This is a genomic window from Roseateles sp. (genome assembly GCF_039929605.1).
Taxonomy (GTDB): domain Bacteria; phylum Pseudomonadota; class Gammaproteobacteria; order Burkholderiales; family Burkholderiaceae_C; genus Pelomonas.
Genome location: NZ_JBDSQX010000076.1, coordinates 1 through 55,096, shown reverse-complemented (window position 1 = coordinate 55,096; position 55,096 = coordinate 1). Strand labels below are relative to the sequence as shown.

The following is a 55,096-nucleotide window of genomic DNA, read 5'->3' as shown; positions in this document are numbered from 1 at the left end:
GACCGAGGGAAAGCGCGTGCATTCGTTCACGCGGGAAGATGTGACGAAAGGTGACAATTACCGACCTCCTTCCGGTCACTCATGCTCCTCGACTTCGCCAGCCTCAGCCACTACGACTGGCTCGACGTCCCTCTCTGGGTCTTCGATCCCGACCAGCAGCGCAACCTCTGGGCCAATGCGGCCGCCCTGCGCTTCTGGCATGCCGACAGCGCCGAGGAGTTCCTTTCGCGCGACTTCTCCGAACACGGCGACGCCGTGCAGGAGCGCCTGGCCGTCACGGCGGCCGACCACGCCCAGGGCAAGATCGTCCGTGAGCTGTGGACCCTCTACCCCAAGGGCGAGCCCACCTCAGTGATGCTGGTGTCGCGCGGCATGCGCACGCCGGACCGCCGCCAGGTCATGCTGTTCGCGGCCGATTCCCTCGGCGGCGGGGCCGACCTGTCCATGCTGCGCGGCGTCGAGGCGCTGCAGCACACCTCCGCGCGCGTTGCCGTCTTCACGCTGGAAGGCGGCGAGCTGCTGATGCGCAACCCCGCCGCCGCGCTGACCTTTGGCGACACCCCGCCGCCGGTCGGTGGCAGCGAGTTCACCCGCCTGTTTGCCCATTGGCACGATGCCGCCGGCATCCTCTCCCGCGTGCAGCGCGGCGAGACCTGCCGCCAGGACGTCGAGTTGCAGACGCTGACCGGCCCCTGCTGGCATGCACTGGACGCGCGGCCCATGCGCGACCCGATCACCGGCGATACCGTCATGCTGCTCAATGCACGCGACATCGCCGACCTCAAGGCCAGCCAGGCCGCGCTCGTCGCCGCCCGCGAAGCCGCTGAGGCGGCCAGCCAGGCCAAGAGCTCCTTCCTGGCCAACATGAGCCACGAGATCCGCACACCGATGAACGGCGTGCTGGGCCTGACCGAGCTGGTGCTGCAGACCGATCTGACCGAACGCCAGCGCCGCTTCATCGGCCTGGCCCACCAGTCCGCCAAGGGCTTGATGACCATCATCAACGACGTGCTGGACGTGGCCAAGATCGAAGCCGGCCGCATCGTCATGGACGAGCAACCCTTCAGCCTGCACAACTGCCTCGGAGAAGCCGTGCAGCCGCTGCTGCTGCAGGCCCACGACAAGGGCATACAGCTGCATGCCCTCGTTCAGCCCGGCGTGCCGGCCGAGCTGGTGGGCGACGCGCTGCGGCTGCGCCAGGTGCTCATCAACCTGATCGGCAACGCACTGAAGTTCACCGAGCAAGGCGAAGTACGCGTCGAGATCGCCTGCGCAGACGCCCTGGCCGACGATGGCCCCGAGCACCTGCGCCTGCGCATCGCCGTGACCGACACCGGCATCGGCATGACGCGCGACCAGATCGGCCAGATCTTCGACCCCTTCACGCAGGCCGACGGCAGCATCACGCGCCGCTACGGCGGCACCGGCCTGGGCCTGACCATCGTGCAACGGCTCGTGGACCTGATGGGGGGCAAGGTGCGCGTAGAGAGCGCGCCGGGCCTGGGCTCCAGCTTCAGCTTCGAGATTGCGGTGGGGCGGGTGGTGCAACGGCTGGCGGAACCGCTGCCCGAAGCTCGCGCGGCCTAGCGAAACCACGCGAACGAGGCCGGCTTAGCGCCGGCTCTTCCTTTTTTCAGGGCAGCAACACCGCGCTGCCCGTCAGTTGGCGCGCTTCCAGGTCACGGTGTGCCTGGGTCACGTCGCCCAGCGCGTAGCTCTTGTCGATGTGCAGCCGGACCTGCCCGCTTTCCACCACGGCGAAGAGCTCGTCCCCCATCGCCTGGGTGCTTTCCAGCGTGGCGGTGTGGGTGAACAGCGTTGGTCGCGTCACATAGAGCGAACCCTTGGCCGCCAGCGTGCCCACAGCGAACGGCGGCACCGGGCCGGAGGCGCCGCCGAAGCTGGCCAGCAGCCCAAACGGCGCGAGGCTGTTCAGCGAACCCTCCCAGGTGTCGGCACCCACGGAGTCGTAAACCACTTTCACGCCGCGGCCGCCGGTGATCTCACGTACCTTGGTCGCGAAGTCCGTGTCGCGGCGGTAGTTGATGGCGTGCGTTGCGCCGTTCTCCAGCGCCAGGGCGCACTTCTCGTCGCTGCCCGCGGTGCCGATGAGCTGCAGGCCCAGCGCTCTGGCCCATTGGCAGGCGATCAGGCCGACACCGCCCGCCGCCGCGTGGAAGAGCACGTGATCGCCTGGCTGCAGCCCGCCCTGCGGCAACGTCTTGCGCAGCAGGTACTGCACCGTCAGGCCCTTGAGCATCATGGCCGCCGCCGTCTCGAAGGCGATGCCGTCGGGCAGCTTCAGCACGCCCTTGGCAGGCAGGACACGCGCCGTCGCATAGGCGCCGGGCGGCCCGCTGGCGTAGGCGGCGCGATCGCCCGCCTGCAGGTGCGTGACGCCCTCGCCCACCGCCTCGACGACGCCCGCGCCCTCCATGCCCAGGTGGGCCGGCAGCGGCAGCGGATAGGTGCCGTTGCGGTGGTAGACGTCGATGTAGTTCAGCCCGCAGGCCTCGTGGCGGATGCGGATCTCGCCGGGGCCAGGCGCGCCCACGTCCACGTCCACCAGCTTCATGCTCTCCGGTCCGCCGGGGGTCTCGATGACGATGGCCTTTTCACTCATGAGGCAGCTCCGATTTGTAAGGTCAGCTATCGTGCCAGCCCTTTGCACGCCGCGCCGCCGCCGATGAAGCTGACCCCACGCCTCGCCCTGCTGTTGACCCTGCCGCCGCTGCTGTGGGCCGGCAACGCGGTGGTCGGGCGGCTGGTGCGCGACGCCATCCCGCCGATGACGCTGAACGCGCTGCGCTGGGGGCTGGCCTTCCTGCTGCTGGCGCCGCTGGCCTGGCGGCTGCTGGCCCGGCCGCGCGAGGCGCTCGTGCGCTGGCGCGGCCTGGCCTGGCTGGGGTTCCTCGGCATGGGTTGCTACAACGCGCTGCAATACCTGGCGTTGCACACCTCGTCGCCACTGAACGTGACGCTCATCACCGCCAGCATGCCGGTATGGATGCTGGGCGTGGGCGCCGTCTTCTACGGCGTGAAGCCGACACGGCGGCAACTCGCCGGTGCGGCGCTGTCGCTGCTAGGCGTCGCCCTGGTCATCGCGCGCGGCGACCCGGCGGCACTGCTGGCCGTGCACTTCGTGCCGGGCGATCTGCTCATGCTGGTGGCCATCTTCACGTGGGCCATCTACTCGTGGATGCTGGCGCGGCCGGCCAAGGGGTTGCGCGCCGGCGAGAAGCCGGACTGGAACTGGGCCGAGTCGCTGATGTCGCAGCTGATGTTCGGCGTGGTCTTCTCGGGCCTCGCCGCCGGCGTGGAGCAAACCGTGGCACCGGCCGCCATCCACTGGAGCCCGATGCTGGTCGTCGTGCTGGCCTATGTGGCCATCGGCCCGTCGCTGATCGCCTACCGCTGCTGGGGCCTGGGCGTGGCCGAGGCCGGCCCGGCGCTGGCGGGCTTCTTCGTCAACCTGACACCCGTGTTCGCGGCCATCATCTCGGCCGCGCTGCTGGGCCTGGCGCCGGCCTGGTACCACGGCGTGGCCTTCGCGCTGATCGCGGCGGGCATCGTCGTGTCGTCGCGCTGATGCGGGTGCTGCACGCGGACGACCGCCTCGTCGTCATCGACAAGCCGGCCGGCATGCTCAGCGTGCCGGGCCGCACCGAGGCCGACTGCGCCATCGCGCGCGTGCAACAGCTCTATCCCGACGCCCTCGTCGTGCATCGTCTTGACCAGGCGACGTCCGGCCTGCTGCTGTTCGCTCGCGGCCTGCGGGCCCAGCGCGAACTCAGCGCCGACTTCGCTGAACGCCGCGTCGGCAAGCTCTACGTCGCCATCATCGCCGGCAGGCTCGACGGCGAAGGCCTGATCGACCTGCCCATCGGCGCCGACTGGCCCAACCGCCCGCGGCAGCAGGTCGACGTCGCCCGCGGCAAGCCCTCGCAGACGCGCTGGCGCGTGCTGGCGCACGAAGGCCTGCACACGCGCGTCGCGCTGGAGCCGCTCACCGGCCGCACCCACCAGCTCCGCGTCCACCTCGCCCATGTCGGCCACGCCATGCTGGGCGACACCCTCTACGCTGCGCCGCACATCGCCGCTGCCAGGCCGCGCCTGCTGCTGCATGCCAGCGAGTTGCTCATCGGCGGCCTGCACTTCGTCTGCCCACCGGAGTTCTGAACCATGCATCTCTACATCGTCACCGGCAGCTCACGCGGCCTCGGCGCCGCCCTTGTGCAGCAACTCAGCGCGACCGGCAACGCCGTCATCGGCATCGCCCGCCGCGCCAACCCGGCGCTCAAGGCCGAGCAATGGACGCTCGACCTCGCCGACCCGCTGCCCGCCGCCGAACGCCTGCAGGCCTGGCTGCGCGCCAACCCCGGTTGGGCCAGCGCCACGCTCGTCAACAACGCCGCGCTGCTGAGCGCCCCGGGGCCGCTTGCCGCAGCCGATCTGGCCGAGTTGGCTGCCGCGCTGCGCGTCGGCCTAGAAGCGCCGACGCTGCTGAGCCGTGTCTTCCTCGCAGAAACGGGCACGGTACCCACGCGGCGCATCCTCAACATCTCCTCCGGCCTGGGCCGCCGCGCCATGGCCGGCAGTGCAGCCTACTGCGCCATCAAGGCGGGGTTGGACCACCTGAGCCGGGCGCTGGCGCTCGAAGTGCCCGACGTCGGCATCGTGTCCCTGGCGCCCGGCGTCATCGACACCGACATGCAGCTGCAACTGCGCGGGGCCGACCCGGCCCGCTTCCCGGAGCAGACACGCTTCCAAGGGCTGAAGGACGGCGGTCAGCTGCAGACCGCCGAGGCCACGGCAACCGCCATCATTCAGTTTCTAGCGCGGTCAGACTTCGGAAAAACCATCGTTGCCGATATCCGAGATGCATGAAGATGATGAGCTGAGCCATCAGCGACGCTGGGCTCATTCCCCATCTTCTGGAGACTTCACGTGAACCGCATTCTTGCTGTGAGCCTGGCCGCCCTGCTGGCCTTCGCCCTGCCCGTCCACGACGCCGAGGCCAAGCGCCTGGGTGGCGGTGGCATGAAGCGCACCACGCCAACGCAGACGACGCCGCACACGCCGCCCGCCCAGCAGCCTGGGTCGCCGCAGCAAGCCGGGGCAGCCAAGCAGGCTGCCACCACGCCGGCCGCCGCTGCTGCGCCCAAGCGCTCGTGGATGGGCCCGCTCGCCGGTCTGGCCGCTGGCTTGGGGCTTGCCGCACTGGCCAGCCATTTCGGCTTTGGTGAAGGCCTGGCCAACGTCATGACGATGATGCTGCTCGGCCTGGCGGCCGTGTTCGTCATCCGCTTCCTGATGCGCCGCTTCGCCGCACCGAAGGCGCCGCAACTGGCAGGCGCCAATGGCATGAACTTCAACGCGCAACCGCAGCAGCAGCCGGCGTGGAATCCGCAAGCTTCGGTGGCCCCCGCAGCGACTGCCGCTGCCGTGTCGACCGTGCCGGCTGGCTTCGATGCTGCAGGCTTCGAGAAGATCGCCAAGCAGGTGTTCCTCCGCATGCAAGCCGCCAACGACACCGGCGACCAAGCCGACCTGCGCCGCTTCACCACGCCGCAGATGTACGCCAGCATCCAGCACGACCTGCTGGAGCGCGGCGGCGGCAAGCAGCAGACCGAGGTGTCGCGGCTGGACGCCAGCGTCGTCGACGTCGCCACCGAGAACGGCGAGCAGATCGTCTCGGTGCGCTTCTGGGGCGAGGTGCGTGAAGACAACGCGGCGACCACTGAGAACTTCGACGAAGTCTGGCATCTGGTCCAGTCCGGCGAAGGCTGGCTGATCGCCGGCATCCAGCAGACGGCATGACCAACAGCATGGCGGGTTAGACCCGAGTTTGACTGCCACGAAAATGGGCGCTTCAAGCGCTCATTTGCCTTTTTGACGCCATGACCATGATCCGTCTTTCCCTGTACGCGCTCGGCAGCACCCTGCTGGCGGCCTGCGCCTCCACGTCCACTCCGCCCACGCCGCCGCAAGCCATCGTCACGCCCAACGCCAACCTCGTCGTGCAGGGCATTCCCGCCGTGCCGCAAAGCCTGGCCGACGCCGTCGGCCGCTACAACGACTTCCGCGGCCACACCTTCTCGGACTGGCATCCGACGCAGCGCGAGATGCTCGTCAGCCACCGCAAGGCCGGCGCCAACACGGCGCAGATCTTCCGCGTGACCACGCCGCTGACCGACGGCGAACAGCTGACCGACGGCATCGACCCGGTGGCCCGCGCCAGCTACGAGCCGCGCACCGGTCAGTACATCGTTTTCGAGCGCGCCACCGGCGGCAACGAGGTCGCGCAGATCTACCGCCTGGCGCTTAACGAGGCCGGCGCGCAGCCAGTGCTGCTGACCAGCCCCGACGAGCGCCACTCGATCAACACCTGGCTGCGCAAGAGCGGCCAGCTCGTTTACTCGTCAGTGCCCATCGACCGCACGGCCCAGGGCGGTACGCGCACCAAGATCACGACGACGCTGTGGCTGATGGACCCCGTCAAGCCCGAAGGCCGCCGCAAGTTGGCCGAACTGGAAGGCGGCGGCTGGGTGGCGAGCCGCCCGTCGCCCGACGAACGCCTCTTGACGCTGACGCGCTATCTGTCGGCGAATGAGTCGCAGATCTGGATGCTGGATCTGGACAGCGGTGTGCCCAAGCGCGTGGTGCCAGCCATGGACAGCCAGGAGGCCAAGGCGACGTATTCGCCGGCCGGCTGGGCGCCCGACGGCCGCACGCTGTGGATCGCCAGCGACCGCGCCGGCGAGTTCCGCGAGTTGATGAAGCTGGACTTGGCCAGCGGCGCCATCACCCGTATCAGCAGCCATATCCCATGGGACGTCAGCGGCGTCACCTTGACCGAAGACGGCAGCCGCTTGGCGGCCCAGTTCAATGTCGACGGGCGCGACGAACTGCACTTCTTCGATACGGCAACGGCCAAGGAAGTGCCGGCGCCGGCTGCCTTGCCTAACGGCACTGTCGGTACGGCGTCCTACGACCACGCCCGCGGCGAGTTGGCCTTCTCGATCAACAACGCCCAGGGCCCCGGCCAGATCTACTCGCTGGGCACGGACGGCAAGGTCCAACAATGGACGCGCGCCTACGCGCCCCCGGGCATAGCCACGGCTGCATTCACCGAGCAGAAGATCGTGCGCTGGAAGAGCTTTGACGGCACGACCATCTCGGGCCTGCTGACGCCGCCGCCCAAGAAGTTCAGCGGCAAGCGCCCGGTGCTGATCTCCATCCACGGCGGACCGGAAAGCCAAGCCAGCGTCGGCTTCCTCGGCCGCAACGCCTACTACGTGCAAGAGCTCGGCATGGTGTTGATCCAGCCCAACGTGCGCGGCTCAGCCGGCTACGGCAAGAGCTTCCTGGCGATGGACAACGGCTTCAAGCGCGAGGACTCGGTCAAGGACATCGGCGCCCTGCTGGACTGGATCGCCACCCAGCCCGACCTCGATGCTTCGCGCGTGCTCGTCACCGGCGGTAGCTACGGTGGCTATATGACGTTGGCCGTGTCGACGAACTACGCCGACCGCATCGCTGGCGCCGTCGACGTGGTCGGCATCTCGCACTTCGTGACCTTCCTGAACAACACCGAGAGCTACCGCCGCGACCTGCGCCGCGTCGAGTACGGCGATGAGCGCGACCCGGCCATGAAGGCGCACCTGGAAGCGATCTCGCCGCTGACCAATGTGGCGAAGATCAAGAAGCCGCTGTTCGTCATCCAGGGCAAGAACGACCCGCGCGTGCCCTACACCGAGGCCGAGCAGATCGTGGCCAAGGTTCGCGAGAGCGGCACGCCGGTCTGGTATCTGCGCGCCGAGAACGAAGGCCATGGGTTCCAGAAGAAGGAGAACCAGGACTACCAGTTCTACGCGACGGTCCTGTTCATGCAGCAGACTGTGCTGAAGTAGGCTGACCGTAGGCAGGCGGGGCGGGCCAGTTCGACGGTGTCGGCGGCCCGCCCGGCCAGTGCCGCGCGTTGATCCAGCCGCCATGCCCCACGGCGAGCGCGCAGGGCGGCTGCCAGGCCTTGGCGCGCACCAGCAGCGCATTCAGTGACTCGCCGCCCTCGAAGTCGAAGCCGCAGAAGTCGGCCATCCAGCGTTCGAAGTGGGCGGGCGGGATGTCGTTCCACGGCTGGCCGTCCCAGGCGCCGAAATCCATCTCCGCCAACGCGGCATCGACTCGCCAGAGAAAGCCCCAGCGCGCCAGCCAGTGCCCGACCGCCGCCGCGCGCACGAGCGGCGACGTGACGACCTCGCGCGGCAGGCCGTGGCGGCGGGCGTGGGCGCGGATGCGGTGAGCCAGGCGCTTGGCCTTGCGCGGGTCGACGGCGAGGTCGGTACGCCCGCCGATGCAGCGCCCCTCGGCCGCCAGCGGTCGCGGGTGGCGCCAGACCGTGAACATCACAGCGCCGCCGTGAAGGCCAGCAGCACGGCAATCTCGGCCAGTTGCTCGGTGGCACCCAGGCCGTCGCCGGTGTAGCCGCCCAAGCGGCGTTTCAGCCACTGGCGCATCAGCAGCGCGACAAGCGTCGCAGCGGCAACGGCGGCCCCCAGCTTCGGCACGTAGACGCCAACCGCTGCCAGCGCAATCACCAGCAGCCCGCACCAGCCCAGCGCGATGACGAAGTTGCGCGGCGCCACCGCCAGGGCCAGTGGCTTGGCCTTGGCGTGCTCGGCGTCGCCACCGTAAGGCAGGCTGACCATCACGCCCACGGCCGCGGCACGCGCCAGCGCGTGGCTGGCCAGCAGCGCCGCCACCGCGCCGAGCATGGGCCGCGCCGCCAGCACAGCCAGCAGCGCCGCGCGCAACAGCAGCGACAGGCCCAGCGCCAGCGCGCCGTAGCTGCCGATGCGCGAGTCCTTCATGATGGCCAGCGCCTTGTCGCGCGGGACCACACCGCCCAGCGCGTCGAAGGTATCGGCCAGGCCGTCTTCGTGGAAGCCGCCGGTCAACGCGACCGTGGCCGCGAGCGCGAGCACCGCAGCGGCCCAGGCGGGCCACAAATGCGAGGCGCCAACCAGCACCGCCGCACCCACCGCGCCCACTAACGCGCCCACCAAGGGAAAGTGCCGAACGCAGTCGTTCAGCCAGCCCGGCTCGAAGCGGCTCAGCCGCACCGGCAGCCGCGTCAGGAACTGCAGCGCGACGAGGAACAACCTCATCGCATCAGTCGCGGTTGCTGACGCCGGCGCTGTCGAAGCTGGCCATGTCGGCCAGCAGCGCGCAGGCCGCCGTCAACAGCGGCCAGGCCAACGCTGCGCCGCTGCCTTCGCCCAGGCGCAGGTCCAGGTCCAGCAGCGGGCGCACGCCGAGCTGCTGCAGCCAACGCGCATGCGGCCCCTCGGCCGAGCGATGGGCAAACACGCAGGCCGCCAGCACGCCCGGGCGCAGCGCTTCGGCCAGCACCACGGCAGCTGTCGTGATGAAGCCATCGACCAGCACAACCCGGCGCTGCGCCGCTGCAGCGATGACGCTGCCGGCCATCGTGACGATCTCGAAGCCGCCGAGCGCCGCAGCGACCTGCAGCGGCGTCTGCGCACCGGCATTCACGACCAGCGCCTCGCCGAGCACGGCGAGCTTGCGCGCTAGGCCGGCGTCGTCCAGCCCCGTACCACGGCCGACGCAATCGGCCAGCGGCAGGCCCGTCAGCCGCTGCATCAGCAGGCTGGCCGACGAGGTGTTGCCGATGCCCATCTCGCCCAGCAGCAGCGCGTTGCCCGGCAGGCGCTCGACAAGCGCCATGCCGTTGCGCAGCGCCCGCTCGGCCTGCTCGATGCTCATCGCCGGGCCGGCGCTCGCATCTGCGGTGCCGCTGGCGATGCGCAGGTCGACGGCGCCTTCGGCCAGCGGCGCGTCCACGCCGCAATCGGCGATCGTCAATGCCAGTCCCTGCTGCCGCGCCAGCACCGACACGGCCGCGCCGCTGGCCAGCATGTTGGCCACCATCTGCGGCGTGACCTCGCGCGGATAGGCCGACACGCCGCGCCGTGACAGGCCGTGGTCGGCCGCGTAGACGACGAGCTGGGGATCGCGCAACGCCGGTCGCTCGCTGCCCTGGATCAGCGCGAGTTGCAACGCCAGAGCCTCGATTCGGCCCAAAGCGCCGAGTGGTTTGGTCTTGTGGTCGAGCGCATGCCGCACGCGCACGCTGAGGCTGGGCTCGGCCAGCGCCGGCAGGTCTGGAAAATTCATGGGGTCAACCGACGAGATTGGCAAGAGAAAGCAGCGCCAGCAGCAGCATCCACAGCACGACCGAGCGCCAGACCAGGCCGACGACGCTCTGCAAATGGCCGAGCTGCGGCGGCGCACCGGCCGTGGAGCCCGCAGCACCGGTGGCTTCCGGCTCGGAGCCGGCATCGAAGGTGCGGCTGCGGTCGGGCGTGATGCCGGGTGCGGCGGCGCCGCCGAGTTGCAGCCCGACAGCACCTGCGGCTGACGCGAGGATGATGCCCTCGTTGGGATGCAGCCACAGGCTGGCGTCGCGCCGCCAGGCGTTCACCGCCTCCTCGAAGTTGCCGACGATGGCAAAGCCGGCCGCCGTTAGCCGCGCAGGCACATGGTCGATCACCACGAAGGCTTGGCGCGACAGCGCCAGCAGGCGCGGGTTGGTGGGTGCGTCCAGCGTGCGGCTCCTGAAGGCCCAGTAGCGACTCGCGAACTCGGCCATCCGGTAGAGCACCGCGCCGGCGGGGCCGAGGCCCAGCGTCGAGCAGACGATGAACCAGAAGAACACGCCGAAGACATGGCGATGCGCCGCCAGCAGCGAATGCTCAATGACGTGGCGGATCAGCTCCGTGCGGGGCAGCTCGCTGGCGTCGAGGTGGCGCCAGTCGGCCAGCAACTGCCGCGCGGTCAGGTCATCACCGCGCTCCATCGCGTCGCGGATATCGGTGAAGTAGTGGCTGAACTGCCGGAAGCCCAGCGTCAGGTAGAGCACGAGCACGTTCAGCGCCAGCGCCAGCAGCAGGCTGAAATGGCGCAGGCCCCAGTAGGCCAGCGCGAGGACGAGGCCAGGCACGATGACGGTGATGGCCCAGACGATGACGGCGTGATGTTCACCCCCCGCGTCGAAGTTGCGGCCCGTCCAGCGTACCCAGTCGATCACCGACTGATGCACGCGATTCCCATGCCTCAGGGGCTTGAGTTGTTCACACAACAGGGCCAGCAGCACTGCGAAGAAATTCATGGGCGGGGATGATAGTGGCGCGCTCAGGCGGCCATCAGCAAACGGTAGAGGTTGCGCAACATTGCGGCCGTCGCGCCCCAGACGAAGTACTCGCGCTCCGGCCCTTGCCAGGGCATGGACAGGAAGCGGCGTTGGGCGCCACCAAACTCGAAGGTGTGGTGGCGGTGGTTGGCCGGATCCATCAGGAAGGCCAACGGCACCTCGAAGGCCTCGGCGACCTCGAAGTCGTCGAGCTTGAGCGTGAAGCCCGGCTCGACGAGCGCGATCACCGGCGTCACCTGGAAGGCCGTCACGGTCGAGTAGATAGGCAACTGGCCGATGACGTGGATGTAGTCGCGCGCCAGGCCGATTTCCTCCTCGGTCTCGCGCAGCGCCGTGGCGACGGGGCCGTCGTCCTCGGGCTCGACACGGCCACCGGGGAAGCTGATCTGGCCGGCATGCTCGCGCAGGTGGTCGGTGCGACGGGTCAGCAACAGCGTCAAGCCTTCGGAGCGCTGCACGAGAGGAATGAGCACAGCGGCGCCGGCCGGCTCGCGATCCGAGAAGAGACCGCCGTCGCCGGCGAACTCGGGCGTCCAGGCCGACAGCGCGGCCACACGGGCGCGGATGGCCTCTGCCGTCAGCGCGGCAGCGGGCACGGCGGGCAGGTGGTCATCGACGCTCGTGACGGGCACGAGCTGAGGCTGGGTGATGGCTGGGCGGCGGGTCGTCATGCGTCAGAAAAACAAAAGCCGCCGAGAGCGTAGCTCCGGGCGGCCTTGGCGGTGAGAACCGACTGATTAAGACAGCTTCTCTTTGATACGTGCCGACTTGCCCGAACGCTGGCGCAGGTAGTACAGCTTGGCGCGACGGACATCGCCGCGGCGCTTGACTTCGATCGTCGCGATCAGCGGGCTGTACAGCTGGAACGTACGCTCCACGCCTTCGCCGCTGGAGATCTTGCGGACGATGAAGCTGCTGTTCAGGCCACGATTGCGCTTGGCAATCACGACGCCTTCGTAAGCCTGCACGCGCTTGCGTGTGCCTTCAACGACTTTGACGCTGACGATCACGGTGTCGCCGGGGGCGAAGACCGGAATGGTCTTGTTCAAGCGAGCAATTTCTTCTTGCTCAAGGGTTTGGATCAGGTTCATCTGTACTCCTGGGGATCTTGGCGGTGCCGCTATTTATCGGGATGTTTGCAGCCAGAAATTTCCTGACCACTCGACCCGCCAGAGGATCGGACAGCCCGCTAATGTAGCGGACCCTGCGGGTTTTGCCTAGAGCTTGGCCAGAAAGGCCTCGTCAGCCTTGCTCAGGCGGCCTGTGGCGCGCGCGGCTGCAATCAGCTCCGGCCGGCGCGCCGCCGTCAGCGCAAGAGACTGCTCACGGCGCCAGCGTTTGATGTCGGCATGGTGGCCCGACATCAGCACGGCCGGCACCGCACGGCCGTCGGCCAATACCTCGGGGCGGCTGTAATGCGGGCAGTCGAGCATGCCGTCGCTGGTCTGAGAAAAGCTGTCCTGCTGGTGCGACTGGGCATCGCCCAGCACGCCGTCCTGCAGGCGCGCGACGGCGTCCAGCAGGGCCAGCGCCGGCAACTCGCCGCCGGACAGCACGAAGTCGCCCAGGCTTAGTTCCAGCGTCACGTGGCGGTCCAGCACGCGCTGGTCAATGCCTTCGTAGCGGCCGCACAGCAGGATGGCGCCCGGGCCGACCGACAGTTGCTGCACGCACGCCTGGTCGATGCGGGCACCGGTCGGCGTGAAATAAATGACGGCGGGCTCGGCCTCAGCCCGGTCCGCCTTGACGGCCGCAAGCGCTTTCTCCAGCGGCTCGACCAGCATCACCATGCCAGGGCCGCCGCCATAGGGCCGGTCATCGACGCGGCGGTAGTTGTCGTCGGCGAACTCTCGCAGCGGCCACAGGCGCACGTCGACCTGACGACTCTCGAAGGCCCGCCGCGTGACGCCCTGCGTCATGTGCGGCGCGAACAGCTCCGGGAAGATCGTCAGGACATCGAAGCGCATGGCTTCAGAAATCAAGGCCCCAGTCGACCGTGATCCGCTTCGCTTCGAGGCTCACGTCGTCGATGAAGGCACCGACGAAGGGGATGAGCTTCTCCTGGTCGGGCTTGGCGGGCTCGGCGACGCCCGGCGGCAGGATGCGCAGCACGGCATGCGGCCCGGTGTCGATGAGACCGATGACGCGGCCAAGGAGCTGGCCCTCGCGGTTGAGGACGTCCAGGCCGATCAAGTCGATCCAGTAGTACTCGCCGTCACCCGCGCGGGGAAAGTCGGCGCGCGAGATCCACACCTCGAAACCGCGCAGCGCCTCGGCACCGCTGCGGTCGACGATGCCGTCAGCATTCGCCACCAGACCCTCGCCATGCTCACGCAGGGACAGGACCTTCAACTCGCGCTGACCCGTCTTAGGCGCAACGGCCTTGAGGAACCAGCGCTTGGCGTTGGACAGCGCATCGGCCTGGTTCGAGTAGGCCTGGACCTTGAACCAGCCCTTGACACCCCAGGCGTCCAGGATGTGGCCGACCTGGATCAGGTCACCGGACTCAGAAGCAAAAGACGGCGCCGAAGCGCCGTCTTGTTGAGGCTTGTTGCCAACCACGAGGGTCAGGCGGCCACAGCAGCCGTCTTGGCGTCACCCACCAGACGGATCACGGTGGGCGACAGCTGGGCGCCAACACCGACCCAGTAGGCCACGCGGTCCTGCTCGACGCGCAGCTTTTCAGCAGCGCCTGACGCGACCGGGTTGTAGAAGCCGACGCGCTCGATGAAGCGGCCGTCACGGCGCTGGCGGCTGTTGGCGACAACGATGTTGTAGAAGGGACGCTTCTTGGAGCCGCCGCGAGCCAGACGAATTACAACCATGATGTTTCCTAAAAATTGGGCGACCACTGCACGAGGAGACACTCAGGGCTAGCAAGTCGAATGGCAGGAACCCCTGCCGGGGGAGGCCTCGTAGATACGCCGCAGCCATCTGCGACCGACGCCAAAACCCAGCATTATAAACTCGGCCGCGACCGATTTCGAGCAGCTTTCCGAAAGACAGATGTCACAGCCCTTCCCCGCCGCCCTGCCTTTGACGATTCGCCCCAGTACCGACGCCGATCTGCCAGCGATCCAGGCCATCTACGCCCACGCCGTCGAGAACGGCACCGGCACGTTCGAGACCGAGACGCCCAGCGTCGACGAAATGGGCCGCCGCCGCGCCGAGGTGCTGGGCCGCAATCTCCCCTGGCTGGTGGCCGAGCGCAACGGCGAACCGCTGGGTTATGCCTACGCCAACTACTTCCGCCCTCGCCTGGCCTACCGCTTCTGCGTGGAGGACTCCATCTACCTGGCGCCCGCAGCCCAGGGCCAGGGCGTGGGCCGGCTGCTGCTGGCAGAGCTGCTGGCCCGCTGCGAGGCTGCCGGTGCACGCCAGATGCTGGCTGTCATCGGCGACGCGGCCAATGCCGGCTCCGTCGGCGTGCACACGGCGCTGGGTTTCGAGCACACCGGCGTGCTCAAGAGCGCCGGCTGGAAGTTCGGCCGCTGGCTGGACGTCGTGCTCATGCAGCGCCCACTGGGCCTGGGCGACAGCGTCGGCGCCGAATGAGCGCCGCGCCGGGCCGCCCCAAGCAAGCTTGCTCCCGCCTGGCGGGACAGGCCGCAGGCCGAAGGGTGCATCAATGAACACGGCCGTCAAACAAAAGGCCGTCGCGACCTGGCTGGCCCTGCTCGGCGGCGTCTTCGGCCTGCACCGTTTCTACCTGCACGGGTTCAAGGACCGTTGGGCCTGGCTGTTCCCGCTGCCGACGCTACTCGGCCTGGTCGGCTTGCAGCGCATGAACGCACTCGGCCAAGACGACCGGCTGGCCTGGGTGCTGCTGCCGCTGCTGGGCATCAGCCTGGTTGCCGCGCTGCTCGGCGGCATCGTCTACGGGCTGATGCCCGACGAGCGCTGGAATGCGCGTTTCAACGCCGGCCGAGCTGCCGAACTGGGCGGCTGGGGCGCCATCATCGGGGTCATCCTGTGCGTCTTCATCGGCGGCACGGCACTGATGGCGACCATCGCCTTCAGCGCACAGCGCTACTTCGAAGCGCAAATCGATCAGTAAAGCGCAAAGCTGACCCAGTAGCAGATGCCGGCCACCAGCGCCGAGGCCGGGATCGTGAAGATCCAAGCCCAGACGATCGTGCCGGCCACGCCCCAACGCACGGCCGAGGCGCGCTGCACCGAGCCCACACCGACGATGGCGCCGGTGATGGTGTGGGTGGTGGACACCGGCACTCCCAGCGCCGTCGCAACAAACAGCGTGATGGCACCGCCGGTCTCGGCGCAGAACCCGCCCACGGGCTTGAGCTTGGTGATGCGCTGACCCATGGTCTGCACGATGCGCCAGCCACCGAACATCGTGCCCATGCCGATGGCGATGTAGCAGGCGACGATGACCCAGACCGGCGGCGAGGTCTCATGGGTCGAGAGCATGCCGGCGGCGATGAGCAACATCCAGATCAGGCCGATGGTCTTCTGCGCGTCGTTGCCGCCATGGCCCAGGCTGTACAGCCCCGCTGAGACAAGCTGCAACCGTCGGAACCATCGGTCGACGCGCAACGGCGACTTGTTTCGGCAGATCCAGGCGACCAGGACCATCATCAGCGACCCTAGCAAGTAGCCCAGCAGCGGCGAGATGACGATGAAGGCGACGGTCTTCCAAATGCCGCCCGCGACCAGCGCAGACGGACCGGCCTTGGCGACAACGGCGCCCGCGATGCCACCGATCAACGCATGCGAAGAGCTCGACGGGATGCCCCACCACCAGGTGATGAAATTCCAGGTGATGGCGCCCATCAGCGCGCCGAACACGACGTGGTGGTCAACGATGCCGGGCTCGACGATGCCCTTGCCGATGGTCGCCGCCACGTTGAGCTGGAAGATGGCAATGGCGACGACATTGAAGAAGGCGGCGAACAGCACCGCCTGCTGCGGCTTCAGCACCCCGGTCGAGACAACGGTGGCGATGGAGTTGGCTGCGTCGTGGAAGCCATTCATGAAGTCGAACAGCAACGCCATGACGACGAGCAAGGCCACCACCCAGAAGGTGATCTCAGCGGATGCCATGCGCAGCGATCAGGAGTTCTCGAGGACGATGCCCTCGATCAGATTGGCCACGTCTTCGCAGCGGTCGGAAATGGATTCGAGCTGCTCGTAGATGGCCTTGAGCTTGATGAGCTCGCGCACATCGGGCTCTTCGCGGAACAGCCGCGACATCGCCGAGCGCATGACGCGGTCGGCGTCAGACTCCAGTTGATCGATTTCCTCGCAGGTCTTGATGGCCGCCTCGGTGGTGGCCGGCTGGCTCAAGTGAGGCAGCAGCGTGACGGCATGCTGCACACGCTCGCAACAGCGAACCGACAACATCGTCAACTGCAGCACCTGCTCGGGAATGGCGCGAACGTCGTAGAGCTGCAACGTTTCGGACGAGTCTTGCAGCAGGTCGACGATGTCGTCCATCGCATTGATCAGGCTGTGGATCTGCTCACGATCAATCGGCGTGATGAAGGTGCGGTGCAGCAGCCGGTTCACCTCGGCGGTGACGCGGTCGGCGGCATGCTCGGCCTTGTCGACCTCATCCGCGTACTGCTGGCGCAGCGCCGGGTTGGCGTAGTTCTCGATCATTTTCTGGAAGGCGCGCGCACCTTCCAGGATGAAGCCGCCATGCTCGTTGAACAGCTCAAAAAAATTGCCCTCACGGGGCAGCAGCTTGCCAAACAGCATGGACGTCCTTGTATCTCTGGAAGCCGAGCAGTTTAGCGGGCGCCGTCACCGAACCGTCGTCAAGCCGACCGGAAGATGAAGTAGACGGCCCCCATCAGGCACAGCCCGGCCCAGACGAAATCCAGCTTCAACGGCTCGCCCATGTAGTAGAGACTGAAGGGCACGAAGACGGCCAGCGTGATGACCTCCTGGGTGATCTTGAGCTGAGCGAGGCTGAAGCCCGCGCCGTGGCCGATGCGGTTGGCCGGCACCTGCAGCAGGTACTCGAACAGCGCGATGCCCCAGCTGATGCCAGCGGCGATCCACCAGGGCTTGGTGGCCAGCCCCTTGAGGTGGCCGTACCAGGCAAAGGTCATGAAGACGTTGGACAGCAGCAGCAAGCCCACGGTCTGCCAGCCGGCAAGGGTCGAGAACATCGCAGGTCCTTTCAGAGGTCAGTGGCGATAGCGCCGCGGCGCTCGATGCGCTGATCGCGCCAGGCATCGCCAGTCGCGAGATGGGCCAGTTCAGGCGCAATCTCCAGCAATGGGCGCAGCACAAAGGCGCGTTCGCCCAGGCGCGGGTGCGGCAGCGCCAGGCGCGGCGTGGCGAGCGTGAGGTCGCCGTAGAGCAGCAGGTCCAGGTCCAGCGTGCGCGGCGCGTTGCGGTAGGGGCGCTCGCGGCCATGGGCCAGCTCGATGGCTTGCAGCGCGTCCAGCAGTTCAATGGGCGCAAGCGCCGTGTCCAGCGCGGCGACCGCGTTCAGGAAGTCTGGCCCGCCGGCATCAACGGGCGCGCTGCGCCAGGCGCTGGACAGGGCCGAGAGCCGGCTGCCCGGCAGCGCCGCGAGGGCCTGAGCAGCCTGTGTCAGCGTCGCACGCAGATCGGCGCCGAGGTTGGCACCCAGGCCGACGTAGGCCCGCGAAGTCACTCCGCCGCAGGTGCGGGTGCAGCAGCGCCCTCGCCCGCAGGCTTGCGGCGACGACGGCGGCGCTTGCGGGCCGGCGCATCGGCAACCGCCTCGTCTGCCTCTTCGTCAAAGGGAGCTTCACCGACCGGCGTTTCACCAGCTGCAGCCTCGGGTCGCGGTGCTCGCGCCACGCGCGGCTGCTTCTGCTGGGCGGCACGGGCGTCGGCCAGCAGGGCCTGGCGGTCGTCGTCGCTGCCGAGAGCGAAGTCCTCCCACCAGTCGGCCAGCAAGGGGTCGATCTCGCCCGCGTCGGCGCGCAAACGCAGGAAATCGAAGCCGGCGCGGTAACGCGGCTGCTCGATGAGGCTGAAGACGCCCGAGCCGGTGCGGCGCTCGAAGCGGGTCTGCATCATCCAGATCTCGCGCATGTCGCCGGCCAGCTTGCCGCGGCCGGAGATGTCGCCGATGCGGGCGTCGAAGACGGCGTCGATGGCCTGGGCCAGCGCCGGCACGGGCGCCTCGCCGCCATCGCGGATCTTGGTCCAGCGGTCCAGCACCTCATGCCAGAGCATGCAGGCGAGCATGAAGCTGGGGCTGACACCCCGGCCTTCGGCGACCCGGCGGTCGGTGTCTTCGAACGCCTGGCGCACGAACTTGCCACGGATGCCGTCGTGCAGGTCGCCGGTGTCGGTCAGCATGGCGTCCAGCACGGCGAAGGTGCCCCGCCCCAGGCCGAGCTTCTTCAGCTGCGCGATGCTGGCCAGCGAGTGGCCGGTCTGCAGCAGCTTGATCATTTCGTCGAACAGGCGCGAAGCCGGCACATTGGCCAGCAGGGCCGCCGAGGTCTTGACCGGCGCCAGCGTCTTGGGCTCCAGCGTAAAACCCAGCTTGGCGGCGAAACGCACGGCGCGAATGATGCGGACGGGGTCTTCGCGGTAGCGGGTCTCGGGGTCGCCGATCATGCGCAGAAGCTTGGCGCGCGCGTCGGCCAGGCCGCCGTGGTAGTCGATGACGAGCTGGCGCTGCGGGTCGTAGTACATCGCGTTGACGGTGTAGTCGCGGCGAGCAGCATCCTCGATCTGCGGGCCCCAGACGTTGTCGCGCAGCACGCGGCCTTCGGCGTCCACGGCATGGGACTTGCCCTCGAGCGCGCTCTTGGAGGTCTTCTCGTTGCCGGCGACGGCTTCGGATTCGGTCGGCAGCGCGCGGAAGGTCGAGACCTCGATGACCTCATGCTCGCGACCACGGCCGTAGACAACGTGAACGATGCGAAAGCGCCGGCCGATGATGAAGGCGCGGCGGAACAGGCCCTTGACCTGCTCCGGCGTCGCGTTGGTGGCGACGTCGAAGTCCTTGGGCCGCACGTTCAACAGCAGGTCGCGCACGGCGCCGCCGACGATGTAGGCCTCGAAGCCGGCGTCGGTGAGTGTCTTGACGACCTTGACGGCCCGCTCGTCGAGCAGTCCGGGGTCGATGCGGTGCACGTCTGCCGCGAGTTCGACGCGCTTGCCGAGAGGGCTGACCTTCTTGGGCGCTGCAGCAGCAGCGGCAGGTTTGCCGAGTAGTTTGTCGATGAACTTCTTGATCATGCGAAGAGTTTGAGCTGGGGCCAGCCGCGTTCGCTGGCGATCCGCGCGAGCGTGGGGCTGGGATTGGTCGCCACCGGATGGCTGACGCGTTCAAGCAGGGGCAGGTCGTTGGTCGAGTCGCTATAGAACGTGACACGCTCGAACTCGGCGGATTGTGCCCCCAGGCTCTGGAGCCAGGTCTCGACCCGTTCGATCTTGCCCTCGCGGAAGCTCGGCACGCCCCGGATGGCACCGGTGTAGTGGCCGGTGGCATCGCGCTCCAGCTGGACGGCGATCAGGTGTTCAATGCCAAAGGCAGCGGCGATCGGCGCGGTAACGAACTCATTGGTGGCCGTGACCAACGCGATCAGGTCGCCCGCTGCTCGGTGCTTCTCCACCAGCGCCCTCGCCTCGGGCCGCAACGCGGGCTGCATGACCTCGGCCATGAAGCGCTCGCGCATCGCCAGCGCCTCGGCCAGCGGCCGGCTGCGAAAGGCGGAAGTTGCGAACTCGACATACGCCGGCAGGTCCAGCGTGCCGGCGTTGTACTGGGCGAAGAACTCGTCGTTGCGCCGGCCCCAGACCTCGGCATCCACCCAGCCGACCTCTACCATGAAGCTGCCGAAGGAGTGGTCGGAGTCCACCGGAATCAAGGTCCCGTCCAGGTCAAACAGCGTGAGATTCATAAAATGGGGTCAGAGTCTATTTTTCGTCGGCCAACATGGCCTTCAACAGCGGCACGGTCAGCGGCCGCTTGCTGGCCAGGGCGAACTCGTCGAGCCGCTCCAGCAGCGCCATCAAGCCCTTGAGATTGCGCTCGAAGCGAGTCAGCAGATAGGACAGCACGTCGTCGCCGAGCAGCAGGCCGCGGCGGTCGGCCTCGCGGCGCAGCACCGCGCGCATCTCGGCCTCGCGCAGCGGTTCCAGCGCAAAGCCGGGGCCCCAGCCGAGGCGGGTGCGCAGGTCCTCGCGAACGGTGAGGTCGATGGCGGGCGCATCGGCTGCGGCAACGAAGGTGTAGCCCTGCCCTGCCGATTCGACGAAGAGCGCAAAGGCCGCATGCTGCTGGCCGGCGTCGAAACGCTGGCAGTCGTCCAGCAGCAGCAGGCTCTCATGCGCCGGCAGCTCCCAGGGCAAGGCGGTGTCGGCGTCATACCAAGCGACACGCTGGCCGGCGGCTTGCCAGCGCTCTGCCAGCGCCTGCAGCAGATGGGTCTTGCCCGAACCCGTCGGGCCCCACAGCAGCACCGGTGGATCGGCGGGCATCAGGCCGAGCAGATAGGCCAGCGCCTCGGCATTGGCGCCGGGCAGGAAGTTGTCGAAGCTGTGTGCGGGCGGAGCCAGCAGCGCGAGCGGGATCTGCCTCATCGTTTCGGACGCTGCGCAAGCAGCTCGGCGAGGCGATCGCGCAGCGCGTCCGCGTCAGGCGCGTCGCCGCACTCGGCCAGGTAAAAAACTAGATCCTCGGCCGCAGCGGCGTTGGCACCCACGGCCTGCAGCGCGAGGGCGCGGTCGCGCCGCTCGATCGCGTCGCCAGGCAGCAGCACGACCAGGCGCTGCTGCACGGCCAGCAAACGCGGCCAGTCGCATGCGGCGCGGTGCACTTCCCTGAGGTTGCGCAGCATGCGGGCCAGGATCTGGCGCTTGGTGGCGGCGCGAAGGAAGAATTCCAGCGGCAGCTCCAGGTCATTCGGCAAGTCGCTGCCCTGGCGGTAGACGGCCAGCAATTCGTCCAGCCGACTGGCCGAAAGCGCCTCGCCTGTGAAGGGGTCAATGACGACCTCACCTAGCCCGATGCGGCACTTGACGAGGAAATGGCCGGGGAAGGCCACGCCCGCCATGCGCAGGCCCGCCTGCTCGCCCAGCTCCAGCAGCAGCACGGCCAGCGTGATGGGAATGCCGCGCCGTGTTTCCAGCACGCGGTGGACGAAGCTGTTGTCGGCCGCGTAGTAGTTGTTCAGGTTGCCGGCGAAACCCAGCTCGCCGTGAAAGAAGCGCGTCAGCAGGCGCAGCCGGTCGGGCGGCGCCGTCTCGGGCCCGATGCGCTCGCGCAGCCGGCGCGCGAAAGCGTCCACCTGGGCCAGCGAGGCCTGCACGTCCAGCCGGGGGTGGTCGTCTTGCGCCAGGCTGATGGCGGCTTCGAGGAGGTTCAGGCTCTCGTCCTCCGCCACCAGCGTGGCGAAGTAGTCGAGCGGCGTCGGCGCGGCGTATTTCATCAACTCGGACGACCCAGGGCCTTGGGCCGCATGCCGGCCAGCAGCAGCACGGCGAAATACACGACGGCGCTGGCGCCGAGGCTGGCCGCCATGACGAGGGCGCGCTGGAGCTCGTGAGCGCCCAGGGCGATCCAGTCCAGCCGCGTCGCCAACTGCCATTGCAGCAATCCCATGGCGGCGCAGCCCAGCGCCACGCGCAGGCTGAAGCTCGTCCAGCCCGGCTCCGGGCGATAACTGCCCAGCTTCCTCAGCCCCCACAGCAGCCAGCCGGCGTTGACCAGTGCGCCCGCGCCGATGGACAACGCCAGGCCCGCGACGCCGATCCAGGGCACGAACACGAGGTTGAAGCACTGCGTCAGCACCAGCACGGCGACGGCGATCTTGGCCGGCGTGCCGGTGTCCTGGCGGGCATAGAAGCCGGGGGCCAGCACCTTGATGGCGATCAGCCCGAGCAGTCCAACGCCCCAGCCCATGACGGCCTCCGAGGTGTGAAGCACATCGACGGCGGTGAACGCCTTGCGGTGATAGAGCACAGCCGTCAGCGGGGTGGCGAACACCAGCAGCGCCACGGCACAGGGCAAGGCTAGCAGCAGCACCAGGCGCAAGCCCCAGTCGAGCAGGCGGCTGTAGCGCTCGTTCTCACCCGAAGCCTGGGCGGCGGAGAGCTGCGGCGTCAACACGGCAGACAGCGCTACGCCGAGCAGGCCGATGGGGAACTCCATCAGCCGATCCGCGTAATTCAGCCAGGACGTTGCACCGGCGCCCAGATGGCTGGAGATCTGCGTGTTGATCATCAGCGACAGCTGCGCCACGCCGACACCGAGCAGGGCCGGGCCCATGCCTCGGATGACGCGACCGACGCCCGGATTGGCGCGCGATTCCTGCAAGCCGCGCCAGCTCAGGCGCATGCTTGGCATCGCCCCGATGGCCCGCAGGGCCGGCCACTGCACCAGCAACTGCAGCACGCCACCCAACATGACACCGAAGGCCATCGCATAGATGCCGGGGTAGCCGGCGCGCTCGAGCGGCCCGGCCAGCGCCCAACCCACGGCGATAACGCTGAGATTGAGCAGCACCGGTGTCGCCGCCGGTACGACGAAGCGCCGCCAGGTGTTCAGGATGCCGGCCGATAGCGCCACCATCGACATGCAGCCGATGTAGGGAAACATGACGCGCGTCATGACGACCGACGCGTCGAAGGCCTCGCCCGGCAGGCCCGATCCCAGCAGCCAGACCAGCACCGGCGCCGCGACGACGCCGAGCGCCGAAGTTGCCACCAAGGCCCACAGCAACACGGTGGCTACGGCATCGACGAGGCGCCGTGTCGCGTCTTCGCCCTCAGTCGCCTTGGTGGCCGCCAGCAGCGGCACGAAGGCCTGGGAGAAAGCGCCCTCCGCGAACAGCCGTCGCAGCAGGTTGGGAATGCGGAAGGCCACGAGGAACGCATCCGTCATCGCCGTGGCGCCAAACAGGCCGGCCACCATGGTTTCGCGAACGAGGCCGGTGATGCGCGAGGTCAGGGTCAGCAGGGAAATGGTCGACGCGGCACGCAGCAGATTCATGGCGCAGGATTATCTGTGTGGAGAATCGCGCCTCGTTTGAAACTCCTCGCGCTCACTTGGCTTTAAACCTGTTTTCGGGCTATACTCGCTGTCTTTGCACCAACTGGGTATAGACACAGCATGGCAACCAGCTCCAAAGCCAAAAAGAAGACAGTCCGCCTGGCATCGGGCCTTAAGCGCGTCCGCCAGGACGCCAAGCTCAATGCCGCCAACACGGCGCTGCGTTCCCAATTCCGCACGGTCGTCAAGAACGTGCAAAAGGCAGTGACTGCGGGCGACAAGTCCAAGGCCGCTGACCTTTTCAAGAATGCCCAGGCGGTGATCGATTCGGTCGCCGACAAGGGCATCTTCCACAAGAACAAGGCTGCTCGTCACAAGAGCCGCCTGTCCGCCAAAATCAAGGCGCTCGCCGCCTGATAGAACAAACCAGCTCTGGTGCAAAGCCGAAGGCCCGCGAAAGCGGGCTTTCTGGTTTCAGGGGCCCGCGCAAGCGGGCCTTCTGCATTGGTATCGGGATATTCGGGCCGAGCGCCGGGCCGCCCCAAGCCGGCCCGCCTGAGGCTCGTTGCGGCTCAATGCCGCAAACAGCCTCGTCCCCTCGGGGGACCGACCAGGTTCGCCGCGTTCAGCAGGCGAAACTGGGCGAGGGGCTCGCTCAATGCCACTCGCCCGCCCCGACGCCCTGGATGCTGCGGTCACGCAGCCACTCCGCGACGGCGCGGGCAACCCACTGCGGGTCATCCAGTGGCAGGTCGTGGCCGGCCTTGGTGTGCAGGCGCAGCGGCGCACCCCAGGCGCGGCTGATGGCCTGCGAGCAGCGCCAGTCGACGAGGCTGTCGGCCTTGCTGCAGAGCAGCAGCATGGGCGCTGCCGGGCGAGTGCGACTGGCGCGGTAGCGCAGGCTGGCCAGCAACTGCCGCGCGGTGTTGCGCACGCCCAGCGGGTGCTGACGCTGGAGTTCCAGCCAGCGGTCGATGACCGCCTGGGGCGGTGTCAGCCGCGTCGTCAGCCTAAGGACGCGCTCTTCGCGCAGACGAGCGCTGAAGCGGCTCAGTGACAGCAGCGCCAGACCGAGATAGTTCAACGGCCGCGGCTTGCGAAAGAGTTCGCTGAAAGGCCGCAGGCTGGGGTTGATCAGCACGCCGGCTTCGATTTCGCTCGGGTAACGGTTGGCCCAGTCGGCGAGCACGGCAGCACCGAGCGACATGCCGATGACGGACAAGGGCCCTCTGACGCCCCGACGCAGCAACTCCGCACGGCAGGCGTCGACGATGGCCGAGACCTGGGTCGGGCTGGGCTGGCGGCGCTGCGTGCCAGTGCCGGGCAGATCCAGCGACAGCACTTGCGAGTCCGGCCGCAGCGCGCGCAGTTCGCGCAGCAGATGTTCAGGGAAGACACCCCAATGCCCGCTCTCGCGAGATAACCCGCGCAGCAGCACCCAGACGCCGGTTGACGTCGGCCGCACGTCCACCGGAGTGGCGGCGGACGCGGCGGGCATCGGGGTGGCGGTAGCGCTGAAGGTCATCGGCAATGTCAAAACGTAGCCAACGAGGATAACGGCGCAACGGGCCGCTGCGCCCTGGGAGTGTCGCTAGTGTCGAGATCAGTCGATCGGCTTGCCGCCTGCCCCGTCGGGCCCGTCTGGCAAAAGGCAGGCTTCAGCAACCTGGAGGTTGTTGTCGCGCGCGAAGTTCATGACGAAGTCCCAGGCCATCGGTTCGAGGCGCCGGAGTTCTTCATTGACGATGACGCACTTCACGCCGTTGATGATGTTGGGCACGCACAGCGGCGAATAACCGATGTGGGCGCCGATGCCACCGCGCACGCCGCCGGGCCGGAAACTCGACATTGCGCCGGCCAGGCGCTCGGCCCAATCGCTGGGGCGGAAGGTGCGTCCATCCAGCGTGACACCCTGGATGAATACTTCGCGCGGCGGTTGGACAACGGTCATGGAAAGGTCGGCTTTACGGTACAGCGGAGCACCGCTGCCAAAGGCGGCCATTGTGCCTCGGCTCACCGCCATCTGTTGCGGCGCAGCAAACCGCAGCGCATCGACTCTAGAATCAAAAACTCGCTTTTCCCCACCCAATCGGAGACCCGATGAACGCTGATGCCCTCCCATCCGACGCCCACGTGATGCCGACCTATGGCCGCCTGCCCGTTGCGCTTTCGCACGGCCAGGGCTGCTGGGTCTGGGACACGACCGGCCGACGACTGCTGGACGGGCTGGGCGGCATTGCGGTCAACACGCTGGGCCACAACCACCCGCGCCTGGTACCGGCGCTGCAGGACCAGATCGCCAAGCTGATCCACAGCAGCAACTACTACCGCGTGCCGCTGCAGGAGCAACTGGCCGACAAGCTCTGCGAGCTTTCGGGTCTCGCCAATGTCTTCTTCTGCAATAGCGGACTGGAGGCCAACGAGGCGGCTTTGAAGATCGCCCGCAAGTTCGGCCATGACCGTGGCAACACGTCGCCGGAGATTCTTGTCTTCGAAGGCGCCTTCCATGGCCGCTCCATCGCCACGCTGTCGGCCACGGCCAACCCCAAGATCCAGGCCGGCTTCGGGCCGCTGGTGCAAGGCTTCGTGCGCGTGCCGCTGAATGATGCGGCCGCCGTCGAGGCGGCCATTGCCGCTCACCCCAACATCACGGCCATCTTCCTGGAAACCATCCAGGGCGAAGGCGGCATCAACCCGGCGCGTGTCGAGTTCCTGCAGGCGCTGCGCCGCATCTGCGACGCGCACGACCTGCTGCTGATGCTGGACGAGGTGCAGTGCGGCATCGGCCGCACCGGCAAGTGGTTCGCGCACCAGTGGGCCGGCATCCAGCCGGACGTGATGCCGCTGGCCAAGGGCCTGGGTTCGGGCGTGCCCATCGGCGCCGTCGTCTGCGGCCCGCGTGCGGCCGGTGTGTTGAAGGCGGGCAACCACGGCACGACCTTCGGCGGCAACCCGCTGGCCATGCGTGCCGGCGTCGAGACGCTGACGATCATGGAAGAGGACGGCCTGCTGGCCAACGCCGTCGCCGTGGGCGCGACGCTGCGCAATGGCCTGGCCGAGGGCCTGGCTGGTGAGGCCGGCGTCGTCGAGATCCGCGGCCAGGGCCTGATGCTCGGCATCGAGCTGGACCGCCCCGCCGGCGTGCTGCTCACGCAAAGCTTGGAAGCAGGCCTGTTGATCAGCATCACCGCAGACCGCGTCGTGCGCCTGCTGCCGCCGCTGATCCTCACGCATGACGAGGCACGCCAGATCACGGCCCTGCTGGTGCCGCTGATCAAGGCCTTCCTCGCCCAGCCCAAGCCATGAAGCCGGGGGACACACTGATGCGCCACTACCTCCAGTTCAAGGATCTGCGGGCCGAGGAATACGCCCACCTGTTCGACCGCGCCGGCATCATCAAGCGCCGCTTCAAGAACTACGAGCGATACCAGCCGCTGCAGGACCGCACGCTGGCCATGATCTTCGAGAAGGCCAGCACGCGAACGCGCGTCAGCTTCGAGGCGGGCATGTACCAGATGGGCGGCTCAGTCGTGCACCTGACGACGGGCGACAGCCAGCTGGGCCGAGCCGAGCCGGTGGAGGACTCGGCGCGCGTCATCAGCCGCATGGTCGATATCGTCATGATCCGCACCTACGAGCAGAGCAAGCTCGAAGCCTTCGCGGCGCACTCGCGCGTGCCGGTCATCAACGGGCTGACCAACGAATACCACCCCTGCCAGATCCTGGCCGACCTGTTCACCTTCATTGAGGCGCGCGGCATGGACCGACGCGGCTCCATCGACATGGACTGCCTGAAAGGCCGCGTCGTGGCGTGGGTGGGTGACGGCAACAACATGGCCAACACCTGGCTCCAGGCGGCGGAGATCCTGGGCTTCACGGTGCATGTCAGTACGCCGAGCGGCTACGGCATTGACCATGCCGTGGCAGGCGTGAAGGACGCGAATTGCTACCGCGTCTTCGACGACCCGCGCGAGGCTTGCGCCGGCGCCGACCTGGTCACCACCGACGTCTGGACCAGCATGGGCTACGAGGCCGAGAACGAGGCCCGCAAGGCGGCGTTCAAGGACTGGTGCGTGGACGCCGACATGATGGCCCGCGCCAAGCCGGACGCCCTCTTTATGCACTGCCTGCCCGCGCACCGTGGCGAGGAGGTGGCGGCGGACGTCATCGACGGACCGCAGTCGGTCGTGTGGGAAGAGGCCGAAAACCGCATGCACGTGCAAAAGGCGCTCATGGAGTACCTGCTGCTCGGCCGCATCGGCTGATTTGCATCACCCATGAAAAAGCCGGCTGCGAACAGCCGGCTTTTCTTTTGGGCGTTTACCGCCAATCAGGCGCGACGACGGCGGGCAAGCAGCAGGGCGCCACCGGCAAGCATCAGCGCGATGCTGGTGGGTTCCGGGACGGCGGCAATGTTGTCCAGCGCGGCGATGCCGGCCGTGCTGGTCAGGTCAAACGACTGGGCCGAACCGCTGAAGCTCAGTACGGTCTTGGTCCAGCTGTCGTAGCCGCCGGTCGATGCCAGCGTGATCGTGCCCAGCAACATGCCGGTGCCGTTCAAGCCGGAGTAGGCCTTGACGGTGGAGACGTCCGTGCCGGCGTAGTAAAAGCTCAGGCCGCCCGTGACGCCTGCAGCCACGTTCATGTAGGCCGTCGTGTTGATGCTGCCGTCGAGCTGCGCATAGGCAATGCCCAGGGGCGACGGGGCGTTGCTGAAGAACGTCTCGTCCGCGTTGTTGGACAGGCCCAGCACGTTGGTGAACGTCACGCCTTCAGCGGCGTAGGTGTCGCCGACTTCAGGGCTGAAGCCCCAGTCCTTTTCAAAGTCCACCGACAACGGGGCGGCCGCGAAGGCGGGAGAGGCCAGGCCGAGGGCCAGGGCGAGGGTGGCGAGCTTCATCGAGAACTCCAGAGCTTGGGAAGTGTTGGGGCGGCCGGGGCCGCAGCGTCTTACGGGTCCGCAGTGTGGTGAGCAATGAAGACAGGCGCGTGACGCTCCCAAGGCAGCGCGAGCGCTTCACGCTGCTGTCATCCGCCGCTGCGATGGTCCTCAGCCTTCCTCCATCGTCAGCGTCGCGCGCCACATGCATTCACCTGCCCTGCACCGCCGCCATATCCTCATCGCACTGGGCGCCGCCGTGGTGGCCCGCCCTGCACTGGCCTGCGAGTTCTTCAGCAGCCATCTGCGCATCTGGCACCCCTGGACGCGCGCCACGCGCGTGGATGCCGACACGGCCAAGCTGTGCATGCGCTTTGACGAGGTGCAGACGACCGACCGGCTCATCGGCATCGAGACCCCCGTGGCTGCGGGGGCCCGGCTGGCGGGGCCGGGGATCGCGGCAGGTGCGCAAGACCTGTCACTGCTGATCCGCGCGGGCGAGGAGCTGACGCTTGCCGAGGACGGCCTGCACATCGAGTTGCTTGATCTGCAACAGCCACTGCAGGTGGGCCGCAGCTTTGCGCTGCGCCTCATCTTCGAGTCGGCCCCGCCGGTCGACGCGACGCTCAACGTCGACTACGCCGGCTTGCGCTGAGGCTTTGCCGGCGACGGGCGAAACCGTCGCAATGCCGTCACGCCGGGGTCATGCCCCGTCCATAGCATGCGCCCGGTTTCAAGCCCCCTTTCAGCCCGCGTTCCTCTCTCTCCCCGGAGCTTCCATGACCCACTTCTTCACCAAGAGCCAGCTCGCGCTGGCTGCCGTCGCCGCGCTCGGCAGCGCCGCCATCATTGCGCCCAACCTCGCCACTGCTGCCGGCAAGACGCCCGGCAAGTACGTGTCGGGCGACTTCCACAACCACACCACCTGCTCGGACGGCGCCATCTCCATGCAGAAGCTGGTGAAGAAGGTCACCGACAAGACGGCGGACTCGCCCTGGGGTCTGGACTGGTTCGTGCAGGCTGGCCACGGCGGCAACGGCAACCGCAATTGCACCTTGGTTGAAGACGCCACGCTGTCCACGCCCGCCTATCCGTTCATCGAAGGCAAGGGTCCGACGACGACCTGGGCCGACAGCATCGGCGCGGCCAACCTCAAGGGCAACGGCGGCGGCGTGGGCGGCAACGGCAATATGTGGCGTTGGCAGTCCCTGCAGGAGTACCAGTACCAAGTCGTCGAGTACCTCGGCGCGCAAAAGAACGTGCCGCTGTTCCTCGGCCTGGAGTCCGTCGTGCCCGGCCATGAGCACAGCTCGATGTCCGTCATCACGGGGCAGATCCCGACCGCGATGGATACCGCCACGCTGCCGACCACGCCGGGCTACACGGCCATCGGCAACGCCAACGCGCTGGCCCAATGGTCCTACTGCTTCGACCGCAACGACACCGACACCAGCCGCGGCAACGTGACCGGCTCGGCCAGCGGCAACAACTGGAACTGCGCGAACCCCGCCAGCGCCGACTCCACGGCCAGCGCGCTGGGTTGGAGCGACACCGGCAAGAAGCTGGTGCAGCCCAGCGGCACGGGCACCGGCGAGAAGGGCCACCTGAAGACCGTGGAGGCCATGAAGTGGATGGCCAACTTCCACGGCCAGCAAAGCTACTACGTGCCCGCCCACTTGGAGCGCGCCGGCCCGTTCAACCCGAACGGAAACAACGGCTTCAACATCGAGCACCTGCGCGACTTCAACAACGCGGCGCCCAACGTCGCCTTCGGCTTCGAGTCGCAGCCCGGCCACGGTGCATCGGCCAACCGCGGTGAATACCAGGTCAATCGCAACAACTTCGGCGGCACTGCCGGCCTGGTCGACTCCGTCGGCGGCACAACCTACGGCGGCACCGGCGTCTATGCAGCGCAAGTGGGCGGCGTGTGGGACGCAATGCTCGGCGAAGGCCGCAACTGGTGGTTCTTCGCCAGCTCCGACTGGCACAACCGCGGCAGCTTCGGCCCGGATGACCGCCGCTCCACGCAGGACTTCTACCCCGGCGAATACCAGCGCACCCACGTCATGGTGCGCAACGGCGCCGACAAGCTGCGCCCGCAGACCATCGTCGACGGCCTGCGCACCGGCAACGTCTGGGCGGCCTCTGGCCAGCTGATCGACCGCCTCGCCTTCGTGGCTTGCGCGTCCTACCCCGGCGTCGGCGCCCGTAGCAACGCGGCCGTCGAGGCCCTGGCCATTGCCGCTGCCACCAACGACACCGACATCGACAAGACCGGCTGCGCCACGATGGGTGAAAAACTCGCCGTACGCCCCGGTGCCGAGATCGTCGTCGCCGTCGTGCTGCGTGACCCGGCCGGCGTGAACTTCTCGCCCTACAGCTTCCCCAACCCGTCGCTGGCCCAGATCGGCGTCAACCAGCCGATCAACAAGCCGGTGCTGGATCACGTCGACGTGATCCGCGGCCTGGTCAGCGGCTACAAGACGCCGGGCACGGCGGGCTACACCGGCGAATGGCCGCGCAACACCGACTGGCTCAAGACCGATGGCACGACCACCGGCCTGACGAGCGTGCCGGCCGCTGCGAAGAACATGTCTGCCGCCATCCTGAAGACCTTCAGCGGCAACGGCGGTTCGGCCTGGACGCAGGTGCAGTCGGGTGCGGACAACACCGTCTTCCTGAAGATGAGCCTGCGCATCCCGGCCGTTCAAACGTCGCAGTACGTGCGTCTGCGTGGCAGCAACATGCCGGCGTCGGTGCCTTACGAAACCGATGCCAATGGCAACCCACTGGCCGACCTGTACACCAACGCCGGCAACACCGCAGCGCTGCGCATCCCGTGCACGACGGTGGGCACCAACGTGCCGGCCAACGGCACGGCATGGAACTCGGCCGCCAACACCATCGACGGTTGCCCCGCCCACCTGGCCACGGCCTCGGGCAACAGCCCCATCGCTGGCCAGAAGGCCGTGTCCTATGACGTGGCGGCCTGGGCGGACCTCTGGTTCTACAGCAATCCGATCTACGTCGAAGTGGCCAATGCCATCGCCGTTGCCGGCGTGAAGTAAGACGTCAAAGGCAGCGCAGGCTGCCTTCGAGACCGACAGCGGCGTGGCTGAAAAGCCCGCCGCTGTCTTCGTCTTGTCTTGTTCGCTGCCTAGCATGGTGGGCTTATTACCCCGCCGTCATGTCCAGCACCCTGCCCCCCATTGCCCTGCGCACTCGCTCCGCCCGCCAACTGCCCAACTGGACCCGCGAACCGCTGCTGCACTTCCTGCTGCTCGGTGCCGTGCTCTTCGGCATCGACCGCCTCGTCAACCGCAGCAGCAGCGAGGCCAACGAGATCGTCATCAGCGCCGAGGTCGATGAGGACGCTCGCCAGCTCTTCAAGGCCCAGCGCGGCCACGAGCCCAATGCCGAGGAGACGACGGCGCTGCGCAAGATCTGGCTCGACAACGAAGTGCTCTACCGCGAAGGCCTGGCCCTGCAACTTGACAAGGGCGACACCGCCATCCGCGAGCGCGTCATCTTCAAGGCGCTGAGCGTGGTCGACGGCGGCACCAAGCTGCCGCCGGTGACGGACGAAGTGCTGCGCCACTGGTTCGAGCAGCACCGCGTCAAGTACGACGAGCCGGCCCGCTTTGATTTCCAGGAAGCCGTGCTCGGCGGCGAGCCGAGCGAAGCCGCCGTCCGCGCCTTCGTCGACATGCTGAACAACGGCACGCCCGGCGACACCAAGGCCGGCCTGCGCGTATTCAAGGGCCGGCCGCATAGCAATTTGCTGCAGAGCTATGGCGAGGGTTTTGCCAAGACGCTAGAGGGTGCCGCGCCTGGCCAGTGGCTGACGGCGCAGTCGCGCGACGGCTGGCGCGCCGTGCGCCTGGATGCCGCAACGCCCGCGCGCCCCGCCAACTTCGAGGTGCTGCGCGGCGTCGTGCAGCAGGACTGGACGGACGCGACGCTGTCCGAGCAGCGCAGCGCCGCAGTCGCCGCGCTGGCCAGGAAGTACCGCATCAAGGTCGAGGTGGCCGGTAAATGAAGCGCCTCGTGAACTGGCTGCGCGCTGCCTGCCTGCTGGCGCTGGCCGCCGCTGCCCTGCCCTCGTTTGCTCATGAGATGAGCATGGCCGAGCTGAACCTGCGCGAGACGCAGCGTGGCGAATTCATCTGGCAATGGGGCGCCGGTGAGAAACGCCCCATCGCCCAGGACCTCACACCCGTGTGGCCGCAGGGCTGCACGGCCGACGCGAACGTGCTGCGCTGCGGCGAGCAGGGCCTCGTCGGCACCATGTCGGTCAAGGGCGTCGGCGAGCGCTACTCGGCCACCCTCGTCAAGGTCTTCTGGCAGGACGGTGAAAGCCGCGTCTACACGCTGACCAAGGCACAGCCGACCGTGCAGCTCTACGGCGCCGCCAACGACCCGCGCGGCATGCGCGAGATCGCCAGCGCCTACACGCTGCTCGGCGTGGAGCACATCCTCGGCGGCGTCGACCACCTGCTCTTCGTCATCGGCCTGCTCTTCCTGGTCGGCTTCAACCGTCGCCTCATCTGGACGATCACCGCCTTCACCGCCGCCCACAGCCTGACGCTCGCCAGCAGCGCCCTCGGCTGGCTGACGCTGCGCTCCGCGCCCGTGGAGGCGACCATCGCGCTGTCCATCGTGCTGGTGGCGGTCGAGGCGCTGCACAAGCGCGACACCCTCGCCCGCCGCTGGCCCGCGCTGGTCGCCTTCCTGTTCGGCCTCGTGCACGGCCTGGGCTTTGCCGGCGCGTTGAAGGAAATCGGCCTGCCCGAGAACCACCTGCTCGTCGCGCTGCTGACCTTCAACGTCGGCGTCGAGATCGGGCAGCTGATGACCGTCGGCGTCTGCTGGTGCCTGTGGCGCCTCACGGCGCGCTGGCCGGCGGCGCAGCGGGCGCGCACGGTGCTGCTTTACGGCATCGGCGGCATGGCGGCGTACTGGTCGTGGCTGCGGGTCGCGGCGGTGCTGGCATGACGGACGAAGTCGTCGGTCTGTTTCCGATCCCGCTGCTGCGCGCCCCGGCCGTGCTGCCGCAACCGCTGGTGAACGCCCTCGTCGACCACTTCTCCCGCCGCGCACTGCAGGCCAACAACAGCTCCGAGGCGCTGTCGCACACGCAGATGCTGCAGCCCTCGGACAGCCCGCTGCTCGTGCAGGCTGCGGCGCTGCTCACGCCCAAGATCGCCGAGTTCGGCCGCCTGCTGTTCGGCGAGCAACTCGGCTGGGCCATCAAGGAGATGTGGGTCAACGTGCTGGACACCGGCGGGCGCCAGGCCATGCACAACCACGCCAACAGCTTTGCGTCGGGCGTCGTCTACCTGACCGAGACGCACGACTCGGCGCGCACGGTCTTCATGAAGTCGCCCGGCGGGCATGACTTCTCGATCAAGAACGACCATGCTGGCGTCGTCACCGGTGCCTACAACGCCGAGAAGTGGGTCAGCCCCGCGCCGTCTCCAGGCGATCTCATCCTCTTCCCGAGCTACCTCATGCACGCGGTGCCGCCCAATGCCGGTGGTCGCCGCATCAGCCTGGCCTTCAACGCCATCCCGACGCGGCTGGAGAGCTGGGGCTACACGCTGAGCTTCAACTCGTGAGGGGCCTGGCGCTGGCGCTGATGGCCGCGTCCGGCTTCGCCGGGCTGGGCTATCAAGTCATCTGGACGCAGCAGTTCGGCCTCGTGCTGGGCCACGAGTCGGCTGCGGTGCTCGCTGTCGTGGCCGCCTTCTTCGGGGGGCTGTCGCTCGGCGCACTGCTGCTCGGCCGTCGCATCGAGTCCAGCGAGCGACCGCTGCGTTGGTATGCCGGCTGCGAGGCGCTGATCGGCCTGTGGGGCGCGCTGCTGATGGCCGTCATGCCTGCGGCCAGCAACGCCGCACTGGCGCTAATCGGGCCCGATGCAACGCCCGCCTGGCAATGGAGCATCGCTTTCGGCGCGAGTTTCCTGCTGCTGCTGCCCGCCACGGCCGCGATGGGTGCAACGCTGCCGGCCATGGCTCGCCTGGGCACCGCCAGGCTCGCGCCGCTGTACGCCGCCAACACACTGGGCGCCGTCGCGGGCGTGTTGGCCACGGCCTTCTGGCTGATCTCGGACTGGGGCCTCACGCGCAGCGCCGGCCTGTGCGTGGCGCTCAACCTCGGCTGCGCGCTGCTGGCCGGCCTCGCGCTGCAAGCCGCGCCCGCCATCGCGCTCGGCCCGACGACGTCGAACCGCCCGCTGTGGCTGCTGGCCGCAACCGGCCTGCTTGGCATTGCATACGAGGTGCTGGCCGTGCGCGTGCTGAGTCAGGTCGCCGAGGACACGGTCTACACCTTCGCGCTGCTGCTGGCTGTGTACCTGGCCGGCAGTGCGCTCGGCGCCGCTGCGTTTGCGCGCTGGCCGGCGCTGCGCAACACGCGGCTGCTGCTGCAGGGCCTGGCCGTCAGCATCCTGCTCGGCATGGCCACGCTGTGGGGCGCTGAGGCGATCAAGCAGGCGCTGCAGCCCGAGACGCTGGCTGGTGCGCTCGCCACCGAGGCCTTGCTCGCCGTCGCCGTGTTCGCGCTGCCAACGCTGTTGATGGGCGCCCTCTTCTGCCAGCTCAGTGCGGACGCTGCCGCAGCCGGTATCCCGTTCAGCCAGGCGGTGGGCGCCAACACGCTGGGCGCGATGGCGGCGGCACCGCTGTTCGGCGTCGCGCTGGCCTCGGTCCTTGGCCCCAAGCTGGCGTTGCTGCTAGTCACGGCCGGCTATCTGCTGCTGGCACCGGCCTGGCGCAGCGCGGCTTGGTGGTTTCCCGCCACCGCGACCGCCGCGCTGGCGCTGTTCGCACCGCCACTGGCCTTCATCGATCTGCCCGAGGGTGGCCACCTGCTGAGTTACCGCGATGGCCCGATGGCCGCCGTCAGCGTCGTCGAGGACGCGGCCGGCGTTGCGCGGCTGCGCATCAACAACCGCCAGCAGGAGGGCAGCAGCGCCACCGTCCTCGTCGATGGCCGCCAGGCGCTGTTGCCGCTGCTGCTGCACGGCGACGCAAAACGAGCCCTCTTCCTTGGCGTCGGCTCCGGCGTCACGTCAGGCGTGGCGGCACAAGTGCTCGGCCTGGAGGTCGATGCCGTCGAGCTGCTGCCCGAGGTCGTGGAGGCATCGGCGCTGTTCCGCCCCGCGTTAGGTGAAGGTCCGGCACCACACATGCACACCGCCGACGCACGCCGTTATGTGCGCACCACCACCCAGCGCTACGACGTGGTCGTGTCCGACAACTTCCACCCGGCCCGCAGCGGCTCGGGCGCGCTCTACACCGTCGAGCATTTCCGGGCCGTGCGCGAGCGGCTGGCGCCCCAGGGGCTGTTCTGCCAATGGCTGCCGCTGCACCAGCTCGACCTGGACACGCTGCGCAGCATCACGGCCGCCTTCCTGCAGGCCTTCCCCGACGGCGCCGCGCTGCTGGCCAGCAACAGCCTGGACACGCCCACCGTGGGCCTCGTCGGCCGCGCCGGTAGCACCCGTTTCAGGCCCGGCACGGCCAAGCCCGACATGGCGGCGCACTTCGGCCTAGCCGACGACTTCGCCGTGCTCGGCAGCTTCATCGCCGACGCGCCCGCGCTGCACCGCCTGGCCGGCAACGCGCCGCTCAACACCGACGACCGCCCCTGGGTGGCCTACCGTGCGCCGCGCATCACCTACGCACCCGACTCCGCGCCACGCGACCGCCTGCTGGATCTCCTCGGCCAGGTCAGCGTCGACACCGCCACGCTGCTGTCCTCGCCCGAGCTGGCCCCGCGCCTGAACGCCTACGCCGAGGCCCGCCGCAGCTATTTGGACCTGGGCCGCCGAACCGCGCCCAGCGGCGACCCGGCCGTCATGCTGGCCCGCGTCGGCACGCCGCTGCTGGCCGTGCTGCGCCAGAGCCCCGACTTCCAGCCCGCCGCCGAGCCGCTGCGCCGGCTGGCCCAGGCGCTGGCTTCACGCGACCCGCAGGCCGCGCAACGGCTTCACGAATCGCTCGCTGCCATCCGCGCCGACCTGGCCGGTTTCTGAACTGTCGGCGCGGCGTCAGCGCTTCATGGCAAGCTGTCGAGCTATGCGCTGGGCTTTCATCACCGACATTCACGCCAACCGTCAGGCCTTCGAGGCCGTTCTTGCCGACGCTCGCGCTCAAGGCGCCACCCGTTTCGCGTTGCTGGGCGACTTCGTCGGCTACGGCGGCGACCCCGCCTGGGTGGCCGACCAGGTCATGGCCCTGGCCACCGACGGCGCCATCGCCGTGCAGGGCAATCACGACGAAGCCGTGGCCCACGGCAGCATGCCGGGCATGCACCCCGACGCGCGCGCCGTCGTCGAATGGACGCGCTCGCAACTGACCGAAGAGCACCTGCGCTTCCTTGCCCGGCTGCCGCTGCAGGCCCATGGCGAGCCGGGCCAGATCCTGTTCGTGCACGCCAACGCCTTCGAGCCCAACGGCTGGGAGTACGTGCAGGGCCGCTCCGAGGCGGTCAAGAGCCTGCATGCCAGCAACGCACGCATCCAGGTCTGCGGCCACATGCACGAACCCATGCTTTACCACCTGTCGGGCACCGGCAAGGCGGGCGACTTCAAGCCGCTGTCCGGCGTGCCCATGCCGCTGCCCGGCCATCGTCAATGGCTGGTCATTCCTGGTTCCTGCGGCCAGCCGCGCGATGGCAACCCGGCGGCCTGCTACGCGCTGCTGGACCCGGCCAAGTCCGACCTTGACGACGCGCGCATCACCTTCCAGCGCGTGGCCTACGACGTGGAAGCGGCCTGCGCGGCGCTGCGCGCGACGGCGCTGCCGCCGCAGATCGTCGAGCGCCTGGCCCGCCGCTTGACTCTGGGCGAGTAATGACGGCGCCACTGCCCTTCACGAGCCCGGGCTTCGTGCCGCTGGAACCCGGCCAGGAGTTGGACGGCTTCCGGCTGGAGGCGCGGCTGCATCAGGGCGGCATGGCCAACCTGTGGAGCGTTACCCGGGTGGATGGCCCGGGCGACGGCACGGACGGCGGCATGGAGCTGCTGATGAAGGTGCCGCGCATCATGGGCGGCGAGGACCCGGCCACCATCGTCGGCTTCGAGGTCGAGCAGATGCTGATGCCGCAACTGAGCGGGGCCCATGTGCCGCGCTTCGTCGCGCGCGGCGACTGGACGCGCAAGGCCTACATCGTCATGGAGCGCATTCCCGGCGACACGCTGCGCCCCCGGCTGGACGACGCGCCGCTGCCGCCCGAGGAGGTGGCCTTCATCGGCGCCCGCGTGGCCACCGCGCTGGCCGCGCTGCACCGCCAGCATGTCGTGCACCTGGACATCAAGCCCAGCAACATCATGTTCCGCCCCGACGGCACGGCCGTGCTGGTGGACTTCGGCCTGAGCCGCCACGAGCAGCTGCCCGACCTGCTGGAAGAAGAGTTCACGCTGCCCATGGGCACGGGGCCGTACATGAGCCCGGAGCAGGTGCAGTTCGTGCGCAGCGACCCGCGCAGCGACCTGTTCGCGCTGGGCGTGATGCTCTATCACCTGGCCACCGGCGAGCGGCCCTTCGGCCAACCGGACTCGGTGCGCGGCCTGCGCCGGCGCCTGTACGTCGAGCCGGTGCCACCGCGCGCCATCCGGCCGGAGCTGCCGCCCTGGCTGCAGGAAATCATCCTGCACTGCCTGGAGGTGAAGCCCGAGAAGCGCTACCAGAGCGCCGCCCAGCTGGCGCTGGACCTGCGCGAGCCGACCGGCGTGGTGCTGACGGCGCGGGCCGAGAAGCTGCGTGTCAGCGGCGCGATGCTGCGGCTCAAGCGCTGGTTCTTCGCGCTCGGCGCCGAACCCACGCCGCCCGCGCCGGTCGGCGAGCAGCTCGCCCGCAGCCCCATCGTCATGGCGGCAGTGGAGGTGGACCGCGGCACGCCCGAGTTGCGCGCGCAGTTGTGCGAGACCGTCCGCCGCATCGTGCAGACCGAAACCGGCGCACGCCTGGCCTGCGTGGCCGTCATGAAGATCAACCGCATCGGCATCGACGACCTGACCGACCAGCACGGCCAGAGCCTGCACGTGAAGCAGCTCATCGCGCTCAAGCACTGGGCCCACCCGATCAGCAAGGCCTTGAACCTGGCGGACGGACGGCTGACCTTCCATGTGCTGGAGGCCCCGGACGTGGCCGATGCGCTGGTGGATTTCGCGCGCCGCAACGGCGTGGACCACATCGTCATGGGCGCGCGCGGCGCGTCGGCGCTGCGGCGCTACCTGGGCAGCGTGTCGAGCCAGGTGGTGGCGGAGTCGGACTGCACGGTCACGGTGGTGCGGGAGCCTGCTGCGGGTTGATGACCCGGGCAGACGGCCTCTGGGCCATCAAGGCCTTGGTCCAAGTTCGCCTCCGAAAGGTCGAACTTACCGAGGATTCGGTGCTAACCGTCAAAAATGGCGGATCCGGCCGAACATTGGGCAAGCGCAGCTTGTAAAAGATGGGGCGGACTCATACCCTCCGATCATTCGAGTGCAGCCATCAATCAGTACCGTAGGCGCACTGTTGCGGGGCCAGTTGCTTTGGGAGATTCAAGTGCACGCACCCATCCCATCTGGGCTGAGACGTCGTCACGCTTTGATCGGCATTGGTGGCGCCACGTTGCTGGCATCCCTGTACGGATTGAATCGTCACCGTGTCAGCCCTGCTGAGGGGATATCGAAGCTCCGTATAGCAACTCCCCTCGTTCCGCATGCGGGGCTGTTCCATCTTGCGTCGGCTCGTGGCTTCTTCCGTGATCAAGGGCTAGAGGCAACCCTGCTCCCTCAGACGCATGGCAAGGCTGCGCTGGCCGACTTGCTGCGGGGGCGGGCCGATCTGGCCGTCGCAGCCGACGTACCGGTGGTTGTCGAGGTGCTCAAGGGCGCTCCGCTGAGCATCGTCGCCTCGGTGTCCAGCGCGTCGAACGAGTTGGCCGTGCTGGGCCGCGTCGATCGCGGCATCCGTACACCAGATGACCTGCGGGGGCGCAAGATCGGGGTCACCCTCGGGACGAGCGGCGAGTACTTTCTCTGGGCATTTTTGGTGCGTTACCGCATTGCACCCCAATCGCTCCAGCTGGTTGATCTGCCGCCTTCGAAACTGATCGAATCGCTGCGCGACGGCCTTGTGGACGGCGTCGCGGCTTGGCAACCGGTGCGGTACGAGGCCGAGCGTGCCTTCGGCAATGCCATCGTCTCGCTCCATGCGCCAGACGCCTACGCGCAGAGGTTCGTTCTGGTCGGCCTTCACGACTATGTACAGGCGCATCAGCAAGAGTTGCGTCGTTTGTTGCAGGCATTGACTGACGCCGAAGCCTTCGCGCAGGCCGAACCCCAGCAGGCCAAAGCCGCCCTTGCGGAGCAGATCAAGCTCAAACCCGGAGCCCTCGATCCGTCTTGGCAGGACATGACCTTCGAGGTCGAGCAGCAGCAGGCTCAGTTGGTCACGCTCGAGGACGTGGCGATGTGGGCCATGGCGCGCGGCTATGCGCCCGCTCAGCCAATGCCAAACTTCCTATCCCATCTCTCTCTGGACGCCTTGCTTGCAGTAGGCCCGGAGCGGGTCACGGTGGTGCGATGAAGATCAGCAGCAAGGCCAAACTGGCCGCAACGCTGATGCTCGGCACGATGGTGCTCATCGCCATCAGCATCGCCTGGGCCGATGCGCAGGTGCGGGCGGCTGTGGCGCAGCGGCGCCACAGCGTCGAGATTGCCGGCGCGCTCAACAACATGCGCATGGTCACGTTCGAATACCTGCTCAATCGACGTGAGCGCGCGCGATTGCAGGAGCAAGCCGTGTGGCACAGGCTCGAGGGCCTGCTCGCGACTCCTGTCCCACTTGACGGCGCAGCCGCCGGCATCCTGGAGAGCCTTCGTAGCCAGGGAGAGGCCAGCCACCGCCTGTTCGGTGAGGTCGATGCGGCTACAGCGGGCGCGGGTGCCGCCGACGACGTGCAGCGCCGGTTCGAGGCCCAGCTGTCGAGCCGGATACTGATCCTGCAGCAAAACGGCCTCGTGGAGGCCGCGCAGCTCATTGACGACGCCGGAGCGCGAATCGACACGACGCAACGCCGCGTCGTCATGATCACCGGGATCGGCTTGTTGGCGATGGCGGTCCTGACCGGCGTCGCCGCGTGGCTGTTCCGGCGCGACGTTCTGGCTCCGATTGCGCGCCTGGAGCTGGCCACCCGCGAGGTCGCCGCCGGTAACTGGTCGTTCGCACTTGACGCGGGGAGTGCCGATGAACTGGGCGATGTGGCGCGCCACTTCGACGCGATGACTCGCGTGCTGAAGGACTCCTTTGACCGGCTCGAAGTCAGCAACCGGGAGCTTTTGTCGCTGAACCAGGAGCTCGAATCCTTCAGCTATTCGGTTTCCCATGACCTGCGCAGCCCGTTGCGCAGCATGGATGGCTTCTCCCTTGCCCTCCTGGAGGACTATGGAGACCGGCTCGACGACGAAGCCCGCGATAGCCTGCAACGCATACGCGGGGCGAGCCAGCGGATGGGCCGCCTGATCGACGAACTGCTCGGCCTGGCGCGGGTCACCCGAGCTGAATTGAGGATTCAAGATGTTGACCTCAGCGCGATGGCCCAGGAAATCGCCTCGACCTTGACTCGGGCGCAGCCCGAACGCCGGGTTCGATGGGACATCGAGAAGGGCATCGTCGTTCGGGGTGACCGCGAACTGCTGGCGATAGCGCTGCAGAACCTGCTCGACAACGCATGGAAGTTCACCGGCAAGGTCGACGAGGCCTTCATCCAGGTGGGTACGCGCAACCAGGACGGACACCAAGTCTGTGTTGTTTCCGACAACGGCGCGGGGTTCGACATGGCCTACGCCTCCCGCCTCTTCGGTGCATTCCAGCGCCTGCATCACGAGGTTGATTTCCCGGGCACGGGCGTCGGGCTGGCCATCGTCCAGCGCGTGATGCGTCGCCACGGCTGGTCGCTCGGGGCCCACTCTTCACCCGGGCAAGGAGCGACCTTCTATTTCCGCCCAACGGAGCGAGACGATGAACGAAGAGAACAAGACCATCCTGCTGGTTGAAGACAATCCCGACGACGTTGCGCTGACGCTGCGGGCCTTCAAGCGCAGCCATCTGATGAACCCGCTCGTCGTCGCCCGCGACGGTGTCGAGGCGCTCGACTTTCTCTTTGCGCGGGGTGCCCACGTCGACAGGGCCAATGCGCCGCTGCCGACACTGATCATCCTCGACCTGAAGCTGCCCAAGCTGGATGGGCTGGGGGTGCTCAAGGCGATGCGCGCCGATCCACGAACGGCGCTCCTGCCCACGGTCATCCTGACATCGTCCAAGGAGGAGCAAGACGTCATCTCTGGCTATTCGTTCGGCGCCAATAGTTACGTTCGCAAGCCCGTCGATTTCGTCGAATTCGTCGAGGCCGTCAAGGTGCTCGGCCTCTACTGGCTCGCACTCAACCAGGTCCCCCCGCGGCAGGCGCCATGAACGAGCGCCGGATCAACGTTCTCGCCGTCGAGGATTCAGAGAACGACTTCCGCTTGACCGTGCGCCTACTTCGCCGAGCGGGCTTCGAGCCAAATTGCCAGCGCGTGCAGGATCTGCCTACGCTGCGGCAGGCCCTGATCGAAGGCCCCTGGGACGCTGTGATCTCGGACTTCAGCCTGCCTGGCTTCAGCGGGCTGGAGGCGCTTGCCGAGTTCCGCAAGGCGAATTTGGACATTCCCTTCATCTTCGTCTCCGGAACGATTGGTGAAGAAACGGCCGTCGCCGCAATGCAGGCGGGTGCCAACGACTATGTCATGAAGGAGAACTTGAGCCGCCTTGGACCGGCGCTTGAACGGGAACTGGCGCAGGCCGCACGGCGGGCGGCCCATCGCCAGGCCGAGGCCGAGTTGAGCCGGTTCGAGACGCAACTCCATCAGGCCCAGAAGATGGAGTCGCTTGGCACGCTGGCCGGCGGCATAGCGCATGACTTCAACAACATCCTCGGTGCGATCCTTGGCAACCTCGAACTCGCCAGGGCCGACATTGACCCCGTCCATCCGGCACAAGTTGCACTGGGTGAGATTCAGCAGGCGAGCCTGCGCGCTCGCGACCTAGTCCGGCAAATACTGACCTTCAGCCGCCGTCGGCCGCAGCAGTTGCAGAACATCCCGCTGAAGTCCATCGTTGAGGAAACCTTCCGGCTCCTACGCGCGACGCTGCCTGCCGGCGTCGAGCTTCGGCTGCTGCTGGACCCAGCGCCCTTGTATGCCAATGCCGATGCAACCCAATTGCAGCAGGTCTTGATGAACCTGTGCACGAACGCCTGGCATGCGCTTCGAGGCGAGGCAGGGCAAATCGTCATCGGCCTGGAGGCCGCTCACATTGATGCCAGCACCGCGCGTATGCGTGGCCTGGCTGCGGGGCCTCATGTCCATCTGTGGGTGCAGGACACGGGCACGGGGATGGGCGCGCCAACGCTCGAACGGATCTTCGAGCCATTCTTCACGACCAAGTCGGCCGGGCAAGGTACCGGGCTCGGCTTGTCGGTCGTCCATGGCATCGTCGTCAGTCATCACGGCAGCATCACCGTGGACAGCCAACCGGGTGCGGGCAGCACTTTTCATGTCCTTCTGCCTGCGACCGCCTCGCCGTTGATGATGCAGCCGGCTGCTGAACACGCAGCGCCGTTGGAGGCGGCGCGCGGCGAGCATGTCGTCTATCTCGACGACGATGAGACCGTCATGCTCGTCATGGTCCGCACGCTTGAAAGAGCGGGCTACCGGTGCAGCGGCTTTCAGGATGCCGCCAGTGCGCTGGCCGCTATCAAGGACGAGTCTCTGCGGGTCGATGTCTTCGTGACCGACTACAACATGCCGGGACTTTCCGGCCTTGAAGTGGCGCGCGAGGTGGCCTTGATCAGGCCCGGTTTGCCCATCGCCATCAGTTCAGGATTGATCACCGACGAACTTTTCGAAGAAGCGCGGCGGGCAGGCGTGTTGGCCGTGATCGCGAAGGAAAACGCCTTCCGGGAAATCGTTCCGCAAGTCGCACGTCTATTGACGCTCGCTACGAAGAAGTCTTCTTCATGACGAGTTGCCAAGGATCGCCTCTTTGAGCATCCGCCCCGAGGCCAGGGCGAAAGCGCACAAAAATTCCAGGAGAGATTTGTGGCGAACAGCATCCAGGTCGGTGCCTGTTACTGGTTGACCGGGCTGCCCGGCTCGGGCAAGACGACCCTTGCCCAGGCGTTTCACCACCGCCTGAGGTCCGCAGGGTATGAGGCCTGCATGCTTGACGCAGATGTCTTGCGGGAAGGCATCAACCGCGATCTCGGGTTTTCGCCAGAGGACCGAAGTGAAAACGTCCGGCGAATCTCTGAGGTCGCGTGCCTGTTCGCGCAGGAGGGCTTCATCGCGGTTGTTTCCTGCATCGCGCCTTACCAGGCTGATCGCCAGCGCGCTCGCCAGCGTTTCCCCGAAGGGCGATATTTCGAAGTCTTCGTCGACGCTTCCGTCGAGGTGTGTACTGCGCGGGACCCGAAAGGCCTGTATCGCAAAGCCAGGCAGGGGACGGTCCTGCAAGTCACGGGCGTTTCCGCGCCGTACGAACGCCCCGAGCACCCCGATATCGCGCTGGCGACTGGTGAGCTTTCGGTTGATGCCTGCGTTGAGGCACTACTCGGGCACCACGGCAAACGCGTGGCCTGGCTGCGTGGCGCAGGTCGTGGCACCGGCGGCGACGACTCAATCAGTTTTCCTGGCTAGGCGCCCGAATTGCCCGAATTGCCGGAAGCGCCCGAAGCGCCCGAAGCGCGCACAGATTACTTGGAGAACGCTCATGGACTTGGCTAGCTTTACCGACCAATGGCAAACGCAGCGCCAGCAACTCTTCAAGTCCGTGCCGCCCGAGGGCCGAACGGTGCGCTATCTGGACAAGGAGTTCCTGGTGTATCCCGACACCTTCTGGCCATTCGCCGACAGCCTGCCGCTCGTCAGGCATTTCAAGGTCGCGCCGGGTGACAGTGTGCTCGACGTGGGGACAGGCTCGGGCGTCATCGGAGTCTTTGCCTGCTACCGCGGCGCGGCGCGCGTGGTGGGCGTGGACATCAACCCGGCGGCCATCCAGAGCGCCACCCACAATGCCCAGATGCACGGCTTTGCCGGCACCATGCAAGTGGTGCAGTCCAACTTGTTCGAAGCGCTGGGCGAAGAGCGTTTCGACGTCATCATGGCCAATCTGCCGTTCAGGAACAAGCCTGCGCACGATGTGGTGGCGATGTCCCAATGGGATACCGACTTCAAGACCAACACCCGCTTTTTCGAAGGCGTGGGCCAGCACTTGAAGCCCAAGGGGCGCATCTATTTCGTGCAGTCCAACTTCGGTGAAATCGAAGCCATGAAGCGCCTCGCGCAGGCGGCGGGCCTGCAGACCACGGAGTTGGCCAGCGAAGCCCTCGACGACACCCAACGTCAGCGGTTCTTCGTCTACGAGATGACCCGGGCCTGACTCACCCGCTGCCATGGACAGCTTTCTGCTGACCATCAAGTCGCGCCGCGACGTTCCCCACTCCGATCTGGACTTGCTGGTCCGACGGGTGGTGGTGATCTTGTCCGGCTCGCGCGGCGGGTCCAGTCTCTTCAAGGAAACCCTGGCCCTGCACCCCCGCATCGCCTCGCTGGACGGGGAACTGGACCCGCTGCTCGCCTTGTCCGGCAATGGCTTCAATCAAAACTCCGACAGCGATTGCATCGAAAAGGTGGCCAATGCTGCGGAGCTGGCCAGTTGCATCCTGGACGAGATTTCTTTTGCCTCGCCGCAGATCCTCGACACCCAACTGCTGCTCAGGAAATGGAGGAACCGGCTGCCGCTGCAGTTCCCTTCGCATTTTCTGGACGACGGCACCTACGGCCGCCTGCAGCAGTCACTGGAGGCGGCGCTGAGCCAGTTCGACCGCGGTGACCGCCGTAGCGAGGCCGCGCTGCAGGGCTTGATCCTCTCCACCGTGTTCAGCGACGAGCCGTGGCGGCTCAGCTACTACGACGGCAGCAGCGCGCCGGCCACAGGCCGCTATTTTGACGAGCCCTTGAAGATTGAGGAACCGCCCTTCGTGGTGCCCGCGCTCAGGCGGCGGCCCCTGGGCCTGGCCGATGTGCGGGACGCGGTGTTGCTGTTCAAGTCCCCGTCCGACGCGTACCGCATCGGCATGTACGAGCAGCTGTTCCCTAACGCCGAGGTGACCTACATCCACCTGACGCGGGGCTTCGCGCAGTCCGTCAACGGCCTGATGGACGGTTGGCTCTACCCGCTGGGATTCTTCTCGCACGACCTCAGCAAGATCAACGTCGAGCTCGCCATCCAGGGCTATTCCGACACCGTGCCTTTTGGCCGCAAGTGGTGGAAGTTCGACCTGCCGCGCAACTGGCGGAAGTTCACTCACGCGAAGCTGGAGGAGGTGTGCCTGAACCAGTGGTACTCCACCCACAAGGCCATCCTGCAAAGCGGCGCGTGTAGCCTGAGCGTGTCTTTTGAAGACTTCATTGCCAGCCCCGCCGTGACGCTGAGGCGGATCACCGACCACCTGGGCCTCCCCGCCATGGCCCTGCCAGGCGCACTACCCGTCAAGATGGCCACCGAACCGCCGAGCTCCAGGCGCTGGCGCAAAAGAGGCCCCTTGTTCCTGAACCTGAGCCGGCGGCCCGAAGTGCGCGAGCTGATGGACCAGCTCGGCTACCCCATGGACCCCGACACATGGCTATGAACGCAAGGCTTCTGCTGCCCTACCTGATGGGCCAGCGCCGCGACGGCCTGCGCCGCGTGCTCGACATCGACCACCATCCCTGGGAGGTGATCGCGCCTGAGCTGCTGCACGAAACGCGGATCGACGATCCCATCGCGAAGCTGCGCAACCTGGGTAGCCTCTACGCCTTGCTCGCCGCGCGCGTCGCCGCACTGGCCAAGAGTGGCTACCGACCGGTCAGCATCGCCGGGGACTGCGTCTCCAGCCTGGGCATGCTGGCCGGGCTGCAGCAAGCGGGCCAGCAACCCGATCGCGTGCTCTGGCTCGATGCCCACGGTGACTTCCACACCTGGGCCAGCACCGCAACCCAATACATCGGCGGCATGCCCCTGGCCATGTTCGTCGGCAGGGTTGATCGCAACCCCGATCCGCGCAGCCAGGCGGCACTCGACTGCCTGTCCACCATCGGCGTGCAGGCCTACCCGCAGCGGCAAATCGTTCTCGCCGATGCGCGCGACCTGGACCCCGGCGAGCGCGAAGCCTTGCTGAGCTCCCAGATCCTCCGCTGCCCGCTCGGCGAAGTGCTGGGGCACCTGCAGCCGCAGGAGCGCATCTACCTGCACTGGGACACCGACGTCATCGACGACCCGGCGCACATGCCCGCGCTCAAGTACCACGTGCAGCGCGGCCCCAGCGCCGCGGACATGGTGGTCTTTTTTCAGGCACTGCGTCGCTACAACATCGTTGCGGTGTCCGTCTCCGCCTGGCATCCAGAACAGGATGGAGACAACCAGACCGCGCTGGCCTGCCTGGAGATTCTGAACACCCTGCTCGATGGCTGAGGCCGCGCACCCCGGGTCGTTAGAGCCCGGGATAGTTGTTGTCTGCCGCCGGCGCCGCGCGCTTCTTGCGGGCCGGCGCGATCTGCGTCGTGACCGTCACCGCGTTGCCGCCAGCGGCGATCTGCACCGCCGTCGGCGTGCCGTCGACGATCTGGTCCGGGTGCCAGATGCGCACGCGCGCCGCGCCCTCGGGCAGGCCCTGCAGCACGGCCTTGCCGTCCTCGCTGCCGAGCTTGGCCCAGGGCGTGTCGGCCACGTAGACATGGCCGCGCATGGAGCTGTGGATGTGGCAGGCAAGCAGATAGGGGCCGGGTTGCGACAGCACCTTGCTGTCGCTGGCCGGCGCCTTGTTGCGCACGCGCCCGGCAAGGCGGAACTGGGTGTTCTGGCCCGGGTCCACGAACGCGCCGCCCGCACCCATGACACCGAGGATGACGTGGTGGTCCCAGGTGTCCAGGTTGCTGAAGCTGACCTTGGCACCGAGGCCGACCAAGGTCACGGCCGGCACGAACTTCAACTGGTCCTGCGCGATGGTGGCCGCCAGTACCGGCGACGGGCGTATGCCCTGGGCACTGCTGTCGACGAGAACGACAGCGTCGGCCAGCGGCTTGCCGCTGCGGTCCAGCACAGTGACGGTCAGATCGGCGGCCTGCGCTGCAGCAGCAAGCAGCAGAGTGGCGATGAAGATTGTGCGCATGGCGGTCAGTGTCACCCGCCGCCTACACTGGCGAGATGAGTGACAACCCCTGCCTGAGCTGCGGCGCCTGCTGCGCCAGTTTTCGCGTCGATTTCGACCGCAGCGAGTTGGCGAGCGAGGGCGGCCGCGTGCCCGACGGACTGGCGGTGGAATTGACCGGCCGCCTGATGCGGCTGCGCGGCACCGATCACGCCCAGCCGCGCTGTGCAGCCCTCAGCGGCAAGGTGGGCGTGCGTGCGAGCTGCGGTATCCACGAATGGCGGCCATCACCCTGCCGAGAGTTCGGCGAACGCGCGCCGATGGGCATGGGAGATGACGCCTGTGATCGCGCCAGAGCCCGTCACGGGCTCGCTCCGATCTAGGCTAGGAACCCGCCCTCATCAGCGGCTCGCGGCGGCGCTGCTGCTGTTGCTCGCGCAGCTCGTTCAGCCAGGCCAGCTTGGCGCCGTACATCTGGCGGTCGTGCACGGTCGAGCTGTTCTCCAGCGCCTTGGCGATCTCGCCGCGCGCACCGGGCAGGTCGCCCAGCCCATAGCTGGCCAGCGCCAGCCAGAAGTGGAACTCGGGCACATAGGCAGCACGCGCCAGCTCCTTGCGAAAGAGCTGGCGGGCCTCGGCGTACGCGCCTGCCTTCATCGCCGCCACGCCGTCGTCGAAGAACTTGTAGGGCGCCACGGGCTGGATCTGCGCCAACTGGGTGGCATAGACCTGCGCCTCCTCGCGCCGGCCGACGTCGGTGAGCACGAGCACGAGGTTGGACATCGCCTGCACATTCAGCGGCTCGCGCTCCAGCACCAGGCGCAGCGTGTTCTCCGCCGGCCCGTACAGGCCTTTGCGGCGGTAGAGCACGGCCAGCGTGTTGTAGGCGGCCAGCCAGCGCGAGTCCATCTGGATGGCGGCGCGCGCCCACCAGTAAGCATCGTCCACATGGCCCTGCATCAGCGCCTCGGCGGCCCGGTTGTTCATGAACATGGCGAGGATGGTGGACTCGTCGACGACGCGGCTGCGATGGCGGCTGATCTCCTGGGGCGGCAGGAAGTCGATGGTCAACAACTCAGGATCGCCTAACACGGTGACGCGCTGCGCCATGCTCGTCGGCCGCCCCAGGCTGATGTTGACGTGGCCGGCCACGAAGAAGATGCCGTTGTTGCGGGTCCAGCTTTCTTCGAGGTAGACGCTGTTCAAGCGCACCGGCAGGTTCAGGTGGCGCGCGAAGGCGGCCGTCATCAACACCAGCGACATGCAGTTGCCGCGCCGCGCGTCGAAGGCCTCGGCGGCGGTGCGGGTGATCTCGCTGTCGTAGTCCAGTTGCAGGCGGCCCTTGGTGTAGAGGGCATCGATGAGGCCGTCACGCACGCCCTTCTTGCGGATCTCGGAGGCCATCTCGGTCTCGGCAAAGCGCTGCATGGCCGGGCTGAGGCGCAGCGCTGCCTCGGGGTCGATCTGCATGCTGGCCGGCTTGAACGCGGCGTCGAGAAAGACATCGGCGCGTGGCGGGGCCACGGGCTCGACGGCACAGCCACTCAGGCCGGCCACGGTGAGCGCAATCAGCGCAGTCAGGGCGCGAATCTTCATGGTGGTCTCCTCGCTGGCCACTCAGGCGTTGGCACTGAGCCCAGCTTAGCCCCGCCGCACGCTCGTGTCTTGAGTCATCTGCAGCTTGCAGCAGGCATCGACGCGGCGCTCGCCCAACCAACGCCTGCGCTGCAGCCCGCCCTTCACGTCCAGCCGCCCCCGCGCGCCGCACGGGCCTTGCCCTGATAGCAGGCCCCGGCGCGTCGCGGCCGCGATCCGGCCAGGAATCAGCCGAACTTTTTACCGCGCCCCGGCAACAGCTTCGGCAACACCATCGCCCCGATGAGCAGGCCGCCGACGGTGGTGGAGATGACGATGCCGGGCACGTTCAGCATGCCGAGCGCGAAGGTGAAGGCGCCGAGCAGCAGGGCCGCCAGCATCACGCCCACCATGCTGCCCCGGCCGCCCTGGATGGCCACGCCGCCAAGAAGGGCAATCGTGATGGCGTCCAGCTCCCAGCCCATCGCCAGATTGGGCCGGGTGCTGCCGATGCGCCCGGTCAGCAGCGCGGCCGCGAGCGCGGCGGCGATGCCGGCGAACACGAACAGCCCGAGGCGGTAGCCGTCCGCGTTGATGCCACTGAACCGCGCCGCCACGGGATTGGAGCCCACCGCGTAGATGCGCCGGCCGTGCACGGTGCGATGCATCCACACCGCGACGCCGCAAGCGAAGAGCACGGCAATGCCAAACTCGATGGGCACGATGAGCCAGGGCGCGCCGAAGAGGTCGCCCAGGGTGCCGTTGCCCAGCACGCTGAGCGGCTCCGGATAGCCGGTGATGGCCTGGTCGCCGAGCAGCACGAGGGCGAGGCCCCGGTACAGCGACAGCGTGCCGATGGTGACGACGATGGAGGGCAGGCCGCGCCGTGTGACCAGCCAGCCGTTGAGCAGGCCGCAGGCCGCCCCGGTGGTCACACCCGCCACCAGCATGAGCGGCAGCGGCGCGCCGGCCTGCATGGCCATGCCCATGGCCAGCGACGAGAGGGCCATCGTGGCGGCGATGGAGAGGTCGATCTCGCCCGCGCAGATGAGCATGGCCATCGCCATGGCGATGATCAGCCGCTCGGAGACATTGACGGTGCTGTCGGCCAGCGCGTAGGGCAACAGGAAGCCGTCGACGCCAACCCCGAAGCCGGCGTACAGCAGCAGGATGAGGCTGGCCAGCACTGCCTCCCAGCCTCCTCGCTTCATGCCTTCTCCAGAATGGGCTGCCGCGCCTTGGCCCGCGAGCCGGCGTTCAGCGCCACCGACAACAGGATGACCGCGCCGGCGATGGCCTGTTGCCAGAACGGCGAGACCTGGATGACCGGCAGCGCCGCGTTGACGACGCCGATGAAAAGCACGCCGACCAGGGCGCCGCCGATGCTGCCAACGCCCCCGGCGATGCTCACGCCGCCGATGACGCAGGCGGCGATGACGGTCAGCTCATAGCCTGCGGCCAGGTCCGTGAAGGCGATGGCATAACGCCCCACCCACAGCACACCGGCCAGGCCGGCCAGCGCCCCCGACAGCGCGTAGACCTGCAGCAGCCGGGTCCGTTGCGGAATGCCGGCGTAGACGGCCGCGTCCGGGTTGTTGCCCAGCGCCCTCACCTCCCGCCCGGCGGGGCGCCAGCGCAGCCAGGCGGCCACCAGGCCCACCACGCATGCGGCGATGACGATCAACAACGGCACGTCCAGCAGATCGGTACGCGGCAGCGCCTTGATGCCGGCGTGGATGTCTTGCTCCGACACCCAGGCGCCGTGGGAAGCCAGGTAGGTCGCGCCACGATAGACCGACATCGTGCCCAGCGTCACGACGATGGGCGGCAGGCGGCAGCGCGCGACGAGCACACCGTTCACGGCCCCGAGCATGGTGCCCACGCCCAGTGCCAGCACGAGCAGCGCGACGATGGGCACCGCCGGGAAGCTCCGGCCCACCAGCGCGCAGACCATGCCGGTGAGCGCGAGGTTGGACGCCACCGAAAGGTCGACGCCGCGCGTCAGCAGCACGACGGTCTGCCCCGCCACGAGGATGGCCAGCAAGGCGGACTCGTTGGCCACGTCCAGCGCGCTGCGCAGCGTCAGGAACACAGGCGCGCGCCAGCCCACCAGCAGCACGATGGCCGTGATGACGGCGAGCAGCGAGGCCTCGCGCGTGGGCTGGAAACGGCCCAGCTTCATGCCGCCTCCACGGCCACGCCCGATGCGGCCGTAACAATGGCTTCGGCAGCGGCGCCGTGCTCGAACTCCGCAACGATGCGGCCCCGACGCATGACGATCAGGCGGTCGGCAAGGTTCATCGCCTCAGGCAGCTCCGAGGACACCAGGATGACGGCCAGGCCCTGGCGCACCATGTCCTCGATGAGGCCATAGACGGCCTGCTTCGCACCCACGTCGATGCCCTTGGTGGGCTCGTCCAGGATGACCACACGCGGGTTCAGGCCCAGCCACTTGGCGATCACCACCTTCTGCTGATTGCCGCCCGACAGGCTGCCGACCGTCACGGCTTCAGAGGCCGCCTTGATGCGCAGGCGGTCCATCAGCCCCTTGGCGAAACCCCGCTCCCGCACGGCCGACAGCCATGGCCCGCGCGAGAGCTTGCCGTGCCAGGCGTGGCGCGGCCCGGCCAGGGCCGGCAGCGTCAGGTTGGCGCCGACCGAAAAGTCCAGCAGCGCGCCCTGGCTGCGCCGGTCCTCCGGCACATAGGCCAGGCCGGCGGCAATCGCCTGCGCGGGGTCGTGCAGGTCGACAGCGCGGCCGTCGATCTCCACCTGGGCCTTCGCATCCGGATTCAGACCGACCAGCGCCAGCATGGCCTCGGTGCGCCCGGCGCCCACCAGGCCGTAGAAGGCCAGTACCTCGCCACGCCGCACCTCGAAGGACAGCGCCTCGAACTCGGTCGGGTGGCTGAGCCCGGTGACCCGCATCGCCACCTCGCCGGGCGTGCGATGGCGCGGCGGATAGATGTTGTCGACCGCGCGGCCCACCATCAGGCGCACCAGCTCGGACTCGTCCGCCGACGCCATGTCGCCGCTGCCGACCGAGGCGCCATCGCGCAGCACGACGTAGCGGTCGCACACCGCGAAGAGTTCGTCGAACTTGTGGCTGATGAACAGCACCGCCACGCCCTGTGCCTTGAGGCGGTTGACGATGCGGAAGATGTCCTGGATCTCGTGCCGCGACAACGCCGCCGTGGGCTCGTCGAGGATGACGACGCGCGCCTGCACCGACAGCGCCCTCGCGATCTCGATCAGGTGGCGCTGAGCGATGCCCAGGTCCTTCACCAGCGTGCGGGCTGGGAACTGCGCGCCCACGGCGTCCAGCCACCCTTGCGCCTCGCGCTCCATGCGGCGCCAGTCGACGACGCGCAGCCCTGGCGGGCCCTGGGTCGGCGGCCGGCCGATGAAGATGTTCTCGGCGGCCGAGAGCTCATCGAAGACCACCGCCTCCTGGTGCACGGCGACGATGCCCGCCGCCTGCGCGTCCTGCGCGCGCGAGAAGCTCACCACACGCCCGTCGAGCCGGATCTCGCCCGCGTCCGGCGCGTGCACCCCGGTCAGCGTCTTGACCAGCGTGCTCTTGCCCGCGCCGTTCTCGCCGATCAGCGCCAGCGCCTGGCCCGGCACCAGGTCCAGGTCGACGCCGCGCAGGGCGTGCGTGGGGCCGAAGCGTTTCTCGATGCCGCGTAGCTGGAGCAGGGCTTCGGGCATCAGTACATTTTTGAGAACTTCTCGACGTTGCTCGCGTCGAAGGTGAAGGGTTCGGCCATCGCGCCTTCCGCGTTCGCGTCCAGCGTCACCTTGCCCACACGGCCCAGCGACACCACCTCGCCCGCCGCGCCCTTGACGCCGCCCTTGCTCAGCGCGTTTGCTGCGTAGATCACCGAGTAGCCCAGGTCCACCGGGTTCCAGATCGCGAAGCTCTTCACCGCGCCGTTCTTCACATGGCCGACCATCTCGGACGGCAGGCCGAGGCCGGTGACAAACACCTTGCCCGTCATGCGCTCGTCCTGGATCGCACGCGCCGCCGCAGCGATGCCCACCGTCGTCGGCGCGACGATGACCTTGAGTTGCGGATGACTCTTCAGCAGGCCCTGCGCCTCGCGGTAGCTCTTGTCGGTCTGGTCGTCGCCATAGACGACGCCCACCAGCTTTACGGACGCATACGCAGGCGTGGCCAGCACCGTCTTCATCTCGGCAATCCAGGCGTTCTGGTTGGTGGCCTGCGCGGTGGCGGATAGCACGGCGACCTGCCCGCCCGTGGGCGAAGCGTCGGTGATCAGCGCCGCCAACTTGCGGCCGATCAGCGGGCCGGACGACGGCGCCAGGTGCATCTGCCGGCCGTCCTTGCGCACCATGGAGTCGAAGGACAGCACTTTGATGCCGCGCTGCATCGCCTTCTTCAGCACCGGCACCAGCGCGTCGGGGTCGTTCGCGGAGATGGCGATGACCTTGACCCGCTGCGCGATCAGCGCATTGACGATCTCCACCTGCCCTTCCGCCGTCGCCTTGGCGGGGCCGGCGTAGATGATCTCCAGGCCACCGAGTTCCTTCGCGGCCTCCTGCGCGCCTTGGCGGGCGGCGTCGAAGAAGCCATTGCCCAGGCTTTTCACCACCAGCGCGATCTTGTCGGCGGCGAAGGCGGACGGGCTGGACACAAGCGCCGCGAGAGCGGCAGTCAGCAGAAGGTGGAGGCGTGGCATGGGGGTCCTTTCGATGTCACGGCGGCGGGGCGCGTGGGCTCGCGAGCATCCGCTGCGGCGAAGCGCCGGACCGATCAACGTCTTGCGTGTTTCGGCGCCCGCCCAGCCTCGCTCGTCAGTTCACCACAAACACCACCGCACTGCGAGCCGGCACCTCGAACACGCCGTCAACCACCTTGGCTTGCTTCGCCACCCGCTGGTCGGCCGCCTGCGCGCCGCGCTGCACCGGGTGCAGCCGCCACGCCGCGCCGGCCTCGGCGGGCAGCTTCAGCGTCTGGCTTGTCGGGGCGACGTTGATCAACGTCATCACCGCCTTGAAACCGGGCCGGCCAGCGCCGTCGATGCGCGTCGCCACCAGCACCGGGTTCTGGCCGGCGCCGCTGCCGGGAAAGCTGACTCGCTTCGTGATCTCCGCCGCGCTGGGCAGGCGCAGCAGCGGCGTGCTGGCGCGGATTTTCAGCAGGTCGCGGAACACGTCGCGCGCCCACACGATCTCCGCCGGGCCGGGGGCGATGGCGGGGTCGGCAAGCCGTTCACGCGCCAGCGCCCAGTCGCGGCCTTCCTTGCCGAAGTTGTCCTGCCTGGGCGGCAGGCCGGTGCCGAAGTGGTTAGTCTGGTAGCTCCAGTCGAGCCGGTTGAACCAGTCGCCCGAGTCGTAGCTGTTGCGGTCCAGGCTCTTGCTGCGCAGGATGTCCTGGCCGGCATGGAAGTAGGCGATGCCCTGGCTGAAGGCCACCACCGCCGCGCCCAGCATCTGCACGCGGGCGCGGTCCTCACGGGAGGTGGCCAGCGGCAGCTTCAGCGTGTTGACGTCGAACAGCGTCTGGTTGTCGTGGTTCTCGACGTAGTTGACAACCTCCCCGGGCTCGCTCGCAAAGCCGGCGGGCTGGTCGCCGCCATAGGGGATGGCGTCCAGGTGCTTCTTCTCACCGGTCCAGGTCGTCAGCTCGAAGCCACGCAGCGAGCCGGCCAGGCCGACGCGGATCATGTCGGCGGCGGCCAACAGTGCCTCAGGCTTCGCATCGGCCAAGGCATTGGGCGCATAGACCAGCCCATTGAGCCAGCCTTGGCGGCGCACGCTGTCCTCGCCGCCCTCGCCTGCGCTGCCACCGCGCGCGGCGTCGCGGCCTCGGTCGCTGAAGCTGGCGATGCCGCTGCCGTTCAGGCTCAGTTGCGAGGCCTGCACGAAGCGCGCGCCGTTGGCCACCTCGCCAAAGTTCCAGCCCTCGCCCAGCAGTTGCACGGGCCGGCCGGCCTCGGCGTTGACACGCTGTTGCAGCCTCTCCATCGCCTCGCGCGGCTGGTGGCCCATGAGGTCGAAGCGCATCGAATCGATGCGGTACTCGCGCACCCACAGCGCCGCCGAATCGATCATCAGCTTGGCCATCATGCGGTGCTCGGTGGCGGTGTTGTCGCAGCAGGTGGACCGCTCGATCTCGCCCTTGGCGTTGAGGCGGTGGTAGTAGCCGGGCACGAGGCGATCCAGCACCGACTTCTGCGCCTGGCCGGCGGCGGCCATGTGGTTG

Annotated in this window: 57 protein-coding genes; 28 read left to right on the top strand and 29 right to left on the bottom strand. The window is 67.9% G+C overall.

Annotation, left to right across the window (positions count from 1 at the left end):
* Positions 1 to 81 precede the first annotated feature (81 nt).
* Positions 82 to 1,587 carry an ATP-binding protein gene (locus ABIS05_RS10705; RefSeq protein WP_348010906.1) on the top strand — a complete coding sequence of 502 codons (1,506 nt, stop codon included), beginning with the start codon at positions 82 to 84 and terminating at the stop codon, positions 1,585 to 1,587.
* 46 nt (positions 1,588 to 1,633) lie between these two features.
* On the opposite strand, the gene ABIS05_RS10700 is transcribed toward ABIS05_RS10705, so the two are convergent.
* Positions 1,634 to 2,623: a quinone oxidoreductase gene (locus ABIS05_RS10700; RefSeq protein ID WP_348010905.1), complete on the bottom strand. Its 990-nt coding sequence runs from the start codon at positions 2,621 to 2,623 to the stop codon at positions 1,634 to 1,636.
* A 63-nt stretch (positions 2,624 to 2,686) separates the two neighbouring features.
* Here ABIS05_RS10700 and ABIS05_RS10695 point away from each other — a divergent pair, with 63 nt between their 5' ends.
* The 5 genes from ABIS05_RS10695 to ABIS05_RS10675 all read left to right on the top strand — a co-directional run bounded on the left by ABIS05_RS10695 (position 2,687) and on the right by ABIS05_RS10675 (position 7,913).
* A complete protein-coding gene (locus tag ABIS05_RS10695) occupies positions 2,687 to 3,589 on the top strand; it encodes a DMT family transporter (protein WP_348010904.1) in 903 nt (300 codons plus the stop codon).
* On the top strand, positions 3,589 to 4,179 hold the full coding sequence (locus ABIS05_RS10690) for an RluA family pseudouridine synthase (RefSeq protein WP_348010903.1): 591 nt from the start codon (positions 3,589 to 3,591) through the stop codon (positions 4,177 to 4,179). Before ABIS05_RS10695 ends, ABIS05_RS10690 begins: the two co-directional genes overlap by 1 nt.
* Before the next feature lie 3 nt (positions 4,180 to 4,182).
* Positions 4,183 to 4,887 (top strand): SDR family NAD(P)-dependent oxidoreductase, encoded by a 705-nt coding sequence (locus tag ABIS05_RS10685; RefSeq protein ID WP_348010902.1) that lies wholly within the window; start codon positions 4,183 to 4,185, stop codon positions 4,885 to 4,887.
* A gap of 60 nt (positions 4,888 to 4,947) precedes the next feature.
* Positions 4,948 to 5,820 (top strand): Tim44-like domain-containing protein, encoded by an 873-nt coding sequence (locus ABIS05_RS10680; protein ID WP_348010901.1) that lies wholly within the window; start codon positions 4,948 to 4,950, stop codon positions 5,818 to 5,820.
* Positions 5,821 to 5,906: 86 nt separating this feature from the next.
* The gene (locus tag ABIS05_RS10675; protein WP_348010900.1) at positions 5,907 to 7,913 is read left to right on the top strand and encodes a prolyl oligopeptidase family serine peptidase; all 2,007 of its coding nucleotides are present in this window, start codon (positions 5,907 to 5,909) and stop codon (positions 7,911 to 7,913) included.
* On the opposite strand, the gene ABIS05_RS10670 is transcribed toward ABIS05_RS10675, so the two are convergent.
* From ABIS05_RS10670 to rpsP, 9 genes are all read right to left on the bottom strand, one after another.
* Positions 7,888 to 8,409, bottom strand: coding sequence for a histidine phosphatase family protein (locus ABIS05_RS10670; protein ID WP_348010899.1), 522 nt, complete (start codon positions 8,407 to 8,409; stop codon positions 7,888 to 7,890). The genes ABIS05_RS10675 and ABIS05_RS10670 overlap by 26 nt on opposite strands.
* A complete protein-coding gene (gene cobS, locus ABIS05_RS10665) occupies positions 8,409 to 9,170 on the bottom strand; it encodes an adenosylcobinamide-GDP ribazoletransferase (RefSeq protein ID WP_348010898.1) in 762 nt (253 codons plus the stop codon). Before cobS ends, ABIS05_RS10670 begins: the two co-directional genes overlap by 1 nt.
* Before the next feature lie 4 nt (positions 9,171 to 9,174).
* Entirely contained in the window at positions 9,175 to 10,200 is a 1,026-nt protein-coding gene (gene cobT / locus ABIS05_RS10660) for a nicotinate-nucleotide--dimethylbenzimidazole phosphoribosyltransferase (protein ID WP_348010897.1), read from the bottom strand.
* Positions 10,201 to 10,204: 4 nt separating this feature from the next.
* Positions 10,205 to 11,194, bottom strand: a complete 990-nt coding sequence (locus tag ABIS05_RS10655) for a CobD/CbiB family protein (protein ID WP_348010896.1) — start codon at positions 11,192 to 11,194, stop codon at positions 10,205 to 10,207.
* Between the two features lie 23 nt (positions 11,195 to 11,217).
* Complete coding sequence (locus ABIS05_RS10650; protein WP_348010895.1) at positions 11,218 to 11,907, bottom strand: CoA pyrophosphatase; 690 nt, start codon at positions 11,905 to 11,907, stop codon at positions 11,218 to 11,220.
* A gap of 66 nt (positions 11,908 to 11,973) precedes the next feature.
* The gene (gene rplS, locus ABIS05_RS10645) at positions 11,974 to 12,327 is read right to left on the bottom strand and encodes a 50S ribosomal protein L19 (RefSeq protein ID WP_348010894.1); all 354 of its coding nucleotides are present in this window, start codon (positions 12,325 to 12,327) and stop codon (positions 11,974 to 11,976) included.
* A gap of 126 nt (positions 12,328 to 12,453) precedes the next feature.
* The gene (trmD, locus tag ABIS05_RS10640; protein ID WP_348010893.1) at positions 12,454 to 13,203 is read right to left on the bottom strand and encodes a tRNA (guanosine(37)-N1)-methyltransferase TrmD; all 750 of its coding nucleotides are present in this window, start codon (positions 13,201 to 13,203) and stop codon (positions 12,454 to 12,456) included.
* Between the two features lie 4 nt (positions 13,204 to 13,207).
* A complete protein-coding gene (gene rimM, locus ABIS05_RS10635; RefSeq protein WP_348010892.1) occupies positions 13,208 to 13,798 on the bottom strand; it encodes a ribosome maturation factor RimM in 591 nt (196 codons plus the stop codon).
* A 5-nt stretch (positions 13,799 to 13,803) separates the two neighbouring features.
* Positions 13,804 to 14,061: a 30S ribosomal protein S16 gene (gene rpsP, locus ABIS05_RS10630; RefSeq protein ID WP_348010891.1), complete on the bottom strand. Its 258-nt coding sequence runs from the start codon at positions 14,059 to 14,061 to the stop codon at positions 13,804 to 13,806.
* Positions 14,062 to 14,242: 181 nt separating this feature from the next.
* On the opposite strand from rpsP, the gene ABIS05_RS10625 reads away from it, so the two are divergent.
* A complete protein-coding gene (locus ABIS05_RS10625; RefSeq protein WP_348010890.1) occupies positions 14,243 to 14,791 on the top strand; it encodes an N-acetyltransferase family protein in 549 nt (182 codons plus the stop codon).
* A 73-nt stretch (positions 14,792 to 14,864) separates the two neighbouring features.
* A complete protein-coding gene (locus ABIS05_RS10620) occupies positions 14,865 to 15,293 on the top strand; it encodes a hypothetical protein (RefSeq protein ID WP_348010889.1) in 429 nt (142 codons plus the stop codon).
* Here the strand turns inward: ABIS05_RS10620 and ABIS05_RS10615 are convergent.
* Genes ABIS05_RS10615 through murJ form a run of 9 tightly spaced genes read right to left on the bottom strand, consistent with a single transcriptional unit; the run spans position 15,287 to position 23,189 of the window.
* Entirely contained in the window at positions 15,287 to 16,297 is a 1,011-nt protein-coding gene (locus tag ABIS05_RS10615) for an inorganic phosphate transporter (RefSeq protein WP_348010888.1), read from the bottom strand. The genes ABIS05_RS10620 and ABIS05_RS10615 overlap by 7 nt on opposite strands.
* 9 nt (positions 16,298 to 16,306) lie before the next feature.
* Positions 16,307 to 16,954 carry a DUF47 family protein gene (locus ABIS05_RS10610; RefSeq protein ID WP_348010887.1) on the bottom strand — a complete coding sequence of 216 codons (648 nt, stop codon included), beginning with the start codon at positions 16,952 to 16,954 and terminating at the stop codon, positions 16,307 to 16,309.
* Positions 16,955 to 17,013: 59 nt separating this feature from the next.
* Entirely contained in the window at positions 17,014 to 17,370 is a 357-nt protein-coding gene (locus ABIS05_RS10605) for a DMT family protein (RefSeq protein WP_348010886.1), read from the bottom strand.
* A gap of 11 nt (positions 17,371 to 17,381) precedes the next feature.
* Positions 17,382 to 17,864: a 2-amino-4-hydroxy-6-hydroxymethyldihydropteridine diphosphokinase gene (gene folK / locus ABIS05_RS10600; RefSeq protein WP_348010885.1), complete on the bottom strand. Its 483-nt coding sequence runs from the start codon at positions 17,862 to 17,864 to the stop codon at positions 17,382 to 17,384.
* Positions 17,861 to 19,432 (bottom strand): polynucleotide adenylyltransferase PcnB, encoded by a 1,572-nt coding sequence (gene pcnB / locus ABIS05_RS10595; RefSeq protein ID WP_348010884.1) that lies wholly within the window; start codon positions 19,430 to 19,432, stop codon positions 17,861 to 17,863. Before pcnB ends, folK begins: the two co-directional genes overlap by 4 nt.
* Positions 19,429 to 20,097, bottom strand: a complete 669-nt coding sequence (locus ABIS05_RS10590; RefSeq protein ID WP_348010883.1) for an HAD family hydrolase — start codon at positions 20,095 to 20,097, stop codon at positions 19,429 to 19,431. Before ABIS05_RS10590 ends, pcnB begins: the two co-directional genes overlap by 4 nt.
* A gap of 16 nt (positions 20,098 to 20,113) precedes the next feature.
* The gene (gene hda, locus ABIS05_RS10585) at positions 20,114 to 20,779 is read right to left on the bottom strand and encodes a DnaA regulatory inactivator Hda (RefSeq protein ID WP_348010882.1); all 666 of its coding nucleotides are present in this window, start codon (positions 20,777 to 20,779) and stop codon (positions 20,114 to 20,116) included.
* Positions 20,776 to 21,627: a tetratricopeptide repeat protein gene (locus ABIS05_RS10580; RefSeq protein WP_348010881.1), complete on the bottom strand. Its 852-nt coding sequence runs from the start codon at positions 21,625 to 21,627 to the stop codon at positions 20,776 to 20,778. The genes hda and ABIS05_RS10580 overlap by 4 nt, the downstream gene beginning before the upstream one ends.
* On the bottom strand, positions 21,627 to 23,189 hold the full coding sequence (murJ, locus tag ABIS05_RS10575) for a murein biosynthesis integral membrane protein MurJ (RefSeq protein ID WP_348010880.1): 1,563 nt from the start codon (positions 23,187 to 23,189) through the stop codon (positions 21,627 to 21,629). The genes ABIS05_RS10580 and murJ overlap by 1 nt, the downstream gene beginning before the upstream one ends.
* Positions 23,190 to 23,309: 120 nt before the next feature.
* Here murJ and rpsT point away from each other — a divergent pair, with 120 nt between their 5' ends.
* Positions 23,310 to 23,606 carry a 30S ribosomal protein S20 gene (gene rpsT, locus ABIS05_RS10570; RefSeq protein ID WP_056270726.1) on the top strand — a complete coding sequence of 99 codons (297 nt, stop codon included), beginning with the start codon at positions 23,310 to 23,312 and terminating at the stop codon, positions 23,604 to 23,606.
* Between the two features lie 238 nt (positions 23,607 to 23,844).
* On the opposite strand, the gene ABIS05_RS10565 is transcribed toward rpsT, so the two are convergent.
* Together ABIS05_RS10565 and ABIS05_RS10560 are read right to left on the bottom strand one after the other, a co-directional pair.
* On the bottom strand, positions 23,845 to 24,687 hold the full coding sequence (locus ABIS05_RS10565) for an alpha/beta hydrolase (RefSeq protein ID WP_348010879.1): 843 nt from the start codon (positions 24,685 to 24,687) through the stop codon (positions 23,845 to 23,847).
* Positions 24,688 to 24,792: 105 nt separating this feature from the next.
* Positions 24,793 to 25,140, bottom strand: coding sequence for a DUF3579 domain-containing protein (locus ABIS05_RS10560; RefSeq protein WP_348010938.1), 348 nt, complete (start codon positions 25,138 to 25,140; stop codon positions 24,793 to 24,795).
* A gap of 149 nt (positions 25,141 to 25,289) precedes the next feature.
* On the opposite strand from ABIS05_RS10560, the gene ABIS05_RS10555 reads away from it, so the two are divergent.
* Both ABIS05_RS10555 and argF read left to right on the top strand, forming a co-directional pair.
* Positions 25,290 to 26,495, top strand: coding sequence for an aspartate aminotransferase family protein (locus ABIS05_RS10555; protein WP_348010878.1), 1,206 nt, complete (start codon positions 25,290 to 25,292; stop codon positions 26,493 to 26,495).
* Positions 26,492 to 27,454, top strand: a complete 963-nt coding sequence (gene argF / locus ABIS05_RS10550; protein ID WP_348010877.1) for an ornithine carbamoyltransferase — start codon at positions 26,492 to 26,494, stop codon at positions 27,452 to 27,454. Before ABIS05_RS10555 ends, argF begins: the two co-directional genes overlap by 4 nt.
* Before the next feature lie 65 nt (positions 27,455 to 27,519).
* Here the strand turns inward: argF and ABIS05_RS10545 are convergent, their stop codons facing one another.
* Positions 27,520 to 28,089 carry a PEP-CTERM sorting domain-containing protein gene (locus tag ABIS05_RS10545; protein ID WP_348010876.1) on the bottom strand — a complete coding sequence of 190 codons (570 nt, stop codon included), beginning with the start codon at positions 28,087 to 28,089 and terminating at the stop codon, positions 27,520 to 27,522.
* Positions 28,090 to 28,273: 184 nt separating this feature from the next.
* Here ABIS05_RS10545 and ABIS05_RS10540 point away from each other — a divergent pair, with 184 nt between their 5' ends.
* From ABIS05_RS10540 to ABIS05_RS10465, 16 genes are all read left to right on the top strand, one after another.
* On the top strand, positions 28,274 to 28,723 hold the full coding sequence (locus ABIS05_RS10540) for a copper chaperone PCu(A)C (RefSeq protein ID WP_348010875.1): 450 nt from the start codon (positions 28,274 to 28,276) through the stop codon (positions 28,721 to 28,723).
* A 124-nt stretch (positions 28,724 to 28,847) separates the two neighbouring features.
* The gene (locus ABIS05_RS10535) at positions 28,848 to 31,136 is read left to right on the top strand and encodes a hypothetical protein (protein WP_348010874.1); all 2,289 of its coding nucleotides are present in this window, start codon (positions 28,848 to 28,850) and stop codon (positions 31,134 to 31,136) included.
* A 119-nt stretch (positions 31,137 to 31,255) separates the two neighbouring features.
* Complete coding sequence (locus tag ABIS05_RS10530; protein ID WP_348010873.1) at positions 31,256 to 32,107, top strand: peptidylprolyl isomerase; 852 nt, start codon at positions 31,256 to 31,258, stop codon at positions 32,105 to 32,107.
* Positions 32,104 to 33,063 (top strand): HupE/UreJ family protein, encoded by a 960-nt coding sequence (locus ABIS05_RS10525; protein ID WP_348010872.1) that lies wholly within the window; start codon positions 32,104 to 32,106, stop codon positions 33,061 to 33,063. The genes ABIS05_RS10530 and ABIS05_RS10525 overlap by 4 nt, the downstream gene beginning before the upstream one ends.
* Positions 33,060 to 33,686, top strand: a complete 627-nt coding sequence (locus ABIS05_RS10520) for a putative 2OG-Fe(II) oxygenase (protein ID WP_348010871.1) — start codon at positions 33,060 to 33,062, stop codon at positions 33,684 to 33,686. Before ABIS05_RS10525 ends, ABIS05_RS10520 begins: the two co-directional genes overlap by 4 nt.
* A complete protein-coding gene (locus ABIS05_RS10515; RefSeq protein ID WP_348010870.1) occupies positions 33,683 to 36,109 on the top strand; it encodes a spermidine synthase in 2,427 nt (808 codons plus the stop codon). Before ABIS05_RS10520 ends, ABIS05_RS10515 begins: the two co-directional genes overlap by 4 nt.
* 43 nt (positions 36,110 to 36,152) lie before the next feature.
* On the top strand, positions 36,153 to 36,929 hold the full coding sequence (locus ABIS05_RS10510; RefSeq protein WP_348010869.1) for a metallophosphoesterase family protein: 777 nt from the start codon (positions 36,153 to 36,155) through the stop codon (positions 36,927 to 36,929).
* Positions 36,929 to 38,389, top strand: coding sequence for a bifunctional serine/threonine-protein kinase/universal stress protein (locus tag ABIS05_RS10505; protein WP_348010868.1), 1,461 nt, complete (start codon positions 36,929 to 36,931; stop codon positions 38,387 to 38,389). Before ABIS05_RS10510 ends, ABIS05_RS10505 begins: the two co-directional genes overlap by 1 nt.
* Positions 38,390 to 38,666: 277 nt before the next feature.
* Positions 38,667 to 39,650 (top strand): ABC transporter substrate-binding protein, encoded by a 984-nt coding sequence (locus ABIS05_RS10500; RefSeq protein ID WP_348010867.1) that lies wholly within the window; start codon positions 38,667 to 38,669, stop codon positions 39,648 to 39,650.
* Entirely contained in the window at positions 39,647 to 41,119 is a 1,473-nt protein-coding gene (locus tag ABIS05_RS10495; protein ID WP_348010866.1) for an ATP-binding protein, read from the top strand. Before ABIS05_RS10500 ends, ABIS05_RS10495 begins: the two co-directional genes overlap by 4 nt.
* Positions 41,085 to 41,537, top strand: coding sequence for a response regulator (locus tag ABIS05_RS10490; RefSeq protein WP_348010865.1), 453 nt, complete (start codon positions 41,085 to 41,087; stop codon positions 41,535 to 41,537). The genes ABIS05_RS10495 and ABIS05_RS10490 overlap by 35 nt, the downstream gene beginning before the upstream one ends.
* Positions 41,534 to 43,126, top strand: coding sequence for a response regulator (locus ABIS05_RS10485; RefSeq protein ID WP_348010864.1), 1,593 nt, complete (start codon positions 41,534 to 41,536; stop codon positions 43,124 to 43,126). Before ABIS05_RS10490 ends, ABIS05_RS10485 begins: the two co-directional genes overlap by 4 nt.
* Before the next feature lie 78 nt (positions 43,127 to 43,204).
* Complete coding sequence (gene cysC, locus ABIS05_RS10480) at positions 43,205 to 43,801, top strand: adenylyl-sulfate kinase (RefSeq protein WP_348010863.1); 597 nt, start codon at positions 43,205 to 43,207, stop codon at positions 43,799 to 43,801.
* Between the two features lie 73 nt (positions 43,802 to 43,874).
* Positions 43,875 to 44,543, top strand: coding sequence for a methyltransferase (locus tag ABIS05_RS10475; protein WP_348063253.1), 669 nt, complete (start codon positions 43,875 to 43,877; stop codon positions 44,541 to 44,543).
* A gap of 13 nt (positions 44,544 to 44,556) precedes the next feature.
* Positions 44,557 to 45,795 (top strand): hypothetical protein, encoded by a 1,239-nt coding sequence (locus ABIS05_RS10470; protein ID WP_348010861.1) that lies wholly within the window; start codon positions 44,557 to 44,559, stop codon positions 45,793 to 45,795.
* A complete protein-coding gene (locus ABIS05_RS10465; protein ID WP_348063252.1) occupies positions 45,786 to 46,616 on the top strand; it encodes an arginase family protein in 831 nt (276 codons plus the stop codon). Before ABIS05_RS10470 ends, ABIS05_RS10465 begins: the two co-directional genes overlap by 10 nt.
* 19 nt (positions 46,617 to 46,635) lie before the next feature.
* Here ABIS05_RS10465 and ABIS05_RS10460 read toward each other — a convergent pair whose 3' ends face one another.
* A complete protein-coding gene (locus ABIS05_RS10460) occupies positions 46,636 to 47,313 on the bottom strand; it encodes a plastocyanin (RefSeq protein ID WP_348010859.1) in 678 nt (225 codons plus the stop codon).
* Between the two features lie 35 nt (positions 47,314 to 47,348).
* Between ABIS05_RS10460 and ABIS05_RS10455 the strand changes: the two genes are divergently transcribed.
* Positions 47,349 to 47,675, top strand: coding sequence for a YkgJ family cysteine cluster protein (locus ABIS05_RS10455; RefSeq protein WP_348010858.1), 327 nt, complete (start codon positions 47,349 to 47,351; stop codon positions 47,673 to 47,675).
* A 1-nt stretch (position 47,676) separates the two neighbouring features.
* On the opposite strand, the gene ABIS05_RS10450 is transcribed toward ABIS05_RS10455, so the two are convergent.
* From ABIS05_RS10450 to ABIS05_RS10425, 6 genes are all read right to left on the bottom strand, one after another.
* Complete coding sequence (locus ABIS05_RS10450) at positions 47,677 to 48,888, bottom strand: transglutaminase domain-containing protein (protein ID WP_348010857.1); 1,212 nt, start codon at positions 48,886 to 48,888, stop codon at positions 47,677 to 47,679.
* A gap of 227 nt (positions 48,889 to 49,115) precedes the next feature.
* Positions 49,116 to 50,078 carry an ABC transporter permease gene (locus ABIS05_RS10445; protein WP_348010856.1) on the bottom strand — a complete coding sequence of 321 codons (963 nt, stop codon included), beginning with the start codon at positions 50,076 to 50,078 and terminating at the stop codon, positions 49,116 to 49,118.
* Entirely contained in the window at positions 50,075 to 51,049 is a 975-nt protein-coding gene (locus ABIS05_RS10440) for an ABC transporter permease (protein ID WP_348010855.1), read from the bottom strand. Before ABIS05_RS10440 ends, ABIS05_RS10445 begins: the two co-directional genes overlap by 4 nt.
* The gene (locus ABIS05_RS10435) at positions 51,046 to 52,578 is read right to left on the bottom strand and encodes a sugar ABC transporter ATP-binding protein (RefSeq protein WP_348010854.1); all 1,533 of its coding nucleotides are present in this window, start codon (positions 52,576 to 52,578) and stop codon (positions 51,046 to 51,048) included. Before ABIS05_RS10435 ends, ABIS05_RS10440 begins: the two co-directional genes overlap by 4 nt.
* Entirely contained in the window at positions 52,578 to 53,570 is a 993-nt protein-coding gene (rhaS, locus tag ABIS05_RS10430) for a rhamnose ABC transporter substrate-binding protein (RefSeq protein WP_348010853.1), read from the bottom strand. The genes ABIS05_RS10435 and rhaS overlap by 1 nt, the downstream gene beginning before the upstream one ends.
* A 115-nt stretch (positions 53,571 to 53,685) precedes the next feature.
* The coding region (locus ABIS05_RS10425) for an alpha-1,6-glucosidase domain-containing protein (protein ID WP_348010852.1) at positions 53,686 to 55,096 on the bottom strand (1,411 nt) is incomplete at its 5' end.

Coding starts and splice junctions, on each gene's coding strand:
- ABIS05_RS10520 (WP_348010871.1), top strand. CDS start 33,060: ATGACGGACGAAGTCGTCGGTCTGTTTCCGATCCCGCTGCTGCGCGCC.
- ABIS05_RS10620 (WP_348010889.1), top strand. CDS start 14,865: ATGAACACGGCCGTCAAACAAAAGGCCGTCGCGACCTGGCTGGCCCTG.
- ABIS05_RS10705 (WP_348010906.1), top strand. CDS start 82: ATGCTCCTCGACTTCGCCAGCCTCAGCCACTACGACTGGCTCGACGTC.
- trmD (WP_348010893.1), bottom strand. CDS start 13,203: ATGCGCTTCGATGTCCTGACGATCTTCCCGGAGCTGTTCGCGCCGCAC.
- ABIS05_RS10545 (WP_348010876.1), bottom strand. CDS start 28,089: ATGAAGCTCGCCACCCTCGCCCTGGCCCTCGGCCTGGCCTCTCCCGCC.
- ABIS05_RS10675 (WP_348010900.1), top strand. CDS start 5,907: ATGATCCGTCTTTCCCTGTACGCGCTCGGCAGCACCCTGCTGGCGGCC.
- ABIS05_RS10505 (WP_348010868.1), top strand. CDS start 36,929: ATGACGGCGCCACTGCCCTTCACGAGCCCGGGCTTCGTGCCGCTGGAA.
- rpsP (WP_348010891.1), bottom strand. CDS start 14,061: ATGGTTGTAATTCGTCTGGCTCGCGGCGGCTCCAAGAAGCGTCCCTTC.
- ABIS05_RS10580 (WP_348010881.1), bottom strand. CDS start 21,627: ATGAAATACGCCGCGCCGACGCCGCTCGACTACTTCGCCACGCTGGTG.
- ABIS05_RS10560 (WP_348010938.1), bottom strand. CDS start 25,140: ATGACCGTTGTCCAACCGCCGCGCGAAGTATTCATCCAGGGTGTCACG.
- ABIS05_RS10530 (WP_348010873.1), top strand. CDS start 31,256: ATGTCCAGCACCCTGCCCCCCATTGCCCTGCGCACTCGCTCCGCCCGC.
- cobT (WP_348010897.1), bottom strand. CDS start 10,200: ATGAATTTTCCAGACCTGCCGGCGCTGGCCGAGCCCAGCCTCAGCGTG.
- ABIS05_RS10700 (WP_348010905.1), bottom strand. CDS start 2,623: ATGAGTGAAAAGGCCATCGTCATCGAGACCCCCGGCGGACCGGAGAGC.
- ABIS05_RS10460 (WP_348010859.1), bottom strand. CDS start 47,313: ATGCGCACAATCTTCATCGCCACTCTGCTGCTTGCTGCTGCAGCGCAG.
- ABIS05_RS10655 (WP_348010896.1), bottom strand. CDS start 11,194: ATGAATTTCTTCGCAGTGCTGCTGGCCCTGTTGTGTGAACAACTCAAG.
- ABIS05_RS10465 (WP_348063252.1), top strand. CDS start 45,786: ATGGCTATGAACGCAAGGCTTCTGCTGCCCTACCTGATGGGCCAGCGC.
- ABIS05_RS10445 (WP_348010856.1), bottom strand. CDS start 50,078: ATGAAGCGAGGAGGCTGGGAGGCAGTGCTGGCCAGCCTCATCCTGCTG.
- ABIS05_RS10695 (WP_348010904.1), top strand. CDS start 2,687: ATGAAGCTGACCCCACGCCTCGCCCTGCTGTTGACCCTGCCGCCGCTG.
- ABIS05_RS10470 (WP_348010861.1), top strand. CDS start 44,557: ATGGACAGCTTTCTGCTGACCATCAAGTCGCGCCGCGACGTTCCCCAC.
- ABIS05_RS10610 (WP_348010887.1), bottom strand. CDS start 16,954: ATGCTGTTTGGCAAGCTGCTGCCCCGTGAGGGCAATTTTTTTGAGCTG.
- ABIS05_RS10450 (WP_348010857.1), bottom strand. CDS start 48,888: ATGAAGATTCGCGCCCTGACTGCGCTGATTGCGCTCACCGTGGCCGGC.
- ABIS05_RS10540 (WP_348010875.1), top strand. CDS start 28,274: ATGCATTCACCTGCCCTGCACCGCCGCCATATCCTCATCGCACTGGGC.
- ABIS05_RS10455 (WP_348010858.1), top strand. CDS start 47,349: ATGAGTGACAACCCCTGCCTGAGCTGCGGCGCCTGCTGCGCCAGTTTT.
- ABIS05_RS10440 (WP_348010855.1), bottom strand. CDS start 51,049: ATGAAGCTGGGCCGTTTCCAGCCCACGCGCGAGGCCTCGCTGCTCGCC.
- ABIS05_RS10605 (WP_348010886.1), bottom strand. CDS start 17,370: ATGTTCTCGACCCTTGCCGGCTGGCAGACCGTGGGCTTGCTGCTGCTG.
- ABIS05_RS10475 (WP_348063253.1), top strand. CDS start 43,875: ATGGACTTGGCTAGCTTTACCGACCAATGGCAAACGCAGCGCCAGCAA.
- ABIS05_RS10685 (WP_348010902.1), top strand. CDS start 4,183: ATGCATCTCTACATCGTCACCGGCAGCTCACGCGGCCTCGGCGCCGCC.
- ABIS05_RS10485 (WP_348010864.1), top strand. CDS start 41,534: ATGAACGAGCGCCGGATCAACGTTCTCGCCGTCGAGGATTCAGAGAAC.
- ABIS05_RS10615 (WP_348010888.1), bottom strand. CDS start 16,297: ATGGCATCCGCTGAGATCACCTTCTGGGTGGTGGCCTTGCTCGTCGTC.
- ABIS05_RS10490 (WP_348010865.1), top strand. CDS start 41,085: ATGAACGAAGAGAACAAGACCATCCTGCTGGTTGAAGACAATCCCGAC.
- ABIS05_RS10525 (WP_348010872.1), top strand. CDS start 32,104: ATGAAGCGCCTCGTGAACTGGCTGCGCGCTGCCTGCCTGCTGGCGCTG.
- ABIS05_RS10670 (WP_348010899.1), bottom strand. CDS start 8,409: ATGTTCACGGTCTGGCGCCACCCGCGACCGCTGGCGGCCGAGGGGCGC.
- cobS (WP_348010898.1), bottom strand. CDS start 9,170: ATGAGGTTGTTCCTCGTCGCGCTGCAGTTCCTGACGCGGCTGCCGGTG.
- rpsT (WP_056270726.1), top strand. CDS start 23,310: ATGGCAACCAGCTCCAAAGCCAAAAAGAAGACAGTCCGCCTGGCATCG.
- rplS (WP_348010894.1), bottom strand. CDS start 12,327: ATGAACCTGATCCAAACCCTTGAGCAAGAAGAAATTGCTCGCTTGAAC.
- pcnB (WP_348010884.1), bottom strand. CDS start 19,432: ATGATCAAGAAGTTCATCGACAAACTACTCGGCAAACCTGCCGCTGCT.
- ABIS05_RS10555 (WP_348010878.1), top strand. CDS start 25,290: ATGAACGCTGATGCCCTCCCATCCGACGCCCACGTGATGCCGACCTAT.
- ABIS05_RS10495 (WP_348010866.1), top strand. CDS start 39,647: ATGAAGATCAGCAGCAAGGCCAAACTGGCCGCAACGCTGATGCTCGGC.
- ABIS05_RS10690 (WP_348010903.1), top strand. CDS start 3,589: ATGCGGGTGCTGCACGCGGACGACCGCCTCGTCGTCATCGACAAGCCG.
- ABIS05_RS10510 (WP_348010869.1), top strand. CDS start 36,153: ATGCGCTGGGCTTTCATCACCGACATTCACGCCAACCGTCAGGCCTTC.
- ABIS05_RS10535 (WP_348010874.1), top strand. CDS start 28,848: ATGACCCACTTCTTCACCAAGAGCCAGCTCGCGCTGGCTGCCGTCGCC.
- rhaS (WP_348010853.1), bottom strand. CDS start 53,570: ATGCCACGCCTCCACCTTCTGCTGACTGCCGCTCTCGCGGCGCTTGTG.
- ABIS05_RS10625 (WP_348010890.1), top strand. CDS start 14,243: ATGTCACAGCCCTTCCCCGCCGCCCTGCCTTTGACGATTCGCCCCAGT.
- murJ (WP_348010880.1), bottom strand. CDS start 23,189: ATGAATCTGCTGCGTGCCGCGTCGACCATTTCCCTGCTGACCCTGACC.
- argF (WP_348010877.1), top strand. CDS start 26,492: ATGAAGCCGGGGGACACACTGATGCGCCACTACCTCCAGTTCAAGGAT.
- ABIS05_RS10590 (WP_348010883.1), bottom strand. CDS start 20,097: ATGAATCTCACGCTGTTTGACCTGGACGGGACCTTGATTCCGGTGGAC.
- ABIS05_RS10565 (WP_348010879.1), bottom strand. CDS start 24,687: ATGCCCGCCGCGTCCGCCGCCACTCCGGTGGACGTGCGGCCGACGTCA.
- ABIS05_RS10435 (WP_348010854.1), bottom strand. CDS start 52,578: ATGCCCGAAGCCCTGCTCCAGCTACGCGGCATCGAGAAACGCTTCGGC.
- hda (WP_348010882.1), bottom strand. CDS start 20,779: ATGAGGCAGATCCCGCTCGCGCTGCTGGCTCCGCCCGCACACAGCTTC.
- ABIS05_RS10650 (WP_348010895.1), bottom strand. CDS start 11,907: ATGACGACCCGCCGCCCAGCCATCACCCAGCCTCAGCTCGTGCCCGTC.